Origin of the sequence: Citrifermentans bremense R1 (assembly GCF_000426865.1) — a bacterium.
In the GTDB taxonomy this organism is placed as follows: Bacteria; Desulfobacterota; Desulfuromonadia; order Geobacterales; family Geobacteraceae; genus Geomonas; species Geomonas bremensis.
The window spans coordinates 1-55,537 of the sequence record NZ_AUGE01000011.1; the positions used below are offsets into that span (position 1 = coordinate 1).

Sequence of the window (55,537 nt, forward strand, 5' to 3'; positions counted from 1 at the left end):
TGGAAACTCTGGACGGTATTTTGCTGTCCGGAACAACGCCTCGGCATAGGCATTATCATCGGATACACGCGGACGCGAGTACGAGGGCTTGATACCAAGCCACAGGAGCATAGCGAGGACTGTGGTGCCCTTCAAGGTAGAACCGTTGTCACCGTGCAAGACAGGTTTCATCTCTTCACTGTGAATCTCCTCTACCAACGCCGTGCGACGCACCAGATGCGCGGCATGATCGGAGTCGTCGGTGCCGTGAATTTCCCATCCGACGATCTTTCTGCTGTATAGGTCCAGGATGAGGTAGAGATAGAACCACACTCCAGCAACGACTGTCGGCAAGGGGGCCGAGGGGGACGTTGTTGAGTTGATTGAGTTCCTGACTTAAGGGCGAAAGGGCGAAAGGGGACGTTCTTTAGTTCGTTTACTTTCTCCGTCTTCAGAGCGCGAGGGGACGTAGGTCCCCTCTCCCCTCAGGGGGTGAAGCTCTGACAACTTCCCTCTTCTCCCCACTTTTGCTAACATGCCGCAGTCCTTCAAGAACCAACCTGGCATTGCCCTGCATTGTGCTTACCATCGAGACGCTTCATGGCCTTTTCATCAATCCAGTCCGCATCCCACTTGCTTCCCGTGTTTAAGCTTTTCCTGCTTCCTGTGGGCGGCGGAATACCCGCCGGCGTTCTGCTGGCCCGCACCCAAGGCCTGGCTTGGCCCGTCACCGCAGGGCTCTACCTGGTTTCGGATGTGGTCCTTGCCCTCATGTTTGAACCGGTTCTACGTCTTTTCGCCGCAGTGATAGGGAATATCCCTTTCCTAGCGCGTTTTAGCGCGGCATTAAAGGCTGCCACGGCGCGCAGCGTGGCGCATGTCAGCGGCACCAGCACCGGCCCCCTTGCGCTCGTCATGATAGCCTTCGGCGTAGATCCGATGACAGGACGCGCCACTGCGCTTGCCTCTGGCCACGGATTCCTCGCCGGCTGGGCCTTCGCAATCGCAGGAGATATGCTCTATTTCGCGGTGATCGCCCTCACCACCTTGCGCCTCAACTCCTACTTCAAAGACCCGAACACCACAATGCTGATCGTCTTGGCCGCGATGTTCCTCGTGCCTGTGCTGGTTCGCAAGTTACGGGACCACCGAGAGAGATGGCGTGCTGGGTCTTGAATTATAACCGCTGCCGTGTTTCGCTTTTTACCTCTACTTCAGAATTCCGGGGACATAATACCTATGAATTTCCGGGGACATAATACAGTTAATTCTGCAACACATGAGATGCAGAAGAAGGATCTTGATCCCACAGGTGGATGCAGAGGTCGCGAGGTGAGATCGGGGGGAGGCGTGCCAGGTTAAATTGCGCGGAGGCGGACCGGGTCTTGAATTGTAAGGTTTCTGCCTATGGAAAAGCGATTTTTCAAGACCCGGCACATTAATACAGCACAGCAATACGCGGTTAGACCCATCTCCGCTTCGCTCCGCGGGTCAGCCTTGCACCGTTGGCTGGTGGAAATGGGAAAGGTCGAAACCTTGGCACGCGAATCAAATCTGATGGAAGGACGGAATGATGCAGATTAGGTGACCTTTGGACGAGGAGAACCGATCGCCTGAAGGATGAACCGGGCGCTCCGCAGGTCATGCCAGGACAATGTTTTAGCGGAAATCAAGCTCGCTTGAGGGGGTGGCCTGACATCCAATCATGGAGAGCTGCATCGATACGCGACTGCCATCCGGCACCAGTTGACTTGAAATATTCAACAACGTCCGGAGAAAGACGGATGGCGACAGGAACCTTGGTCACCTCGGCTTTCGGACGACCAGGTTTTCGGACTACTTTAGCACCAGAAAAAAACGCCGACACCTGTGCTTGGTCGTTGGGATCGTACAGATCCGTGTCAGGATCGTATGCTATTGGAGAATCGGAAGCAGCATCTTTCTGGACTCTTTCCCAATCACTCTTCGAAATCTTTTTCGAGCCAGGCATGGTACGCATCCCTTTCATATTTGTGAGCTCTGCGAAAACTGATTATGCGTGATTTATGTCCTGGTAGCCAAATAACCGTCAGAACAGTAAGCGCTTCGGCGACATACGCAAATGCCTGGCGCCTGGCCTCGCCGTTGCGGACAACCTCGAACACCAAACGGTAACGATTTGAAAGGACGAGCCCAGCGTCTGCAAAATCGAGCTGGTGCTTTTCGAGGTTCTTCATTCTCTTGGCTTCGTCCCAGGTCATGTTTATTGTATATACAAGAATAGCCAACTGTCAACGAAAACGGTAAACCCCAAGACGGCTGAGGTGGACGGCGGAGGTGTCAGGTCTGGACCTGGACAGAAGTGAATGGGGCTGAGGTGTCAGGGCTGGAACTATGCACGGGCTGACCCAGGTCTACTAAGCATGCCAAGGTTTGAAGCATCTACAAAAAGAACAAGGCCGGAGACGTCGTCTGCCGGCCTTGTTCTTCAAACTATGAGGCTTGATCTAGTTATTTGCCTTCAGCAGAGCCGCAATGAAGGTCTTGTCGGCAAACATCTTCTGCATACCTTCGTTAAGCGCCTTCTCCAGCGCAAGCTCGGCATTCTCGCCGGTCATCAGCTGTATGTTGCGCTCGATTCCCTCCGCAACGAACTGATGGGAGTACAGTAAGTCGCCCTTCTTGTTCTTTATGGTGACCCCCATGTTCAGCTCCGCAACGGCGTCCCCCGCAAAGAATCCTACCTTGAAGTCGTTGTAGTACTTGACCAGATCGGCATCGATAGTGACGAGTGAGTTCTCACGGCCAAGTCCGAAACCGCGGGCTTTCAGCTCGCACTCGATGGCCTTCTGGAAGGTGACCGCTACATTCTCGGCGGGCACGATCTGCGCCATTTCCATGCCGAACCCGTTCTTCTTGCTGCTCACCTTGACCTTCTCGTTGCGACTGTCACTCACTTGCACGTTGCAGATTACAGACTTGGCGTTCTCTACAGCAGTGACGCCGCTCTGCGGGGCGTAAAGCTTCGGTTAACAACGCTTTCGCGTTGAGGGTGTTCTCATGGGCCAGCAGTTCTCACAATGCCTGATGTAGACACAAAGTCTTTCATCCCGCTGTTGTTAAACAATGCAACGTATACGGCAAAGCTATGCCTCTATATCAATATCGGAAAATTTTGTCTATGAATAAGAGATTTTTCTTCAGAGAAAATCCTTCTGCGGAAGGTCCGTAGGCAAATACTAAAAATCCATTGCAAAGTTAAAGGATTCGGTCTACGTTTGCCCCATCTAACTCTTACCGGAGCCCCTTTTATGAAAAAACTCGGTTTCGACGATCTCTCCTCCCTTAGCACCCAAGCACAACAATCCCCACGCAAGCGGATGAATCACAATCTTCATTCCGAATTGTCCGACCCCATCCAGCGCTTGGTGATTGCAATGGAACCTGATACCTATATTCGCCCCCATCACCATCGGCACACATGGGAGCTTCTGACCCCACTACGTGGCCGTTTCGTGGTCTTGACCTTCGATGACGACGGTGTGGTCATCGGACGTGCAGTGCTGGGTGAAGACGTTTCGATTGCTGAAACTCCAGTCGCAGGCTGGCATGCGGTACTTTCTCTTGATACCGGTGGTGTCATCTTTGAAGTCAAACACGGCCCTTATGCTCCTTTCAAAGAAGAAGATTTCGCCCCTTGGTCGCCTTCTGCCGTAGACGATAAGCATAAGGAACTTATGCGTTGGTTCCGTGATGCCGAAGTTGGACAACGTTGGCCTGGTTGCTGACAGAAGATGAGCGGTCATGTGATCACTCGGCGTAAGAGGGACGCTGGTCAGTTCGTCTAGTTATTTAGGATTCGAAATGAGGAACTCAACTGACCAACGTCCCGTCCCCCTCGCCTCCCGAATGCTTTACTTTGATTTCCTACCCGAGACAATCGGGACCGCACCGACAAGTTTGAGCGATTTGTCCAATACTTCACTCGCATTATCGGCTTCACTCCTGCCGACACTGGCGGCAAGAACGGTTATCAGACCGCGCATCTGCAACTCGGACAAACCGGTATTAAAACCGACGCTGAAATGGGCCTGCAGTTGGGGATTAACCCCCTTCATAGAGGCCAGAGCGGAAATGGTGGCAATCTCCCTGCTCTGGAAGTCCAGATTGTCGCGTCCGAAGATGTCGCCGAACAAGTGGCCTTTCAAAAACGCGTCGATGGCGGGAGCGAAAGCATAGATCGGCCCAGTGACCGGCTTGCCTACCAATCGCGTCTGAATTTCGGTGCCAAGCTCGATGCTGCTTTTACCAGCAGGCATTTTGCCGGGTTCCTTTCCGAGTCGATCCGTGATGCCCTTCTTCTCCCGTTGTTCCACAACGTTCATAAAAGCGCCAAGTCCGTTCAGGCTGCGCGGAAACCCCGTATAGGCATAGAGTTGCACCAGGATTTCCTTGATTTCGTTCACGGTCAGCCCGGCATCCAGCCCTTTGTTCAGAGCAGTTTCGAGCTTTTCAATGTCTCCGTTGGCGGTAAAGGCGGCTATGGGGATAATGCCTTGCTGCTTTGAGCTTAAAGTTTGGTTTTTGTCCATGGGTTGTGCCTCCGCTATGGCTGCCATGATGCACATCATGGCGAACATGATTGCCAGGAACTCAATAATAAGTCTATTCATGCTTGCCACCAGGTTTTCCGTTGTATTGATCGTAGCTGACCTTTTCCAACCATTTGACATTCTTAGAGGTCCAACTTACGGGTCCCAATCCACTTCACCATATCCGGATCGCGATGATCGAAGAAGCTGCTTTCTTTCTTATCCAGCGTTGCAATGCTCCCCATATCCTCGGCAGCGAGTTCGAAGTCAAAAATGTTGAAGTTCTGAACAATCCGCTCTTTGTTCACTGATTTCGGTATGACCACGACGCCTCTTTGGGTCAGCCAGCGCAACACCACCTGAGCAACAGATTTGTCATATTTGCGGCCAATGGCAGTGAGCAGTTCATTGCTGAATAGATCATTCTTGCCCTCGGCAAAAGGTCCCCAAGATTCGATCTGAACGCCGTTTTCTTGAAGGAACCGCTGAGTCTCGATCTGTTGGCAGAAAGGGTGTGTTTCTATCTGATTGACCGCCGGCGCCACTTCGTTGTGAATCATCAGATCCATAATCCGGTCCGGATGGAAATTGCTGACGCCGATTGCTCGGACTTTGCCTTCCCGATGTAGACTTTCCATGGCCCGCCAGGAACCGAAGACATCTCCGTACGGCTGATGGATCAGATACAAATCCAGATAATCCAATTGCAGCTTAGCCAGCGATTTATCAAACGCCTTCCGGGTGCCATCGTAACCCGCATCCTGGACCCACAGCTTGGTGGTCACAAAGATTTCATGCCGGTCAATGCCACTATTCCTTATTGCGTTGCCGACAGCTATTTCATTCATGTAGGATGCCGCAGTATCAATCAATCGGTACCCCGCCTGCAGGGCATCACTGACGCTACGCTCACATTCCTTCGGATCACTGACCTGGAAGACGCCAAAACCGAGAATAGGCATCTCCACACCATTATTTAAAGTCACTTTCTGCATATTCCCCCACTCCTTTGAGAATATTTATTTTGTTCAACGACCGGTCAACTCTTCCAGTTTATCAGGGTGTCTGCACCCTTGTACGGTGATCAGATTGGCGGCGGTTTCGTCTTTCCCAATACGTGTTTTTGCATCCGTTATCCCCCTGCATCTTTTTTTGACGATCGTATCCTACATCCCGTCAAGCACTAGGCGATAGACCGATCCTCTCGGTTTATTGCCCGATCCTGCATTGCGCCAAATTATTATTGTAACGGTGCGGTACGTTGGATAGTATCGAATTTGGAGGAAGTTATGGAAATTTCGACTACCGATCAAGATATTGAGGCTAATGCCTTGGACATGGCAGTTGCTGCTCTTTGCAGTCGCATTGCCCGATATACCGAACGGGGAGAAATGCATATAACCGCAGTTCCCGGGTTGTCTCTCTTTCGTCGGGAGGAACCAAGCGGACCAACCAGCGGCATGTACGAACCGAGCATCTGCATGGCCGTGCAGTGTGCAAAGCGCGTAATTCTCGGTGATGACTCATTTGTATATGATTCACACCACTATCTGATTACGTCAGTGCATCTGCCGACGATCGTGCAGATTCTTGAAGCAAGCCCGGAAAAGCCGTACCTTGGTCTCCGTTTAAAGTTCGACCTGAAGAAAATTTCGCAACTGATGGTCGACAGCAACCTCCCTCAACCACGCCAGCAGTCGAGCCGTGGGATGGCGACCGGCGAGGTGACACAACAGATTGTCAATGCTTTTGCACGGTTAATTGATCTGCTTGACGATGAAAAGGACATTCCGATCCTCGCTCCGGTCATCCAGCGCGAGATCATCTATCGGCTGTTGGTGGGAGATCAAGGCGAGCGACTTCGTCAGATCGCAACGGCTGGGAGTCAAAGCCAGCACATTGCCAAGGCAATCGGTTGGTTGAAGAGCAATTATTCACAGGCTATCAGCATGGAGGAACTCGCTGCTCTGACAAACATGAGCGTTTCGACATTCCACCATCACTTTCGGTCACTGACAGCGTTGAGCCCGCTGCAGTTCCAGAAGCAACTCCGCCTGCAGGAAGCGAGAAGATTGATGCTGACAGAACGGATGGATGCCGCTGCCGCAGCGTTTCAGGTCGGCTACGAGAGTCCGTCACAGTTCAGTCGGGAATATAACCGCCTGTTTGGGGCGCCGCCGTTGCGGGATATCTCGAAACTGCGCGAGATGGTTGTCGCGGCATAAGAGGGCGAACGTATCAGGGCGAAGGTGGGAAGCGGGGTCCAAGCACTGGCGCCGGCGCTCGCCGAAGCCTGGGGCCGCTCTTTATCAGAGCGGGGCGGGTCGATTGAAGGGTCGTCCAGTGAAAAGGGTATAAGGACGAAAGGAGGAAGAGACATGAAGGAGTTGCAAGTCGGTTTGAAACATACGTTCAGCTACCTGGTGCCCAAGGAGCGGACGGTGCCATTTCTGTACCCGGAGTCGTCGTACTTCCAAGTGATGCCGGAGGTATTCGCCACAGGCTACATGGTGGGATTCATGGAATGGGCCTGCATGGACGCTCTAGCTCCATACCTGGATGAGGGTGAACGGACTGTGGGGACCATGATCAACGTCACCCATGAGGCCGCCACTCCGGCGGGTATGGAGGTGACGGCCACTGTAACGCTTGTGGAGGTCGACGGCAAGCGCACCGTCTGGGAGATCGAGGCCCGCGACGAGGTGGAGGTGATTGGCCGGGGTCGCCATGAACGCTTCGTGATCGACTACGAAAAATTCAGCAAGAGGGTGGCCGCGAAAGGAAACAAATAACACCGCCGGGGAACGGCTTTTGTCGTTTCGAGGAGGAATTAGTATTCGGGGGGAATTCAGCCGTGCGTCACCGAAATGCCACCAGCGAGGATGGAGCCGTTGTTGACGTGGACAACTAAACGCCTTACAATCGCAATTAGTAATGTTAACTAGATTTGTAAGGAGTGACGCCTTGACGATTACCGCGAAAATTACCTCAAAAGGCCAGATAACCATCCCCCGAGCCGCGAGGATGGCGCTCAAGACAAACACTGTTGAGGTGGAAATCCAGGGGGACTCGGTCATACTGCGACCAGTAAGGAGTGTGGCCGGCGCCCTTGCCGATTACGGCAAAGGGAAAGAGGACTTCGCTGCAGTGCGGGCAAGCGTGTGGAAGGAGGTGTCGGATGAGAAAGCCGGCAGCACTCCCTGATACAAATTTCATCCTTCGTTACCTATTACGGGATATCGAGGATCAGTACCAGGAGACGGAAGCATTTTTCGAAGATGTCCGCTCCGGCAAGACTACCGCGCTGGTTTATCAAGCAGTTCTGGTTGAATGTCTTTACATCCTAACCAAGCATTACCAAGTTCCTCGCGCCGCGGCCTCTTCCAATCTGACCGCGCTCCTTCAATACAAGGGAATCGCTAACCCGGACAAAGCCGTGTTGGTCAGATCCCTCGCACTGTTTGCTGAAACACCACTCGATCCCGTCGACTGCATCCTCGCCGCTCAATCGGCATTGGCTCGGCATTCCGTGATGACCTTCGACAAGGCGCTGCAGAAGATCCTTAAGCAGACGGCTGCGGCCTAGATGCCATCGATGGGATGGGCAGGTGTATCCAACAACAACTGGTAGAATGCCAAGTCGAGCCACCGGCCGAATTTGAACCCCACCTGCGGTAGCGTACCTACGTGCTTGAAGCCAAGTCGCTCATGCAGCGCGATACTGCCGGTGTTCGCGGCATCGATCGCACCTACCACCGCATGCACATCGTTCTCCCTTGCCACCGCTAGCAATTCCCGCATCACAGCCTGCCCGAGCCCATGACCGCGATGATCCTTGTGCACATATACAGAGTGCTCCACGGTGTACTTGTAGGCAGGCCAGCCTCGAAACGTGCCATAACTCCCAAAGCCCAGTAGCACCCCATTGCTGTCCTCGATGCCGATCACGGGAAACCCGCCGGCCCGCTTGGCGGCGAACCAATCGACCATGGTCTGCAGCGTCCGGGGCTTGTAGTCATAGAGCGCGGTCGAGTGCAGGATCGCATCGTTGAAAATTTCCAGAATCGCATCCGCATGTCGCTCGAAGTTGCAGCGCACGATAGAGTGTTCATGTTCGCTCATCACGGTTTCCTCGCTATTTCCCACTTCGAGCCATTCTGCTCGGCGTGTGATACTCATTGTGGTACCTCAGCACCTTCTGTTTCTAACCATATACCCGAATCTCCTGTCTTGGTCACCTTGAAAAGGTGGTAGCGGCTTTTGTCATTTAAAAGCTGAGTGGTTTTAGTTGGAAAAAATGGCGGATTTAGTATTATGTCTACGGAATTCTAAATCAGTGTCAGGTCCGCGGAATGCTAATGTCCCCCGAACTGTATGAAGGTGGGTATTATGGGAATCTTGTTCCAAGTTGAACTGAGCTTCATGCCGATTCCAGACATTTTGCAGTGGATCGACATGAACCGTCTCACTTGCGTGGTTGCCATTACTCGCGAGAGCGACAGCGGCATAACGTTTTACCTTGAGAACGGAAAGCTGGTACTCGCCGGGTCCCAGAAAAAGGGGCTTCAGTTCGGCCAGTTCCTCGCCGCCTCAGGCGTGCTGCCCGAAGTGCAGGTATTCCAAGCGCTAACGGAAAGCAAGAGCAAAGGCATTTCCCTCACCAGATACCTTGTTGAGACTTCCCTCGTATCTTCCAATGTCCTCGCCGATATCATGTCCGACCTGGTCGAGAAACTCCTCCTCGACTGCTCTCCAACAACGCCGGTTCAGTCACCATCACTACGCCGCTTCCCGAAATTCTTGCCGGTGGGCCGATTTCCCTGGAAACAGGGAGGGTCATCTTCAACGCAGTCAGGATCTACGACGAACAGAACAGGGACTCGCAGCAGCGGGATGAGGCGATCGAGGCCATCAACAAGCGGCTTTACAATGAGGATTTCCAGCTCCCGGTTCTCCCTGGCATGCTGATGCAGCTGATTTCGCTGATGGAAGATGAGAGGACCACGGTACAGGAGATGGTCAAACTGATCATGACGGATCAGGTCCTGATCTCCCGCATCCTCAAGGTTGCCAACTCGGCTTTTTACTCAGCGTCGGGGCAGGTGGACTCGATTCACTACGCCATTGTCCGGCTTGGGATGCGTGAGGTGCTGAATATCGTGACCGGTATTCAGGTGCTCTCGATGCAGAACCGCGATATTCCCCAGGAGAAGTTCCAGGCGATCCTCGATGGCGCGTTGAAGACGGCTTTTCTCGCCAGCGGTCTGGCGAGGCAGCTGAGAGAGGATCCGGAAGAGGCGTTTCTTGGCGGGTTGCTACTTGATCTCGGCAAGACCGTGATACTGAGTGTGGCGAAGGATTTCGAGATAGACGAGTCGCTTTTCGATGAGCTCATGCATTCCCGGCATGCTGAAATCGGGGCGATGATAGCCAGAAAGTGGAATTACCCCGAGTCGATCCAGAATCTGATCCGCTACCATCACAACCGCAACTTCGGCGACATCGTCAACAAGATGATCGCGCTTCTCCAGATAGCGGATCAGGCAGTGCGGTCCCCGTCCGGAAAGGAGATAGATCCCGATCTGCTCGGTTCTCTCGGCCTCCCACTGGAAGCGGTTATGGAGGTCCATTCGAAGGCAATGGATTCCTTCAACCAGATAAAGTCCATGTAAAGGGATTTGGCCTCAAGGCAGTGAACGAAACGGAGAGGATTAGAGCGTAGAAGTGAAAAGCCCCCCTGGTTGTCGCCAGGGGGGCTTTTTTGTTAGGGGTTAAGAGGGATGGGGTTGGACCAGGGGCCGGCCGTCTCTCCGCGCTTCCCCCTGATCCTGAGCCAGTTGAGTTTCGTGCGGTCCACTCCGATGATCGGTATTTTCAGGCATTTGGTCGACCATACCACCAGCCTCCAGTTTTCTTCCAAGCTGGGATCACCGTCGCAGGCCCAAATTTCATATCCCCTTGCACCCATTATCTTGGCGACTGACGCTGCGGGATGACCCTTCGGGTCGAAACTAACCCTGAAATCCTTAGCACGCTCCAGGGTGGCGGAAACGGTTGCTCTTTCGGCTGAGGGATTGAGACCGAACGCCTCCTGCAACGAGGGATCTTTCGCCGTGACCACCTTTGCCAAACCAAGAAGAAGGGAGAGGTTTTGGTCAATCAACTGGCGATCCTCCTCGCAGGCCTTGATCTTTTCGGGGTCTCCTCTCAAGTAGCCAGCAAAGTTGGTCGCGTAGCGTTCATGCAACTCGCTATAAAACGCAGGCGTGGGGATGAGCGATAACAAGCGGTTGAACATCTCCGTGTTAAAGGTCGCATTCATCGCTGCGGATTTAGACAACAATTCAGGAAGGCTCAATTTGGTCGTGGGCATCTGCAACCTCCAGATGAATTTTTTTTAACGTACCGAAATAGTAGCCGGGCTTTCGGCGATGTCAAAAAAAAATATCGAGACCGGATAAAACACGATCAAAGTTGCTCCGCTTGCGCGCACACTCTGCTGGCAAAGTGGTCCTACTCTTCCGGTGGCCTGACCGCCTTGAAACTCCGGTACAAAGATAAATCGTAAATTATCTTGAGACCGCCAGCGAGAAAAAAAGGGATGTTCCAGAGGGCGGCATTGGCCAGAAACATCCCGGTGAACATAGGCGACAACGCGGCCCCAGTGGTCCGGGCTACGCCTGTGATCCCGGCGGCAGCCGAAAGTTCGTCCGGGCTCACCACGGCCATCGTGTACGACTGCCGGGTCGGCACATCCATCTGCGAAATGCTGAACCTAAGCAGCAACACGGCGATGGCCAAAGGGAGGTTCGGCATCAGCGGCACCAATATCAGCAGGACGTTAGAGGGAAGGTGCGTGAACACCATGGTCCTGATCAGCCCGATCCTGGCGGCAACTCGCGCCGCAGCCAGGGCGGAGACGGCCGCAAGAATGTTGGCCACGAAGAAGATGGCCCCGAGCAGCCCCGGGCTTACGCCGAAGCGGAGGTAGAACCAATAGGCCATGATGCTCTGAGGGATGAAGCCGCCGCCAAAGGCGTCGAGGGCAAAGAGCGCCGACATTTTGAGAACCAGGCGATAAGAGCGGTGCAGACCGAATCGCGCCGCAAAGAATGAAGGGGCTGTTGTCCCGGGGGTTCTGCTGTTCCTTGGCGCTTCCGCGGCCGGGGTCATCCTTCTGAACAAGACCCAGAGCACCGTCCCCACTGCGGCATAAACGACGAGAAGCACGCGGTAGCTGTCCACAGCGGCCCATCCGGCATTGATGAGTCCTTGCGCCAGACCTCCGCCAAAAACGGCCCCGACCGCGGAAGCGATGGAGCCGGCGAGATTGTACCAGGCGAAGACCTCGGTCCGAACCTCCTTCGAGACCAATTGGGTGAGCGATGCCTGCTCGATGGGCAGGAAGGGCCCCACCTCGTTCCCGCTCGGGCTTATGACACCGATTGTCGCGGCTAGCAGCAGCAACAGGAAATTCGTCGTCACCGCAAAGAGGAGACCGGCAAACAGCATCAAGCCTGCACCCACGACGAGCATGCGCTTTCTGCCGAAGCGATCGGCGATCCTGGTCAGCCAGAGCGAGATCACGGTATCGCCAACCAGAGTCAGGGTCAGCAGGAGGCCGATTCTCTTTGCCGAGATCCCGATGTGGTCAAGGTAGAGAACCAAAACAACCGCCAAAAACCCGTAGGCAAACATGCGCGCCATCCGGGTGACGAAGAGCAGTCTCCCATCCGGCGGCAATGACCGCAGGACCCGTAACCTCTCCATATCAGGCCTCGAAGGCTCGGGCACGTCTAATCCGCTGCATCGAACCCTCCTTGTGTCCCATCTACTGTGCCGTCGCCTTCACGTCGTCGAAGCAGGTCACCGAATCCGCCTTGGTCCAGAGCCCGATCTTGCCGGCTTTGAAGGTATCGTCACGAGTCTCCACTACCAGCTTGCCGTTCAGGTAACCCCGGATGTCGTTCCCTTTTGCTTCCACGCGTAATTCCTGCCATTTCCCCGATACCACCTTGGCCGACCCTTCATTGAGAGTATGGCGCGATCCGGCCACGTACTTGTAGATGTTCACGTTGTCCTCCAACGCATTGGCGCGGAGGATGTAGAAATTGTCTTCATCCTGGATGCGGAAAATGATCCCGGCAGCGCGGTCCCCGCTGCCGGAGACGGGCTTGAACCGGGTCGAGACGGTAAAGTCGGCGAAGATCTTGTCGCTCAATGCGATGGCTGGAAACGATGCCGACGCGGTTTGGCAAAGGGCTTGCGGCGAACTCGGCGCATCGCCTTCGGCTTTCACCGACCAGGTGCCGCTGAAGGGATATGCCCCAGCCGGGACACTCCCCGCCTTTTCCTTGTCGAAAGACCATTGCGCGTTCTGGCCGGGCGCCACCCCCCGGGCTTTGGGTTGAGATTCATCAGCGGCATCCGAACTTATGCATATTCCAAGTACGAATGCCGCCACGGTGATTCCTATCCCTACGAATGCTCGTTTCATGACCTTACTCCTTTGCTGCCATATTTTCCGGATGATGCTGAAATTATAACAGTCTCCAGTGTCCCCGTCCCCCCCTGCATCTTCCCAACCCCGGAAATGACGTATTTTTTGCGAATATGTCATTTTTGAATCCAAAAGTGACGCATTTGAAAAAAATATGTCATTTTTGAATCAGAATATGACGGATTTGAATTCAAATATGACACATTTGAAAAAAATATGACGTTTCCGCTCCGAATAAGGCTTTTCCCTTGGCCTGTCAAATCCTTCGTGTAAATGGTCAGTGTTACCGGTCCGCAAGAAAATGATCTCCACCCGGCGGTGCGGCATCCGGCCGGCAAAACTGCTGCAGCTAGGCCAGGTTGCGGGTACAGACTGATGGGAGATTTCGCCGGGCGGGAAGGAAAATTTAGAAAATTTTGTTGACAATTCCTCATCCACAGGTATTATCCCCGCAACTTAAACTTAGATAGACGACAATACTCAACCATCCGCGAGGATGGGGCGGAAAGCCTATAGGGTCTCACCGAGACAGCCGGGTTGCCGAAATATCACAGATATTCGGCCCCGGCTTTTTTTGTGTCCATTGATCAAGTGGGGGGCAAGTCGCAGGAGGCGCCTTGAAGGGCGCGGGCATGATGTAAAAACAGTGGTGGTACACGATAATACTCAACCATCCGCGAGGATGGGGCGGAAAGCCTATTGGGTCTCTCTGAGACAGCCGGGTTGCCGAAATATCACACGATATCGGCTCCCGGCTTTTTTTGTGCCCCGAATCCCGGACCGTTCAACGGGGAATCAGGAGAATTTCCGGGAGCGTCGCTCTCGGTCCCCCCCTTCAGTTCCATATGTTGCAGCTTCACCCACCCCCCGTCCCCCTCCCGTCAAGGGAGGGGAGGATACGAAGTGGGCCGCCGCCAAAGAGCAAACCCGGTAAGGGTTCCCGAACCCCTTAACCGCCTGTGAGGAAAGGGCAGTTCCAGCATGCATCGAATTTTAGATCCGCCAATCATAGAAAAAGCTCTTCGTCTTCTGTTCCTCTGCGCTCTCGTCCTGTTTCTCAACGGATGTGTCGCCATGCAGAGGGCTCCCGAGCAATCGTTGCTACCGCCGGTTCCCATGCAAAAGGAGATCGAGCGGAACGTCTTCCCGGTAGCCGGAGGTGAGGACCTGATCGGCACCTTGGCAGTGGTGAGGCTTGAAAAGGGGGACACCCTGCCCGACATCGCCAGACACTTCAGCCTTGGGATCAACGCAATCAGCGCTGCCAACCCAGGTGTCGATGTATGGGTCCCTGAACCGGGAAAGGAGGTCATCCTCCCTTTGAGTTTCATCCTCCCGGATGCTCCCCGTAAAGGCATCGTGATCAACTTGGCCACCATGCGGCTTTTCCGTTTCAAGGAAGATGGTAAAGCGCAAGTGGTGTCGACCTACCCTGTCGGTGTCGGCACCGCGGAGCGCCCGACGCCTACAGGCAAAATGCGCATTGAACGCAAGACTGCCCTGCCCACTTGGCACGTACCCGCTTCAATTGCCGAGGATCATAGAAAAAAAGGAGATCTTCTCCCCGCGAAGGTTCCGCCGGGACCTGAGAACCCTTTGGGTGAGCGCGCACTATACCTGAGCAAAGCGGGATATCTGATTCATGGCACCAACAAGCCGGCCAGCATAGGTCTTAAGGCAACAAACGGGTGCCTGCGGCTCTACCCCGAGAATGTGATGACGCTTTACGAGGAGACGCCGGTCAATACCCCGGTGCTCATCGTCAACCAGCCATATCTCGTGGGGCAGCGTGATGGTGTCCTTTACCTTGAGGCTCATGCGCCCCTGGAAAGCTCTGGTGTTCCGGAGTTGGAGAAGGTGACGGCACAACTGAGAAAGTTGGAAAAGAAATACGGACGCTCACTTGACTGGGAAAAAATCCGTAAAGTGCAAACCGAGGCCAGAGGTGTCCCTGTCCCCATCTTGGCCTTTGGTCCGGATAGGGCAAAAGATAGCCTGAAGACCGTTAACGTCGAGCGCCCGCTACAAATGTTCGGCGCGCCTGAGGTACCCGAGCTCAAACGGGATGCCTGGTATGTTTTGGCTGCCAATGTGGGCGGGGAGATCGAGGCTCGGAGGCTAGCAGCCATTATCAACCACCAGGGGCCGCCCATCCCGGCACGGGTGCTGCCGCAAAGCAGCAATAGCTACCATGTCATCGCCGGTCCTTTCGATAACGCCGGCTTGGCCAAAGAGGCGGTCAGGCGGCTGAAGCTCGACCTGGAACTCGACGGCATAGTGATAGACCCGGTCAAGAAGATATAGGTGTTCCTGTCTGCGCCATGTGCAGGGGGGATGTTGTGAACTTCACGCCAATGCGTGAATAAACCCGCAATAAAGGAGGTAATTAGTTATGAAAAAAGGTGCACTGTTGATCACGATGTTGTTGGTTTCGGCTGTTACCATGGCAGGATGTGCGACATCCGGGGACCTCGCGAGAGTGGAGACCCAGGAAAGGGCGCTCGGCGCTAAGGCCGATCAGGCGTTGCAGGAAGCACAAGCTGCCAAGGCCACGGCGGATGCGGCTAAGACACAGGCCGATGCCGCGGCACTTCGCGCGGAAAACGCGGCCAAAGCGGCAGAGGAAAGAGAAAGGCTCGCAGCTGAGAAGGAAAAGCTTGCCGCAGAGAAGGAGCAGGCCGCCGCAGAGCGGGAAAAAGTGGCAAATGAAAAGGGAGAGAGGGCTGATGCCGCTTTCTACAAGTCGATGAGGAAGTAGATTTGCTTCAACGCAAGCTCCAGCTTGCCATCCGTGGGAAGCTGGAGCTTCGTCCTGGCATTGCGTTCCCAAGGTGGACCTTGGGAACGAGATACATCTCCCCCCTTTGCAAAGGGGAACGAAGGGGATTTCTTGGGTGAAGGGATGAGGGAAGTGAGAAGAGTAAGCAGAAATTGGGAGCAGCTTTGCCTTTTTGTTGTGCTCGCTACGATACTTTTTACCGGGGGGGGGTGCAGCCATCTTGACGGAACCTTCGGGGGCGGATCGGCATTCGAAGAAGCGAACAGCCATTTCGTCCTGCGAGATTACCAGGCTGCGCTGAAGGGGTACGAACTGGCCTCGAAGAAGTATCCCACGACCGGGGACAGGGCTTTATTCGAGATGGGCATCATCCTCTCTCATCCGGACAACCCGCAGAAGGAATATGGCAAAGCGCTGGATTGCTATCGAACCTTGATAAAGGAGTATCCCCGCAGCAGCTACAGGCAGGACAGCGAGATGATGGTTTTTTACCTCGTCAACGTGACCATCAAGGACAAGCTAATCGACTCACAGAGAAACGAAATCGAGGTTCTTCAGCGAGAGGTCCAGAACCAGCGCCAGGAGGCAAGAGCCCTGCAGCTGGAGATCGAGAAGAAGGTGGGTGAAATTGCGGTTTTGCAACAAGAGATTGCGGCACAGGAAGAAGAGATCTCTCCGCCTCCAGTGCCGACGGGACCGGCGGACAAGGTACTGATAGAAAAGAAGGAACGTCGCTTGACCTTGTTGTCGAAGGGTGAGGTGATCAAAAGCTATAAGATCTCGCTCGGGGAAAACCCGAATGGCCCCAAGGAGAGGCAGGGCGACAACAAGACTCCTGAGGGGATCTACCGCATCGATTCTAGAAACAACGACAGCCAGTATCACCTCTCCCTTCATATCTCCTACCCCAACGAGCAGGACAAAAAGCGAGCGAAGCAACTGGGCGTTGCTCCCGGCGGCAACATCATGATTCACGGCATGCGGAATGGCTTCTCGTGGTTTGGGGAGCACCACACCTCGATTGACTGGACCAAGGGATGCATCGCGGTAACGGACGAGGAAATACAGGAGATCGCAGAATTAGTACCAATCGGGACTGTCGTCGAGATAATGCCGTAGCAGCTTACGCACACGTTCCCGCACCGTTCACACCTCTATGCGGAAGCTGGCACCCTCTTCGGTGTTGCTGGCGATGCTGAATTCCACCTTTTCCATCTCAGGGCAGAAGAAGTTGCGGAAATTGTCGATGGTCGCCGACATGTGTCCGATGGACTCCATCATCTTCTGCACCCGCGACTAAAGGTATTGCTCCGAAAACTCTTCTGTCGCGTAGGTTATCGGCAGTTCCTGTGCCAGTAACCCCAACAGGTTGAGCGGTTGCCGCCACTGGTGGGCGATGTTATTGATCATCTCCCCCATCGCCGCCAGGCGGCTTTGCTGGATCAGCATCTGGTCCCTTTGCCGCAGCTGCTCCGCAGTCCTCGCCCGCTCTTCCGCCTCCCGCTCCAGTTCCCGGTATGCCCGCTCCAGTGCCTCGGCTTATGGTCTATGACGCAGAAGGAACCGAGGACGTAGCCGTCGGAAGTGACCAGCGGAATCCCCAGGTAGGCAATGACCTTGAGGTCCCTGATGGCGAGGTTTTCCTTGAACAGCGGATGAACGCGTGCGTCCTCGATGATGAGGGGCTGCTTCGCGACGCGATTGTATTGGCAGAACGAATGCGACAGGGGGGTCTGGCGGCTGGAGAGCCACGGTTCGGGAAGGCCGACGCAGCTTTTAAAGAACTGCCGGTCGCTGTCTACCAGCGTGACGAGGGCGACGGGTGCAGATGCAAAGCGCGAGGCGAGTCTGCTCAGGCGATCGAATGCCTCTTCGGTCGGAGTATCCAACAGGGCTACGGCCCGCAACGCGGCAAGCCGGGCGGGATCAGTAACATGGCTTGAAATATCGCTACCGTTCATTCGGGTTCCCACTTTGAGCGGTTTCACTTAAATGCGCGAAAGTACCAGAGAGAAGCTATCAGATGCGGTGCGTGTTTCAAGCAATAACGGGGAAATAGGGTGTGGTGACTGGGTCTGGCAAAAGCAACTCCCCCCTGCCCCCCCTTCGCACAGGCGGCGTCACCACCCGACCTCCCCGCTCCAGGGGAAGGAGAGCAGAGAGAAGTGTATAAGGGGGACGGGCACCTGCGGAGCCAGTCCCCCAGCTGGAGCGTTGGGTTCATAAATAGTTTCCACCGCCCCCGGTTTGTGCTAGTTATGTAGGACATTTCCAACCGTCTGTTCCCGCCAAGGAGGTTGACCATGAAGATCCGCAAGAAGATTCTCGATTTCGAGTATGAAGAGGTTCTGGAGGTCAAGTACCGCGAGCTGATACGGGTTGGCTGCGCCGTCGCGGTCGGCTGTCCGGATTGACTCAAGAAACACTTCGCGGTCGCGAAGGAAGCTGGCGCTACTGAAGAGGAACTGAACGAGGCCATGGCCTACGGCATGATCGCCCCGTCGGGAAGAGCAAAAAACTTCGTGCTCGGCATGAAGGGCGTGCTGGACGAGTTGTAACCGGGGCGGCAGGGCCTGATCCGCAACCGGCGGTGTAATAGCAGCTTGGGCCGGGGCCTCCATGGACCCGGCCTTCACTTTTTTCTAAGCGAGAGTCCCCAGATCTTGAAGCGTCTCTTTATCAAAAAAAGAAGGAAACCGGTCTCGATCCGCCGCAACGTCGCGGCGCTTTCGATGCCCGTGCTCCTGTCGTCCCTGTTCCAGCGCCTGGTTTCCATCGTTGACATCTTCATGGTCGGCGGACTTGGAGCGGCAGCCATCGCCGCCACCGGCCTCGGCCAGCTGCTGATCTTCGTGACCATGACGGTGTTCTGGGGGCTTTCCACCGGCGCCAACGTGGTCATAGCGCATCTTTGGGGCGCGGGGCGCCACTTGGAGGCACGCCGGGCGGGCTTCGCTTCGCTTTTGCTTTGCGCCCTCCTTGCCGTGGCGGCGACCCTTTTGGGGATTGGTTTCGGAGCCGACGTGGCAACCTTCATGGGGGCGAGCAGCGACGTCCTTGCCTACGCCTCGCCTTATATCCGACTGGTCTTTCTCTACTTCGCCTTTACGGCCGGACTCAACATCCTATCCGCCATCAGCCAGGGGACCGGCAACACCAGGACGCCGATGGAGGCCATCCTCCTGGTCAATATCCTGCACGTGGTCATCGCCTACCCGCTCATCTACGGCAAGCTCGGCTTCCCCCGCTACGGCGTGATCGGTGCCGCTTACGCGATCAACATCTCGGAGGCTGCAGGATTCATCTACCTCCTGATCCAGTCGCTCAGGAAGGGGTATCTGAAGATCGGCCCTCCCGACATGGTGCTCCTGAATAAAGTATGGAAGATCGGCTACCCGGTCGCGCTGGAGCGGATCGCCCAGCAGTCGGGACAGCTTTTCTACTCCAAGTTCATCATCGGCTTCGGCACCGCCGCCTACGCGGCGCACCAGATCGGGCTCTCCATCGAATCTCTTTCCTTCATGCCTGGCGCCGGCATGGGGATCGCCGCCGCCACTTTGATGGGACAGTCGCTGGGCGCGAAGAAACTCAGGCGCGCCCACATGAGCCACACCGAGGCGCTGCGGCTCGCCATAATCGTCATGGCCTGCATGGCGCTCCTCTTTTTCTTCATTCCGCACCACCTGATCGCCCTCTTCACCAGCGATCCCGACGTCATCGAGAAAGGAAGCGTCTTCTTGAAGCTGGTCGCCTTCGCCCAGGTGCCGCTCGCCATCTCCTTCGTCTATGCCGGGAGCCTGCGCGGTACCGGCGACACGCACTACGTCTTCCTGGTAACACTCGTCGCCATGTGGGGGATCAGGGTGCTTCTCTCCTACGTCGCCGCGGTCCCGCTGCATCTCTCGCTCTACGCCGTCTGGGGCGTGTTCCTGGTGGACTGGTTCTTCCGGGCCGGCGCTTTCTACTGGCGCTACCAGCGCCGCGACCTGCACAGCGTCATCATCTAGACGATGCAGCTTTCCTTTGCACCTACCATGGACCGCGTCGAGCTGCAGCGACGGCTTCAGCAGCTCCTGGTTCCCGGGTCTCTTCTCGACGCGCCGCTCGCCAGAAGCATCGACCGCCTCGCCCGCTCCTTCGCACGCTATGCCGCGAGCTACCCTCTGCCGCTTTGGGCTCCCGGGCTCGTGACGGACAACGAGATGCGGAGCCTGACCGAGGCGCTCTTGCCCATGGCGGAGATCCGCCCCGCTTTCGACCGCCTGCTGGCGCGGTCTTGCCGCTTCACCCCTCTTCTCGCCGGATGTTACCTGCACAGCTCCGCCTGCTGGATCGATTTCCTGCAGCGGCTGCAGCCCCCCCTGCCGCTGGCGAACCCGGCCGTGATACTCTCCCGATTGGCCGAGAATTACCAGGCGCGGGAGCGTTTCCTCTTCTCGCTGATGCTACCGCATCACTATGGCGGCGGCTTCGACCGCTATCCCCTGCAGTCGCAGTGGCTTTCGGGGTGGCTGAAGGAGCGGGCAAAGATTTTGGGGGGTATCAGGATATTGGACAGCGCCTGCGGCAGCGGCGAGGGGACCTATCAGGTGGCGGAACTGCTGCGGGAAGCGGGATATTCGGGAAGAAGTTGCGAGGTGCACGGGTCAACGCTGGAAGAGATCGAGCTCTACGCGGCGGCTCATCTCTATTTCCCACACGATCCGCAGCGGGAGAGGGAGTACCGGGCGCGGACGGCGCCGCTTTTAGGTGCCGCCGATGCGCCGCGGTTTGAGTTTTACCTGGATCGTGTCGGCTCGGCCCCAGAGAGGGAGCCCTACCACCTGGTTTTGTGCAACGGTCTTCTGGGCGGTCCGCTGCTGCACGACGACGCGGAGCTTGACGCCGCCTTCGCGGGCCTTGCCGCACGGCTTCTCCCCGGCGGGGTGCTTTTGGCCGCCGACCGGTTTCATGCCGGGTGGCGGCTGCGGGTGCCGGCGGAGAGGCTTTGCGCGCTTATGGAGAAACATGGGCTTATCCCGTTTCAGGTACCGGAAGGGATTGCAGGGATAAAGCGGTAAAAACTGCAACAGCAAAGAGCAAATCCCCCCTGTCCCCCCTTCGCAAAGGGGGGAACGCGAGGTCTCGTGCAGCGCTTGGTGGGCGGACTTACCGAGGTTCTCCAGGTTCTTCTAAGACCCCTTTGATCTCTTTTACCTCGTTCCCAAGGTCCACCTTGGGAACCAGAAAACGGACGCAGACCCTTCAGGCAAAAAAAGAGGGACGCAGCCTCTTGGCCCGTCCCTCTTCCCTTAACTCCTCAACCTAAGTCCTTATCTGGACTCAATCTCAATCTTTATCTCTATCTCTATCTGCCTCTCAATCTAAGCCTTTAGCAGCACCCCGCCCCAGGAGAGCCCGCCGCCGAATCCCATCATCAGCACCGTCTCCCCAGGCTTGATAACGCCGTTTCTGCGGTTCTCGTCGAGCGCCAGACCAAGCGACGCCGCGGCGGTGTTGCCGTAACGGTCCAGGTTGAGCAGGAACTTGTCCTTGGGGATCCCGGTCTTCTTGGAGATGAAATCGATGATCCTGACGTTGGCCTGGTGCGGGATGATGTGGTCGATTTCCTCGGGCCTGATTCCCGCCCGCTCCGCCAGGTCCTTTATGATGCGCGGAATGACGTCGGTGGCAAAGGTGAAGACGCTTTTGCCGGCCATCTTGAAGGTGTTCTCCTTGAGCGCGATGCTCTCGGCGCTGATCGGTTTGCGCGACCCCGAGGAAGGGACCTGGATCAATTCCCACCCCCTGCCGTCGCTTTGCATCATGGTGTGCTGGATCCCCTTGCCCGACATACCCGCACCGAGGATGACGGCGCCGGCCCCGTCGCCGAAAAGGGGAGCCGAACCCTTGTCGTCGAAATCCAGTATTTTCGAGTAGGTATCGGCGCCGATCAGCAGCACCTTGCGGTATTTTCCCGACAGGATCAGGTTGTCGGCGACCTCCATCCCGTAGATGAAACTGCTGCAGACCGCGTTCATGTCGAAAGCGAAGGCCCGCTCGGCTCCGATGTTCTTTTGCACCATGCAGGCGGTGGCGGGGAGGATCATGTCGGGGGTGGAAGTGGCGACGATGATGCAGTCGATCTCGAGTGGGTCGAGATCGGCGTTCTCCAGGGCGCGCAGGGCGGCGCCGGTGGCGAGGTCCGAGGTCGATTCCTCCTCTACGGCGAAGCGGCGCTCGCGGATGCCGGTCCTCGAGTGGATCCAGGCATCTGCATCATCAACCAGGTATTCAAAGAAGCTATTGGGGACGACACGGGCGGGGACGTGCCCGCCGGTGCCAAGGATTTCAGCATGCAGCATCTCAGTGCGCCTCCCTTGCTTCCCGCGATGGGGCCGAGAAACGCAATGTTTATCTCATAATAAAATGGCGTTTGTCAATTAATATGATCCTCCTTATCGGAAATGGCGTCCACCACGCCGTACACCCAGAGCAGGAGAAAGCCGACCAGGAGCCATTTGGCATAGGGCGAGTCGGTCTGGATGGAGGCGAGCACCTGCTCGGCGTCGACTCCCCCTCCTCGCGCTGCCAGCATCAGTTTTCCGGCGCTGCGCATGGCTATGAAGAGCCCTCCCAGGATGAATACGTTGTCGAGCAGTATCATCACCCCCCCCTTCACCCGGCTCCCCCGGTACAGCTGCCCGAGCCCCGGCAGCACCAGCGCGGAAAGCGCCACGCATTTGATCTTGTTTCCCATCATGTTTCTCCTCTTGGCAGCGGCGCGGCGGTCGCGCCGGATTAGAAGCCATCGTTTTTGTGTTGTGGATCGCTGCTGTTTCTGCTAGTTATTCACCCCTATGGACAAAGCATCACGCTTAAAAAGACGCGAAGCCATCATGCCGCTCCTCAAGGATCCGGAGGTAGAGGTGCGCCTGGCTGCGGCGCGTGCGCTGGAAAAGCTGGAAGCTTCCGAGAGCCTGGAAGAGATCTTCGATCGGCTGAAACGCGGGGATCGCGCCACCAAGGTGGCCGCTATTTACGCGATGGGGCGCATCGGCGGCGCGAAGGTACTGCCGGTCCTCTTTTACTGCGCGGGAAGAAGCGAGGTAGACATCAAGTCCGCTGCGATACGGGTGCTGGGCGAGGTGGAACTCCCTGAGGCGGTGCCGGTCCTTTTGGAGAAACTCGACGATCCGGCGCCCGCGGTGCGGGCCTTCGCCGTCGAAGCGCTCGGCCACTACCGCGACCCCGCCCTGGTTCCCCGGCTGCTCCCTTTCCTGGAAGCAAACGACGGCATGCTCGACGCCGAAGCCGCACTCGCCTTGGGGCGCATCGGCGACGCATCGCTGGCCGAGCCGCTCATGAGGCTGATCGACTCCCCCCACGAAAAAACTCGCGCCGCAGCGGCAACCGCCCTCTCCCTGCTCCCCTGACTCTCCCTAAAAGTACTGCGCCACGTCGATCCCCTTCACCAGAGGATCCACCAGGTCCACGATGTTGTCGCCGCTCGTGATGAGGCTTCTCAGCTCTGGGTCTGCGAGCAGGCTCCCGTGCGGGTCCATGACCACCTTCACCACCGCCGCCCCGCAGGGCTGGCTGCTGGGGGAGAACACCACGGCGATCTCGTTGCTGTCGAGCCGGACCAGGCTGCCGGTGGGGTACTTCCCGGTCAACTCCATGAACCGCTCCACGATGGCGCCGTCCAGGCTTCCCCCCACCGCTTTCCTGATCTCCTTCATCGCCTGGTCGGGGAGCATGGGGCGCTGATAGCTTCTCAGCGTGGTGGTGGCGTCGTAGAAGTCGGCGACGGCGACGATCTTGCTGGTGGTCCCGAACTCCTTTTCCCTGGCCCAATCCGGGTATCCGGCCCGGTCGTAACGGATATGATGTCCCAGGACGGCCTCGGCCACCCGGTCCGAAACCCCTTCCATCTCCCGGACGATGGCGGCCCCGAATTCCGGGTGCTTCCTCATCTCCACAAACTCGTCGCTGCTCAGCTTCCCCGGCTTGTTGAGGATGTCCTTGTCCACCCGGGTCTTGCCGATGTCGTGGAGAAAGCCGGCCAGGCCGCACTCCTCCACCTCGACCTCCCCATGTCCCATGGACGCTGAGAGCGCCATGGAGAGCACGCCGACGTTGACGCTATGCTGGAAGGTGTAGTTGTCGTAATCCTTGATCAAGGCCAGGCCCAAGAGCGCCGCGGGCTCCTTGATGGCCGCCGAGGCGAGGCTGCTCACCACGGTAAGCATGCGCCGGGAATTGGGTATGCGCCCCTTGCCGATCTCCTCGAAGATGTCGCGCACGGCGCTTACCGCCTCGTTGTAGGTATGGGACAGGGAATTCTCCTCCATCACCTCGATCAGCTTTACCCCGGCCTCCTTCAGCCCGCGCGCCAGATCCCCGGCCTCGTCGCTTCCCTCCGCCATCAGGCGCGCCAGCACGGTCAGGTCCGGCGCCAGCACCCCCGGTTTGAGGATCAGGCCGGCTATCCCCTTCTCCTCGAGACGGTTGATCAGCTCCTGCAGCGGCGCGGGGGGCGCGAAGAAGAGATGCTCGCCGACAGAGAGAACCCCATCCACCACAGCCAGGCGCAGATCTCCGCCGTTGCGCTGCAGCATCAGCATCAGCGCTTCCATTTCCCGGAAGGGCTGCAACGAGGCGGGGTGCCCAGGCGGATAGAGCCCGGCCCCCTTGATCGCGCCAGACAGGAGCGTCGCCAGGCGTTGTGCATGCTGCAGGCCGTCAATCATGGGTTCCTCCCGAGATCCTTTCAATGGCGTCCAACGCCTCGCGGCACGCCTCAGCGAGCGCGCCGGAACCGCGGGCGAGCGAGGTGAGCGCGGCAATGGCCGTCTCGTCCCCCAGCATGCCCAGCGTCGAAGCCACTGCAACTTTCAGTTCGAGCCACCGTCCAAGCACGGGCCAGCCGCGGGTGCCGAGCGTCTTGAGCAGTTGCGGGGTGACCCTGCGGTCGCCGATGCGCCCGAGTGCCGTCACCACTTCCTTCTTCACCCCGAGTTCCTTCAGGAGGATGTCGCGGCGATCCAAAAGTTTCAACAGCGCCGGCACCGCCTCGCGGCTGCGCATCAGGCCCAGGGAAAGTATGGCGTGGCGTACCACCCCTTCGTCCTCTTCGTCCAGAAGCGGCAGCAGTAAGAGTACCGACGCCTCCCCCCCTATCTTCATCAGCGCCCGGATCGCTTCCTTGCGTACCCGGACGTCGTGGTGGTACAGAGGCCGCTTCAGCGCGAGGACGCAGTCGGCGCAGCGCAGCTCCCCAATGATCGCCACCATGTTCCTCACCACGTACCAGCGCTCGTCCTTGAGCATCGCGATCAAAGGCGCTATGGCGGCCTGCCCCAGGGCCACGAGCGCCGCTGCCAGCGATTTCCTTTCGAAGAGCCCCTCGGCGAGGCAGATCCTCTGGATCACCCAGTACGCCCCTTTGCCCCCGAGGGCCGCAAGCACCCGGTGAATCGACTCCCGCTCCTCGCATTCGCGGCCTTCCAGCGCGTTCAGCAACTGGTCCGCAGCACCGTCGGCCAGGTGATCCAGCGTGAAGAGCGCGTACTCCCTCTGGGGAAGGCTTCGCTCAGGCTCCTGGTGCTGGCGCAGCAGCTCCTCCAGGATGGTAAGAACCGGTACCTGCTGCGGGTCGACCTGATACCCTGCCATCAGCTCCCGCCCCAGTTCCTGGTAGCGCGCATCGCTTGGTTCCCCCGCCATCAGCACCAGCAGCTCTCCGATGCCGCGCTGCTGGTTCACCTGCGTTGCGGGCACCCCAAGGGAAGGGATACTGTCCCACCCCTCCTGCACCCCCTCGTGGTACCCGGGACGCTTGGCCCAGATGGAGGCCAAGTCCTTCTCGTTGACCCATACGGTGCGCACCCCTCGGTCTTCGAGCTCCTTGGCGAGGCCGCCCGCGGCGGCTCCTTTCTGCGGGTCGCAGTTGAGCAGTTGTACGAAGACCCCCAGGTCGCCGGGGATAAGGTCCTGCATGAAGCTGATGTTGGCGATCCTGCGGATGAAGCATTCATGTGCCAGCTGCTGCACCATGTTGTTCCCCTCGACAGGCTCCCCCGTCAGGAGGAACCCGTGCCGGTTCACGCCGAGAACCAGTTCGCGGTCCGACAAGAGCTTCTTCAGGCAGTCGTAGGCGCGCTGCAGGGTCTCGGTGCGGTACGGGTGCCCCTTGGGATAGAACCCCGCCCCCTTCACCGCCTTGTGCAATTCGACCAGGGCCTGTACCAGGAACCCCGGATTCTCCGCCGGCGGGACCAGCTTCAGCAATTTTTTCTTCACAACCGGCAAAAAACCTCCCCTTGGTGCGACCTTACACATTAGAGACGCACGCGATTTTATCTCACAGAACGAAAGCTTGTCAAACTAATAGGGGACGCAGCCGTAGAATCGCGCCGCTGTTGACACCTCTCGGCAAAAAGCTTAGGATACCGTAGTTTTTGGCCCCGCCAGGGACGCGGGGACGGGGTGATATGGCCAAGGTAAAAGTAAAGACCGGATTCGTTTGCTCCGATTGCGGCGCGGATTATCCGAAGTGGCAAGGGCACTGCACGGCCTGCGACGCCTGGAGCACCATCAAAGAGGTCAGGCTCGGATCCGAGAGAGCCGCGCGGCGCGAAGGCTTCGCCGGAGCCACCTCGTCGGTCACCCTCCTTTCCCAGGTCGAATGCACCGAACAGTCCCGCTTTTCCAGCGGCAGCGAAGAGTTCGACCGGGTGCTCGGCGGGGGCTTCGTCCCCGGCTCCGTCATCCTGATCGGGGGGGACCCGGGCGCCGGGAAAAGCACCATCTTGCTGCAGACCATGTGCCATGCGGCCGCCTCGAAGGAGGTGCTCTACGTCTCGGGCGAGGAATCGCTGCAGCAGATCGCCGGGCGCGCCAGAAGGCTGCAACTCCCCCTGGACCGGGTGAAGATGCTGGCCGAGAGTTCGGTGGAAGAGGTACTGGAGGCGGCGAAAAGCGAGCGGCCCGAGGTGGTGGTTATCGACTCGATCCAGGTGATGCAGTCGGCAGCGCTGGAAGCGGCGCCGGGAGGGGTTTCCCAGGTGCGCGAGTGCGCGGCGGCGCTCACCTGCTACGCCAAGACCTCCGGAGTGGTGCTGATCATGGTCGGGCACGTCACCAAGGACCAGTCCCTGGCCGGCCCCATGACCCTCTCCCACATGGTCGACACCCAGGTGATGCTCTCCTCCACCGAGGACTCCCGCTACCGCTTGATGCGCACCACCAAGAACCGCTTCGGCCCGGTCAACGAATTGGGCGTCTTCGCCATGACCGAGGGGGGGCTGCGCGAGGTGAAAAATCCTTCGGCGATCTTTCTCTCCCGCAGCGAGAAAGCCGCGCCCGGCAGCCTGATCAGCGTCCTTTGGGAAGGGACCAGGCCGCTATTGGTCGAGATCCAGTCCCTGGTGGTGGGGGCGCAGTACGGCTCGCCGCGCAGGCTGGGAATTGGGCTCGACCAAAACCGCATCGCCATGATCCTCGCCGTCATCACCAAGCACGGGGGGCTGGTGCTCTCGGACCAGGACGTCTTCGTGAACGTCGTGGGGGGAATAAGGGTATTGGAGACCAGCGCCGACCTCGCGGTGGCCCTGGCCATCGTTTCCAGCTTCAGGAACACGGTGCTCCCCCAGGACCTGCTGGTATTCGGCGAGGTGGGGCTCTCAGGCGAGATCCGCCCGGTCTCCAACGGGGAAATGCGGCTCAAGGAAGGTGTGAAACACGGCTTCACCCGCGCCATAGTGCCCAAGGGAAACGCGCCGAGAAAGGGGATCCCGGGGTTGGAGGTGGTGGCGGTCACTTCGCTCCCCGAGGCGCTTGAGGCAATTTAAAACTTGCCAATGAGAACGTAAAAGTAGTTCGACGCAGCGCCCAATGCGGTTTTACCCATGATTTTTTTGTCATTCTCCAGGCAAATTTCACTTTACTAATGGAGAAAAATCCTCTTTAATGCCGAATTGATTAGAAAAGGATAGGTGTCATGAATACGGAAAAGCTCGAGTACTTCAGAGGTATCCTGCAGGAAGAGAAGAGATCGCTCCTCGAGGAGGCAGGCCGTACCGTCTCCGAGATGACCTCCGACACGACCAATTTCCCCGACCCTACCGACAGGGCCACCCAGGAATCGGACCGCACTTTCGAGTTGAGGATCCGGGACCGGGAGCGGAAGCTGATCGTGAAGATCCAGGAGGCGCTGGCGCGGATAGAGGCCGGAACCTTCGGCATCTGCGAGGTCTGCGAAGAGGACATCAGCGAGGCGCGCCTGAAGGCTCGCCCGGTCACCACGCTCTGCATCGACTGCAAGATGGAACAAGAAAAGAAAGAACGCTTTCGGTAACCAACCCAACCCCCTAGAGCTGTCATTTCCTTCGGAGTTCCCATGGCTGGCCGGAAGGGACAAAACCTCCTGGAGCAAGCATTAACTATTGCCCAGGCCTCAGGTCGGTCCCATCAGGTCCGGCTCAACAGCCTGCTTCGCCTGGCGGCCCGTTGGCATTCCCTCGCCTCGGCCACCATCTATTTCCCCGATCCCAAAGGGGCGGTGTTGCAGCGTCGCTTCAGCACGCTGGCCACCCCCTCCGGCCATAGCTGCCACATCCCTTGCGGCGCAGGTCTCGCCGGGCGCACCGCCGCCACCCTTTCACCCCAATCCGCCAGTGCCGACCTGCTTCATCCCGACGAGCCCTGTTCCGGCAACGGCTCCATCGTGGCGCTCCCCCTTTTGGACGGGGACCGGCTCTTCGCCGTGCTGGCGCTGGAGAGCGGCGCCGCGGACGTCGCCCAGGAAGCCGTCGACGCGGCCGGTACCCTGGCGCCCGTCTTCTCCCTGACCGTAGCCGGCCTGGCCGCAGACGAAGAGGCTGAGGAGGCGCAGCGCAACCTGTCGCTACTTTCGGCGCTGGCGAAGCTTTTGAGCTCGCCGCAGCCGCGCGGGGTATTGCTGCACCGGTTGATGCAGCTTTGCACCAGTTCCGGCCTCTCCAGTTGCGCCATCGTCCGGTTGAAGCAGAGGAATTCCGGCAAGGAGAGGGTGATCCGGAGCTGCCGCAGGGGAATGGGCGACAAGCTCCCCGACCTGCTGGAAAAAGAAGCTGCGCTGGCGGTCCATGTCTGCGCCACCGAGACCACCTGCGCCGAGGAACTCGGCGACGACTCCAGCTACCGGTACGCCCTCTGCACCCCGCTGGGAAGCAACGGCGCGGCGCTGGGAACCATGACCCTCTTCGGGGGGCTCGAACTGACAGCGCCCAAACAGATCGAGCTTGCCGAAACGGTGGCGCGCCTTTTGTCCGGCGCCATGGCCGAGGCGATCTGCAAGGAGCAGATCAAGACCTACGACAGCGAGAGCGAGAAAAAGCTGAAAGAGCTGTCCCTTCTCTACCGGATGAGCAACACCATGCTCTCCACCATCCAGCTGAACAAGCTGATCCACCTCACCCTGACCGCGCTCACCTCAGGTCCCACCCCCTTCTTCGACCGGGCCATGCTCTTTCTCACCAACGAGCGCTCCGGGATGCTGCTCGGCATGCTGGGGGTGACCACGGAGACCTCCCCTTCCCTCTCCACCCAAAACGGAGGGAGCGACGACATCCTTTCCAGCCGGTGGGACATCTCCGATGAAGAGATGGCCGCCCAGCGCAACTCCGAGTTCTGCCGGCAGGTACAGGGGAGGCGGCTTGAGCTGGACGGAACGCTCAACATCGCTTCCCAGGCGGTGCTGGAAAAGAGGCTGATCTACATCCCCGAAGAGGGCGGCATCGGCGGCGCCCTCCATTCCGGGCGCAGCGCCCTGGCCGCCTCTCCGCTCATCGCGCATGGGCAGGCGGTAGGGGCGGTCCTGGTGGACAACGCCCTCACCCACAAGCCGATCAACCAGGAGCATCTGCGTTTCCTGCAGCTCTTCACCAACCAGGCGGGGATGGCCATCGAGAACTCGATGCTCTACAACAAGATCGAGGACGCGAACCATCAGTTGAGCGAGGCGCAGGAGCACCTGCTCCAGAAGGAGCGGCTTGCCGCCATCGGCGAGATGGCCGCCGGCATCGCGCACGAGTTGAAGGGGCCGCTGGTCTCCATCGGCGGTTTCGCCGGCAGGCTCGCCAGGAAACTCCCCCAGGACACCAGCGAGTGGGCCCATGCCGATCTCATCGTGCGCGAAGTGCTCCGGCTGGAGGGGATCCTCTCCGAGATCCTGCTCTTCTCGAAGAAAACCACCATCTGTTACACCCGGTGCGACCTCTCCGACATCGTGAAGGAGTCGCTCGCCGTGGTCACCCCTCCCCTCGAGGAGAAGCGGATCAGCGTGAACGCCAAATTCCCGCGGCAAAAGCTCGTGCTTTTGGGCGACGGGCAGCAGTTGAAGCAGGTTTTCATCAACATCATCCTGAACGCCCTGGATGCCATGGGGACAGGCGGGGCGCTGAACATCCAGGCCTCGGCGGGCGAGCTGGACGACAAGGAAGCCGTCCAGGTGAAGATATCCGACACCGGCGGCGGCATTCCACTGGAGTCCTTGAACAGCATCTTCACCCCCTTCTTCACCACCAAAGGAAGCGGTACCGGCCTGGGGCTCCCCATCGCCAACCGCATCATAACCAACCACGGCGGGAAGATCCAAGTCACCAACAACCCCGGCCTCGGGGTGGAGTTCAGGGTCATCCTGCCCAAACACTGGTGACGCGCAATTTCACTTTTCCTCCTCATTTGCTCCTCATTTTTCTCCTAAGCTGAAACTAAACGGGACGAAGGTACCGGAATTTTCAGGCCAAAGGAGAATGGTCATGAGAAAGAGAATGAAACTGCTGCTGGCTTTTGCTGTTGTACCGATACTGCTGTCGGGCTGCATCGTCGCGCCGTGGTATCCGTATTACGATGACGACGGTGGGTACTACCACCATGACCGTGGCAGATGGCACGACCGCGGATACGACGGCCGCTGGTACGATGGCCGCGGGTATGGACGCCGATAGCCCAGGCCCTTTTCGCATGTCACCTCCAGGTCCACGACCCCTGGGATCTTGTAGATCTCCTGCTTGAGCTGGGCGGCGTAGCGCTTGAGGGTCGGGATATCAACACCACCTGGAACTCTCCCTTGTCGTCGTTGGTCGGGAGACGAAGAGGGAAACCAGCACCGCGAAGGCGACGGTCATCCCGAACTGGAAGAAGAAGCGCCCGACGATGCCGCGCGTGAAGGCCACCGGGACAAGATCCGCCACGATGGACATGGAGGTGGCGAATACCACGAGGCCGATCTCCGAGGTGCCGATCCGGGCGGCGGTCAGGTGGTCCTCGCCGTGCTCCAGGTGGCGCACGATGTTCTCGCGCATGACGGTCACTTCGCCCCCCGGGGGGAAGCTCCTTCCTGAGCTTATCCACGCTCTTTTTCACCCCGTCGACCACCTCGACCATGTTGGCGCCGGACTGCTTCAAGACGTTCTCCAGGCTGCGCTTGATCTGCTTGTCGACCAGGGTGGTCAGCTCCTTGGTGTCGAGCCCCCTCCCGGGAGTAGGGCATCACGTGCTTGACCCCGGCGATCTGGTTCACCGCCTCCTCGATCTTCTTGGAGACCTCGCGCTCGATGGACGGTGTTTAGATTACCCTCGCCCTCAGGGAGAGGGTGGCCGCAGGCCGGACCTGCCCGCCATAGCGCTTCGGTCGCGTAGGCGGGTGAGGGTTGATCTCGTTCCCAAGGTCCACCTTGGGAACGCAAGGTGATCCGAAGCTCCGGCTTCGCAAAGGACGAAGGGGGACAGGCACCTGGCGGAGCCAGTCCCCTGGAGGTTAGAAGTCGGTTCCCTTCACATAGCTCCTCACCGCGTTGGCGTTGGGGGTCACCTCATCCGGCCGCATCATCTCGTTGTCCTCGTGGTCGATGATGTGGCAATGCCAGACGTAGCCGTCGCCGCCGTTGGGATCGAAGGGGAAGAAGGCGGATGCAGCCGGGGTGGCAGCGGCCAAATCGGTCGGTGCCCAGCGGACTGCAATCCGGGTGACCTGTTCCGGCAGCGCCATGATGGTGTCCTTCCAACCGGCTTCATGCGGCAGGGCTGGCGCCGCCGGCCCCTGCAGATAGAGCGGCTTTCCTTTCACGGTTGCCGCGATGTCGGGGTTGCCGCCCACAGCGCGCAAGTTGGCAGGGTTGCCGTCGTAGCTTAGCGGCGGCCCGAACCCGGGGATATAGGCCCCTGCAGGGTACGGCTTCATGGTCATCGGATCGAAGCCGCCGCCAGGGTACGCCTGGCTATATGCTGCGCTGTACCCCTTGACGTCGAAGCTCTGCCTGTTGACCAGCTGGAACTGGACCAGGTGCAGGTGAATCGGGTGGGCGTCTGCGGTCAGGTTCACGATCTCCCAGACCTCGGTCTCGCCTTCGTTGGGGCGCTCGGAGATGTAGTTGTTTCCTTTGGCGTCCAGTGCCAGCCCGGGTATGGGCTCGAAGGTGTAGTGCCCGGTTGCCGCGTTAACGCCGTTGATCCGTTTGCCGTTCCACTTTGTGTTGTTGACGAGGATCTCAAGCGGTCCGCCGGGGTAGGCGACCGGCAACCCGGTGGTGGGATCCGTGGCCATTTGCGGCATCCCCATGACCTCGTTCAGGGTCAACTGGCGCGTCTTTTGGACCGGGACGGCGACCGTGCCCGTAGCCGGGTTGACCAGTCGCACCATCGGCTGGCGCAGCGTCGCGCCAGCGAGCGCCGGGTTGAAGGAAGCATCTGTTGCCGGCGCAGCGCCGACGACGAACTGCATGATCCTTCCGTCGGTGTTGCCGTTGGGGGATGCGCCGCCAGGGTACGGGGCCTTGGCGGTGTTCTTGAGCAGCCACTTGCCGGAATAGGCAAGGCCGTTGGGACCGATCTGTCCGGCCTGGAAACCGGCGAAGTCGACGATAACCTGGTAGCGTTCGCCCGGCATGATGACCAATTTCCCTTTGGTCGCCGGGACTGGCTTGTCGAGATAGCCGCCGTCGGTGCCGATTACCCACAGCGCCGGACCAGGGTTCTTCGAGACCGGATCGGTGAAAGACATCTCGTAGGTTCTCGCGTTGGACCCGTTGAGGAATAAGAAGGTGTAGCGTTTGGCCTGGACGTTCTTGTAGGGCCAGGACTTGCCGTTCACCACCATGACGTCGCCCAGGAATTCCGGGTTCCAGTAAGGGTGCTCGGGGTTGAGCGCCCAGAGAAGCCCTCCTGCATTGCCTGCGCTGAAGAAGAGCTGGCCGGAGGTGTCGAACATGCGGTCCTGGAGCACCAGCGGCACGAGTTCAGGGAGGTTCGCCGGGTCCTTGGCAGGGTCAGCCACCAGGTAGGCGCCGGCCAGTCCCGCATAGACGTTCAGGCGGGTAGCACCTAGAGTGTGGTCGTGGAACCAGATGGGAGCAGTCTCCTGGGTGTTGGGGTAGCGGTAGATGGTGTAGTTGGTGGCAGCGGCACCGTCACGGCTGTAGTAGGAAGCGCCTTTGAGGACGCCCATCGGGCCGTTGTTGGTGAACCAGGAATCGGGTCCGCCATCGAGCTGCGGCGGTACTTCACCGCCGTGCAGGTGCACGGCTGCCGGGATCTGCACATCGCCGAACTGCCCGGCGGCGAACTCGCCGTAGTTGAAGGAGCATTCACTCCCGAAGGCAGGCGGCATCGACATGTGCGAGCACATGTTCATCCCCATGTTCAGGGGATCGGCCCAGTGCATGGTCTGGTCCGTGCCGTACTTGTAGGCAAGCACGTTGGTGGCGTTCACCGTGGGAAGCTCATTGACGAACTTCATTTCCGTTGGGACGCCGCGGGTGGCGGCGATGACCGGGCCGATGTAGGACTGGCGCCCGGGAATTGATCCGTCCGGCAGCTGATTCGCCACCTGTCCGGGCTGCAGGTAGCCCCAGACCCAGGTCCCGGTGTACCCGGGTACGGCGTTGGCCGGCAGGATCATGCTCTTGAACTCCTTCATGCGCAGTTCGATCTGGCCCGGGCCGGCAGGAACAAGATCCAAGTCAGGCAGGGGATCTACAAACTGTGGTATAGCAGAGCCAGGCAGCTGCACCTGGTTGGGAACTCCTGCCCACGCTGTTGTCAAACACGTGGCCATTAGCGCGACTGTGCCAACGGCACTGACAAGCCATACCTTTTTCATAGTCGTTTCCTCCTCCAAATTTCACTGACAACTTGCCACTACTTGAGCAACTAGCATTCCAATGTTGTATCTCCCTGTTTTAACTACAACTTGATCTTAGTTTGAACAAAAGCTGTCTGCAGCTATGACAGTTTGGCCAGGGATAAATGAGCAACTGTCTTTTTTTTTGCACCCTTTGCACCCTTTGCTCCTGCAGTGGCATGCGGGGCATGGGAAGGCGCGGTAAGCAGGTGAAGCGGCGCTATCGAGTCGTGGCGGCGGGCGGCTTCTTTGGTCCACCTCAAATGAGGCAGCAGACAGGACCATTTGCGGCGAAGCAAGGCGGCTCCGTCAGCCGCTATCGGATTGCAAGTCTCATGATTCCGGTCACTTGCAATTATTTTGCAGGTTGGCACGCCGTATGCTGAAGAGAGGTCATAATTCAACCCACTCCCAAGGAGATTCAAAATGAAAAAAGTTATGTCCTCCGTCGTCGCTGCTCTCGTTGCTGTTGCTTTCGCTGGTGTTGTCTACGCTGCTGACGCTGCTCCGGCTGCCGCTCCGGCTGCAGAAGTGAAGAAAGAAGAGAAAGCTCCGGTCAAGAAAGCAGCCAAGAAGAAACACACCAAGAAGCACGCTAAGAAAGCCGCTGTGAAGAAAGAAGAAAAAGCTCCGGCCGCTGCTCCGGCTCCGGCAGAAGGCGCGAAGTAGTCTTACGCGTTCACAGAGCAAAAAAGGAAGCCGCGCCCGAAAGGGACGCGGCTTTTTTTGTTTCCACACTCTTTATTCAAGGTTGCGATCTTACCCCCCGATAAGCTGTGAGTACATATTACACGCGGAGGGGTCAGCTATGCCTATTGTTGCTTGGGATGTGAGCTTGTCTGTCGGAAACAACGTGATCGATGAACATCACCGCCACCTGGTGGGCTTACTGAACAAGGCCTACGACGAGTTCTGTGACAGTAACTCCACCATCGCCATGGAATCCCTACTGGAAGAGCTGATCGACTACGCCACCTATCACTTCGCCCACGAGGAGAAGCTGATGACCGCGACGGGCTATCCTGAGACGCTGCAGCACTTGGAAGAACACGAGCGCTTCGTGAAGAGGGTAACCGAGATGCAGAAAGACGTGGTGACCGGCGACGTCCCCTTCTCCCTGGAAATCCTTTCCTTTTTGAGAAACTGGCTGGTGAACCACATTTCCAAGGTCGATACCAAGCTGGGAGCCTTTGCCGGCACGCGCCACTGAAGAGGCGGCACGTCGTCTGTTCCTTGCAATTCAGCGGAAATCGCTTACGCTTTCCCGGAATTTTATTTTTAATGGGAGGAACAGATGGCTCAAGTTACTTTTAAAGGAAACCCGGTGACGCTGGTTGGGTCTCAAGTGAAGGTGGGGGATGCCGCCCCCGATTTCACGGTAGTCGACAACTCCATGGGGGCCGTTTCGCTCGCCAACTACCAGGGGATGGTGAAGATCGTCAGCGCGGTTCCGTCGCTCGACACGCCGGTCTGCGACACCGAGACGCGCCGCTTCAATCAGGAGGCCGCCAAGCTCCCCGGCGACGTGGTGGTGCTGACCATAAGCGCGGATCTCCCCTTTGCGCAGAAGAGATGGTGCGGAGCGGCCGGCATCGACAAGGTGGTGACCCTTTCAGACTATCGCGACCGCTCCTTCGCCCTGGCCTACGGCGTGCTCATCGACGAATTGAAGCTCCTTTCCCGCTCCATCTTCGTGATCGACAAGCAAAACGTCATCCGCTACATCCAGCATGTACCGGAAGTCACCCAGGAGCCGGATTACGAAGCGGCGCTCAGGGCCGCGCGCGAACTGGCGTAGCAGCCCGGTTCTACAAGATAAAAAGGCACCTGCGGGATCTTTCGCAGGTGCCTTTCTTTTTTGGATTTGCCCCGGATGCAAAGCTGGAGCTTGGCAACCAGAGAAAAAGGGGACAGGCACCTGGCGGAGCCAGTCCCCTTACCTTGGGAGCCAGAGAAGTTTCAAGCAACATTCATCTATAAAGATTTCTCTGGACCAGCGAGCCTGTCTGATAGTAAAAATGGTTGTCGCGTCAAATGCTTCCCTGGAGAGTGGATCCATGAACACCCTGCAGATCAGTTACCTGCTGGCCGCGTTGTCAGTCCCCGTGGTGCTGCATTTTCATCTCCTTCCCGCCGCGTTCGCGGGGCTTGCGGTCTACGTTTTGACCGCGAAGCTCGCCCCCATGCTGCCGCTGCGCTGGGGGAGCCTGACCCAGAAGGTCGCCCTGGCAGGGATCATCCTGTTCGTCATCGCCCTGGTCTCCAGCATCTGCCTCGGGCTCTGGTCGTTTTTGCGCGGCCACCACGGGATGGCGAACCTGCTCAACATGGCGGCCGAGACCCTGGAAAACCTGAAGCGGACCCTCCCGGAGGACCTCACCGCTGCTCTTCCCGACACGGTCGACGAACTGCGCGAACAGATAACGAACATGCTGCGGGAGCATGGAAAGAACATCTCCTCCGTCGGCATTTCCGGAGTCAAGACCTTCGCCCACCTCATCCTCGGCATGGTGGTGGGAAGCCTCGCGGTGCTGCACCGCTTCAACAAGGAAAACGGTTTTCCCCCCCTGGCCTCCGACCTGCACGCGAGGCTGATCAACCTCGCCGATTCCTTCGACAAGGTGGTCTTCGCCCAGGTGAAGATTTCCGCGCTCAACACCGTTCTCACCGCGATCTACCTCGCCGTGGTCCTCCCCATCTTCGGGGTCTACCTCCCCATGGTCACCCTCCTGGTCCTGCTCACCTTCGTGGCCGGCCTGCTGCCGGTGGTGGGGAACCTCATCTCCAACTTCACCATCGTGCTGATCAGCCTCGGCGTCTCCCCAATGGTCGGTATCGCCTCGCTGGCGTTTCTGATCGTGATTCACAAGCTGGAATACTTCACCAACGCGCGGATCGTGGGGGGACAAGTCAAGGCCAGCGTCTGGGAGCTTTTGTGCGCCATGCTCTTCATGGAAGCGATCTTCGGCATGGCCGGCCTGGTGGCGGCCCCCGTGGTTTATGCCTGGCTCAAGACCGAGCTCAAGGCGAAGCGGCTGGTATAAGCGACGACAGGTAGGCATCCGCTGCATTTTTAGTATCTTTAACGGATGCAAGCTACCATTTTCACATCCACCATTATCCCCAGCAGGCGCGGCCGGGATTCCCGCAGCGCGGCCGTGCCGTTACCTCCCCTCTCCCACCGCCTAAGGTGCCTTGCCCGCTTTTGGCTTGCCGCCTGCCTGGCGCTCCTCCTGCTCCTTCCCCCTGGCGCACGCGCGGCTGCTTCAGAACTCTCCGCCACCCTCTACTTCTTCTGGGGCGTCGGCTGCCCACACTGCACCAAGGCGAAGCCCTTCCTGGAAGAGCTGAAAAGGAAATACCCCACCCTGCGCATCGAGTCCTATGAGGTGCTGGAAAAGCGCGAGAACATCCCGCTCCTTGTGGCGATGGCCCGCGCCCGCCACAAGGAGGCGACCGGGGTGCCGGTCTTCATCATCGGCCAGGAGATGTTCAGCGGCTTTTCTGCTGAAACCGCGGCGGAGGTGGAACAGGCCGTACGCCTGGCGTTGCAGCCCGTCGCGCCGCAGAAACAGGCCGCCCAGAAACCCGCCCCCACCCCTCCCGTCAGGCTCCCGCTCCTGGGCCCGGTCGACGCGCAGAGCCTGTCGCTTCCCGTTTTCACCGTCGCGGTGGCACTTTTGGACAGCTTCAACCCCTGCGCTTTCTTCGTGCTCTTCTTCCTGTTAAGCCTGTTGATCCACGCCCATTCGCGGCGCCGCATGCTTCTCATCGGCGGGCTCTTCGTCTTTTTCTCCGGGCTCGTCTACTTCGTCTTCATGGCGGCCTGGCTCAACCTCTTCCTCCTCACCGGCGGGCTTCCCGCCATCACCTTCGCCGCAGGGATCGTGGCGCTCTTCGTCGGCGCGGTGAACGTCAAGGAGTTCTTCTATTTCGGGCAGGGGGTGTCGCTCAGCATCCCGGAACAGCAGAAGCCGAAGCTCTTCGCCCGCATGAGGAGGCTCCTCAGGGCGGATTCGCTCCCTTGCCTGCTGGCCGGGACCACCGTGCTGGCTCTCGCCGCCAACAGCTACGAACTCCTCTGCACCGCCGGCTTTCCCATGGTCTTCACCCGCATGCTCACCCTGAGGGAACTCCCTACATACAGCTACTACGCCTATCTTGCCTTCTACTGCACGATCTACGCGCTTCCCCTGGCGGTTATCGTCGCGCTTTTCACGGTGAAGCTCGGCGAGAGGAAGCTGACGCAATGGCAGGGGCGCGTGCTGAAGCTGGTCTCGGGGTTGATGATGCTGGGGCTGGGACTGGTGCTGCTCATCGACCCGGCGCTTTTGAACAACCCGCTGGCCTCGGCGGCGCTTCTCGCGGGCACGCTGGCCGCGGCGGCGCTTTTGGCGGCTTTCGCCCGGAAAAGGGGCGCGGGTTAGCTCATAGTAGATAAACGATGCCGCGGGACGCTCTCCCGGACGGCGACTTCGGCGGCAATGCCGGTTGACTCCGCAGACTAATAAATTATTATCTGTTAATGTTTTCATCTCACCCCAGGCGGCCGGGAACGGCCCTTCAGCAGCGGAGTCAGCTAATGAGCAGGTTCGACATCGTTGTCGTCGGAGCCGGCATTTCCGGCGCCACCCTCGCCGAACGCTACGCTTCCCTGGGAAAGAGGGTCCTGATCCTGGAGAAACGCAACCATATCGGCGGCAACTGCTACGACTTCTACAACGAGCACGGCATCCTGGTTTCGAAATACGGCGCACACCTTTTCCACACCGAGTTCGAGGACGTCTGGCAGTATGTGAACCGCTTCTCGCGCTGGTACCCTTACGAGCACCACGTGCTGGCCAAAGTGGACGGCAAGCTGGTCCCCATCCCCGTCAACATCTCCACCGTCAATACCATCTTCAACCTGCGCATCCGCACCGAGGCCGAGATGCAGCGCTTCCTGAGCGAGGTGCAGGTGAAGCCACCCCACGAGGAACCACGCAACGGCGAGGAGGCCGCGCTGGCACGGGTGGGGCTCGTACTTTACGAAAAGATGTTCAAGCACTACACCAAAAAGCAGTGGGACAAGTACCCCCACGAACTGGACGCCTCGGTGCTGCTGAGGATCCCGGTGCGGACCAATTTCGACGACCGCTACTTCAGCGACCCTTACCAGGCCCTGCCGCTTAACGGCTACACCCGGCTTTTCGAGGAGATGCTCCGGCACCCGAACATCACCGTGCGGCTCAACACCGATTACTTCGACGTCAAGGAGAGCCCCGAGGTCCGGGACTGCTCCAAGGTGTTCTACGCAGGCCCCATCGACCGCTACTTCGACTACCGCCACTCCCGGGAAAGAAAGCTGCAGTGGCGCTCCATCAGGTTCGAATGGATCACGCTCGACCAGGAGTTCTTCCAGCAAAACTCGGTGGTCAACTACCCCGACCCCAAGGACGGCGACTTCACGAGAATCGTCGAGTACAAGCATTTCACCCGCCAGAAGCACCCAAAGACCACCATTTCGCGCGAGTACACTACCGACGAAGGGGATCCCTACTACCCCGTTCCCAACTCCGAAAACGAGGCCATTTCCCAGCGCTACCGGGAGGAGGCGGAGAAACTTTCCGACGTGTACTTCGTGGGGAGGCTGGCGAACTACAAGTACTTCAACATGGATCAGGCTTTCAAAAACGCACTGGATCTGTTCCACCGTATCGAAGGGAAGCACTAGCCGCCGGATGAGTCAGTTGTTGTAAATGGCTTCCTCCCTGCTACTCTCTTTTGGTGAAAAATTTCTAACATTATTGAGAGGCTCGGTAAGCATATGGACTATCCCCGCCCGCAATTGCAGCGTCCCAACTGGCATACGCTCGACGGCCAGTGGCACTTCACCTTCGACGACGATCTCTCTTACAACTTGCCGGCGGACGTGAAAGAGTGGCCCCTCACCATTGAGGTACCCTTCGCGCCCGAAAGCCAGGCAAGCGGCATCGGTGACACCTCCTTTCACCATGCCTGCTGGTATCAGCGCGAGTTTTACTACAACGCGACCGACGGGAAAAAGGTGCTGCTCCATTTCGGCGCCGTCGATTACCTGGCGCACGTCTGGGTCAACGACATGCTGGTGGCGCGGCACCGCGGCGGCTTCACCCCGTTCAGCGCCGACATCACCCATGCCCTCGATCCTTCCGGGCGCCAGGTCGTGACCGTGCGGGCCGAGGACGACCCGGAGGATCTGGAGAAGCCGCGCGGAAAGCAGGACTGGAAGCTGGAGCCGCACGCGATCTGGTACTACCGCACCACCGGCATCTGGCAGACCGTCTGGCTGGAATCGGTCCCCGAGACCTACTTGAAGAAGCTGCGCTGGTCGCCGCACCTGGAGCGCTGGGAGGTGGGGATCGAGGCCTTCATCGTGGGACCTATCGCGGACCAGATGGAAGTGAACGTGCGGCTTTCCTTCAGCGACCAGCTCCTGGTCGAGGACCGCTACCGTGTGATCCACGGCGAGGTGCACCGGCGCATCGCCCTCTCCGACCCCGGGATCGACGACTTCAGAAACGACCTTCTCTGGTCGCCGGAGCACCCGAGGCTGATCCACGCCGACATCAAGCTCATGCAGGGGGGCGAGGTGATCGACGAGATAACCTCCTACACCGCGCTCCGTTCCGCCAAGGTGCACCGGGACCGGTTCCTCCTGAACGGGCGGCTCTACCCGCTCAGGCTGGTGCTGGACCAAGGGTACTGGCCGGAGACGCTGATGACCCCCCCCTCGGACGAGGCGCTCAAGCGCGACGTCGAGCTCGCCAAGGCGATGGGGTTCAACGGGGTAAGAAAGCACCAAAAGCTGGAGGACCCGCGCTACCTGTACTGGGCGGACCGGCTGGGGCTCGTGGTCTGGTCGGAGATGCCGAGCGCCTTCCGCTTCACCACCCGCGCCATAAAAAGGCTGATGCGGGAATGGATCGAGGCGATAGAACGTGATTACAGCCACCCCTGCATCATCGTCTGGGTCCCCTTCAACGAGTCATGGGGGGTCCCGGACTTGACCGCCACCAAGGCGCACCGGGACGCTGTGCACGCCTTCTACCACCTCACCAAGACGCTCGACCCCGAGCGGCCGGTGATCGGCAACGACGGGTGGGAAAGCTCGGCCACCGACATCATCGGCATCCACGACTACGACAACAACCCCGAGAGGCTCGCGGAGCGCTACGGTCCGCAGGTGAAGCCGGAGGAGCTTTTCGACCGGCGCCGCCCCGGCGGGCGCATCCTCACCCTCGACGGCTATCCGCACCGGGGGCAGCCCATCATCCTCACCGAGTTCGGCGGCGTCGCCTACGTGAAGCCCTTGGACGCCCTGCACCAGAAGGCGTGGGGGTATTTCCGCCACGACAAGATCGAGGAGTTCGAGCGCCTCGCCGTCTCCCTCATCGAGGCCGCCCGCGGCGTCGCCATGTTCAGCGGCTTTTGCTATACGCAATTCGCCGACACCTTCCAGGAGGCCAACGGCCTCCTCTTCGCGGACCGAACCCCTAAGATCCCGCTGGAGCGGATCGCGGATGCGGTTCGTGGGAAGGTCGAACAGGGCGCGCTCTTCTGGGAAAGCACCTGAGAATCGATCCCCCATCCCCTGCAAATTTCACCCGTCCACCCCATGCGCCGACTTCGCGCGCATATCGGAGGAAGCATGCTCTACAGGCGAGAGATGTTGAAGACTGACGGACGGAGCCTCACCCTTTACGGCCGTGCTCCCATTCAGGTGCTGGGGGAAGCCCCGAGCCCGAACCGGGAGCCGCTTGCCGCGAACCCCCACCTGCGCTGGCACCCTCTGCGCGGGGAATGGGTCGCCTATGCGAGCTACCGCCAGGGGCGGACCTTCATGCCCCCCCCCGAGTACAACCCGCTCGCCCCGACAACCGACCCGGAAAACCCTACCGAGCTCCCCCAGGGGAACTACCAGGTGGCGGTCTTCGACAACCGCTTCCCCTCGCTCTCCCCCGTCGCCCACAACCCGCCCCAAAGCTACGTCCCCACCGCCCCCGGGCGAGGCAAGTGCGAGGTGGTGGTCTTCGGCAAGGACCCGGCTCGGTCGCTTTCGGGGCTCCCGCTGGACCACATCGAGCTCCTCATGGAGGTATGGGGGGACCGGGTGGAGCGGCTTGGGGAAGACCCGGACATCAACTACGTGCTTCCCTTCGAGAACAAGGGGATCGAGGTCGGAGTGACTCTGCACCACCCGCACGGCCAGATCTACGCCTACCCCTTCGTCCCCCCGGTGCCGCAGCGGATGCAGGTTCAGGAGCTGTCCTACTTCCAGGTGCAGGGAGCGCCGCTTCTGGAGGGGCTGATCGCCGCCGAGACCGTCTCTGGCGAGCGGATCCTCTACCTCGGGGAGCACGCCATCTCCTTCCTCCCACCCTGGGCCCGCTACCCCTACGAGGTCTGGGTCGCCCCCCGGCGAGCCGTCCCCGGCTTCCCCCAGCTCACCCCCGAGGTCCGCGCCGACCTGGCGCGGGCGCTCAAGACCACCCTCCTTAAATACGACGGTCTGTGGCAGCGCCCCTTCCCCTACCTGATGGCCTGGTACGGCGCCCCAACAGACGGGGAGTCGCACCCCGAGTGCCACCTGCACGCCGAGTTTTACCCCCCCTACCGATCCAGCGACCGGCTCAAGTACCTGGCCGGGACGGAGCTCGCCGCCGGGATGTTCGCCAACGACGCCCTTCCCGAGCAGAAGGCGAAGGAACTTCAGGAAGTGGAGGTGACGCTATGAACGGCACCGCCCGCGCGGAGGAGATGGCCGGCAAAATCCGCCTGGTCCGGGAGCTGCTCGGCGCAGGAAGGGTGCTGAGGCTCAAGGGGATCGACTGGTTCTCCTGGATCACGGCGGGGGGCTCCAACGAGGTGCTCTTGGCGGCCGCGACCGGGATCGCCGAATTCGTGGTGACCGGGCGCGGCGCCTTCGTGGTGACCAACGGGATCGAGGCGCAGCGCCTGATCGACGAAGAGCTCCCCCCCGGCTGCGAGGTGCGCATACTCCCCTGGGCCTACCCTTCCCAGTTGGAGGTGGTGATGAGGGAGCTGGCCGAAGGGACACCGGTCTATTCGGACCGTCCGGCGGAGGCCGAGCGGGAACTCCCGCTGCCGCTTCTGGCGGCGAAACGCACCCTCTCTCTCCCCGAGCTGCACCGCTACCGCGAGGTGGGGCTTCTCGCCTCGCAGGCGATGACCGAGACCCTGCAGCAGGCGAACCCCGACTGGAGCGAGTACCGGCTGGCCGCGGCCGGCGCCTCCGCCCTCCTCTCGCGCGGGCTCGCCCCCTGCCTGGTCATGGCGGCCGGAGACAGGCGCCGCCGCCTGTACCGCCATCCGATATCGGGGAAGGACCCGCTGGGCGCCTCCGCGATGCTGGTCTTCTGCGCCCGGGGGTACGGCCTCTACGCCAACCTCACCAGGTTCGTCGCCTTCGAGCCTCTAACCGACGAGGAGGAGCAAAAGCACGCGCAGGTGCGCGAGATCGAGGCCCACGCGCTGCTCCTCTCCCGCCCGGGGGTCCTTTTGCACGAGGTCTACCGCGAGCTTGCCTCGGCCTACGCCGCGGCGGGTTACGAGCACGCCATCAAGGAGCACCACCAGGGGGGGATCACCGGCTACCTTTCCCGCGAAGTGATAGCGAACCCCGAGGCGCGGGAGCACCTGAGCGCCGGGATGGCCGTCGCCTGGAACCCGAGCCTCCCCGGCGCGAAGATAGAGGATACCTTTTTGGTGACAGAGACCGGAGTCGAGAACCTGACGCTCGACCCGGCCTGGCCGACGGTGCTAGCGGCCGGCCTGGAGCGGCCGCTCGTCCTTCGGCGATAGGAGCCATCATGTCCGCTGCTACCGACTTTGAAAAGACCTTCGAGTCCCCCTGCGAAGTGACCGCCCGCGCCCCCGGACGGGTGAACCTCCTAGGGGAGCATACCGACTACAACGACGGCTTCGTCCTCCCCATCGCGGTGCCGCTGGAGACCACGGTGGAGTTGGCCAGAAGCCGCGACGGCCGGAACCACTACTATGCCGAGGAGCTGCAGGAAAGGGCGTGGTCGGAGACCGGAGGTGCGGTCCCCAGCGGCTTCGCCGCCTATCTGCACGGCTGCCTCGCCCTTTTGCGCCTCTCCGGGCACCACGTGGACCCGGTGTCGGTGCGGGTCACCTCCCAGGTACCGATGGGGAGCGGACTCTCCTCCAGCGCCGCGCTCGAAGTCGCCTTCCTGCGCGGGATGCGGGAGCTGTTCCGCCTCGACCTGGACGACGTCGAGATTGCGCTCATGGCCCAGCAGGCCGAGATCCGCTACGCCGGGGTCAACTGCGGCATCATGGACCAGATGGCGGCAAGCCTCGCCGACTCCACCCACATGCTCTTCATCGACACCCGGTCGCTGGAACGCAAGCTCCTCCCGCTTCCCCCGCGCTCGGAGCTCCTGGTCATCGACTGCGGGATCCCGCGAAAGCTCGGCGAGAGCATGTACAACCTGCGCCGGCAGGAGTGCGAGGAGGCTGCGGAGCTTCTGGGGATTGCTTCGCTGCGGGAGCTGTCGGACCTGGGCCAGCTCATCAAGCTGCCGCGCAACCTGGCTCAGCGCGCCCGGCACGTGCTGACCGAGAACGAGCGGGTGCTGGAAGCGGTCAAAGGCGTGCACGGCTGCCGCTTCGGGGAATTGATGAACGCCTCGCACATGAGCCTCAGGGACGACTTCCAGGTCTCCATACCCGAACTGGACCTTCTGGCCAGGCTGCTGCAGGAGCAGGTCGACGTGTACGGAGCGCGGCTCACCGGGGCCGGCTTCGGAGGTGCCTGCGTGGCGCTGGTGCGCGAGGGGAAAGCGGCGGAGGTAGCGTCGAACGTGTTGGCGCTCTACCGCGAGCAGGGGCAACAGGGGAAGCTATTGGTGCCGCAGTAGCCGCGGCCGGCGGGAAAAGGCCATGAGCAATGACAGGCATAAAGAGAGAGTCCCCGAGCTGTGGGGGGGGATGGAATGCACCCTGAACCGCGTGGGGAAGCACTTCCACAGCCAGCTCGCCCTGAACGGCCACCTGAGCCGCCCGAAGGATCTCGAACTCTTCGCCGGGCTCGGCATCCGGACGCTGCGCTACCCCGTGCTCTGGGAGATGGTAGCGCCGCAACGCCTCGATGCCCCGGACTGGCGCTGGACCGATGAGAGGTTGAACCGGTTGCGGGAACTCGGCCTTGAGCCCGTCGCCGGATTGCTGCACCACGGCAGCGGCCCCGCCTACACCAGCCTCGTCGATCCAGATTTCCCCGCCCTATTGGCCCGCTACGCCCGCCTGGTAGCCCGGCGCTACCCTTGGATCAGGTACTTCACCCCCGTCAACGAACCCCTCACCACCGCCCGCTTCAGCGGCCTCTACGGCCACTGGTACCCCCACGGCACCGACGACCGCACCTTCGTCCGCACCTTGCTGTCGCAGTGCCGCGGCATAGTGGAGGCGATGCGGGCCATCCGCGAAGTGACGCCAGAGGCAAAGCTGGTGATGGCCGAGGACATGGGGAAGACCTTCTCCACGGATCTGCTCCGCTACCAGGCCGACTACGAGAACCACCGGCGCTGGCTGAGCCTCGACCTTTTGGCGGGGAAGGTGGATCGCCGCCATCCGCTGCGCCTGTGGCTGGAGCAAAACGGGACCGACGAGGCGGAGTTCGACTACTTCCTGCAGAGCGGCATGGCGCCGGACGTGGTCGGGCTCAACTACTACTTGACCAGCGACCGCTTCCTCGACCACCGGCTGGAGCGCTACCCCGAGTGGACCCACGGCGGGAACCACCAGCACCGCTACGCGGACGTCGAGGCGGTGCGAGCCTGCCCGGAAGGGATACTGGGGCACGAAGAGGTGCTCCGCAGCGCCTGGCAGCGCTACGCAAAGGAAGTGGCCCTCACCGAGGTGCACCTGGGTTCCACCCGCGAGGAGCAGTTACGCTGGTTCCACGAGGCGTGGCAAGCGGGCGTGAAGCTTTGCCGCGAAGGGGTTCCGGTAAGAGCGGTGACCGCCTGGTCGCTTTTGGGCTCCTTCGACTGGTGCGGCCTCTTCACCAGCATCACCGGCTCTTACGAGCCGGGGGTCTTCGACATCAGGGGGCCTTCCCCGCGCCCCACGCTCCTTGCCGGGGGGCTGCGCCAGATCGTGCGCGAGGGGGAGTTGAGCCATCCAACGGTGAGAGGCCCAGGCTGGTGGCGCAGGCCGGACCGGTTTCTTCCCGGCCTGAACCCCGACCTCCCCTCCACGGGGGATGAGTGTGAAGAGGAGCGCGGGGGAATCCTCATCGTCGGTAAGACCGGGACCTTGGGGCAGTCCTTCTCCCGGCTCTGCCGGCAGCGCGGCATCCCCTGCCACCTCCTCTCCCGCGGCGAAATCGATATCGCCTCTGCGGCCTCGGTCGCGACGGCCTTGGACCGCTACGAACCCTGGGCGGTGGTCAACGGCGCGGGCTTCGTCCGGATCGACGACGCCGAGGGGGACGCCGGCACCTGCTTCAGGGAAAACACCGTGGGGCCCGCGGTGCTCGCCGCCGAATGCGCCCGGCGCGGCGTGCCGCTGATGACCTTCTCCTCCGACATGGTCTTCAACGGCAGCAAGCGGACCGCTTATCAGGAGCGGGATCCGGTATCGCCGATCAACATCTACGGGCAGAGCAAGGCCGAGGCGGAACGCCAGGTGCTGCAGCTATATCCAGGGGCACTGGTGTTGCGCACCAGCGCATTCTTCGGCCCCTGGGACCGGTACAACTTCGTCACCGTCACTTTGCGCCGGCTCGCGGCCGGGGAAACTGTCGAAGCCGCCTCCGACCTGGTGGTCTCCCCCACTTACATCCCGGACCTGGTCCATGCCGGGCTCGACCTGCTCCTGGACGGCGAGAGCGGCATCTGGCACCTAAGCAACGCCGGCGCCGTGAGCTGGGCCGAGCTCGCCCGCTGCTGCGCCAAAATGGCGGGACTGGATTCCTCCCGAGTCATCCCGCGCCCCGCGGCCTCCCTCGGCTACCTCGCGCCACGCCCCCCCTTCTCGGTCCTGGGAAGCGAGCGCGGCGTGGTACTGCCGGAGCTGGAAAACGCATTGAGCCGATACTTCTTCGACACGGTCCCGCCCGAAAACGAGTGATGCTGCACCCCTCCGCCTCCACAAAAAAAGGCCCCTTAACGGGGCCTTTTCAGTGACATCTCTAAAACCTGTTGCCGCGGAGTTCACGGAGAAAATCCGAGCCAGGCATAAACAATTTTCGTTTCCATGATTTTCTCAGGCGTTCTACGTGGCGAGCGATTCGCTGTGCACCGTCCGCGCCCTCTTGCGCCGGACCGCAGTGTCGATCAGCTGGCTCATCGCCTGCACCGTGGCGTCCCACGAAGTCCCCGCGAGCACCTGGCGCATGGCGCCTACCATTTCCCGGTACCGGTTCGGCGGGAGGTTCAGGGCCTCATTGCAGGCGGCTATGAAATTGCCGATGCCGTCCCCAATGAAGACGATGTCGCCGTAAGGGACCGCCACGTCGGTGATGGGGGTGCTGACCACCGGCTTCTCCGCGGCCATGTATTCCAGGGTCTTGGTGGGGCTGATGAAGCGCGTGGCGTCGTTCAGCGCGAAGGGGATGAGGCAGACGTCCCACCCGGCCAGGTAACCGGGGAGAGCTGCGTATTCCTGCTGCCCGAAGTAGTGGATGTTCGCCCCCTTGGGGAGAAGCTCAGGAGAGATCTTCAGCACCGGGCCCACCATGACGATCTGCCAGTCTGGATGGGATAGCGCCATGGCGTCGAGAAGCTGCAGGTCGAGCCTTTCGTCCAGCACGCCAAAGTAGCCGAGCCTCGGCTTGGGGAGGACCTTCTGGGTCGCGTGCTCGCACTCCGGATCGCAGGCGAGCGCGAAATGGGAGGCGTCGACGCTGCTCGGGAAGCAGTGCACCTCGGGGTGATGGCTCTTCTTGGCCTGGTACAGGCTGGGACCGCCGGTAAAGACGAGGTCCGCCACTGCCAGCAGCGCCTTTTCCCGCTGCACCAGTTCTTTCGGCGCTTCCAGGAAACCGGTCAACTCGTCCATGCAGTCGTACACCACCAGGGAGGGGCGGAGCACCCTTGCCAGGGGAAGCGCCATCGGGGTGTAGAACCAGACGATATACCGGCTCAGTTCCTCCTGCGCCACCAGTTCTTCCAGTAGCGGCGCGAGCCAGTGGAGCTGCTCATCGTTAAACCCGGATTTTTGCGACGGGGTATGGGGCCTGCAGACCAGCACCCCCGGCTCCGGCGTGCTGCATTCCAGAAACGGCTCCCGCCCGGCGTCGTAAACCGGCTCTTCGAAGAAGATCACCCGGCGCCTGCCCGCCATCCGGGTCAACAAGTGCTGTGGGCGCTGGTACACGAAGCTCCAGCGCAGGTGCGAGAAAACGATGATCGCTCTGGGCATGGCCGGGTCTCCTGTCGGCGTTGTATTTTTTGGGGCTTTGGTCGGGTGTCGATCTGCAGGGAGCAGGTTTTACAGCGAAAACAACAGTAGAGGATTCTAACAGAGCAACCTTGAAAGGGAAGAAGGACAGGGGCTTAACGAAAAAGAAAGGCTTTTACAACGCAGCTTTCGAGGCGCCCGGCCTGGGGGGCGCGTCCAATATCTGCAGCAGGCGCTCAAGCTCCTCCTTTTTCAACGGGACCGGGCGCATCTGGGTGCTGGGGCGCGACTGGCGGGGGTTCTTGAGCCATTTTTCCAGCGCCGGCGCGCTCCAGCGCTCCTTCCCCGCCACCGTGGGGGGATAGAATTCGGAGAAAAGCCCGGAAAGGTTCGGGCCGACGCTACCGCGCCCCACCCCGCCCAGCGCCGCGGTCAGTACCTTGTGGCAGGGACCGCACTTCTTCTCGAAGACGTTCTCCCCCTTTCCCGCCGTTTCGAAATGCACCACCCGGGGCGTCTCCTTCCCTTTTTTCGCCGAACCCTTGGTGCCGGCCAAAAGGGCGTTCACCAGGTCCGTGATCGCCCCCTGTTCCAGCTTGAAATCCGGCATCTGCAGTGCTGGCGCATCTATCGAGGCGAAGAGATTCTCCGGCGTGGTCCCGGCCGGGAGGAGGTCCAGGTTGCTCGCCAGGCGGTTCCCTCTGCCGGCGGCGTTGTGGCAGCGGCGGCAGGCGAAGGTTTCCAGGAGCCTGTTGCCGCGCTCTACCGGTGCCGAGCCCGGCACCCCCGACCAGGAAAAGCGGGCTGCGACCAGGCCGTAATGCGCGACGCGGAGACGGTCCGAGCGGGGGTCTCCCCGGTGGCACCCGACACAACTACCCAATCCGCGGTAGTGCGGCGGGTGGCACCTCAGGCAGGAGTCGGCCGCGCGCCCGCTCCCGCAGCAAAGAAGCACGGCCAAGACCGCCAGGGCTGTCAGAAAGGCGCGACCAGTTGCCAATTGGGACCTCGCAAGAACATGGCTACCACGGTGAGCGCCAGTACGGCCGCGCCCAGCGCCAGCGCGACGATGGCCACAAGCCTCTGCTCCCTGAGAAACCAGGAGGCCTTGGCCGCGGGAGTGCCGGTGTGAAGCCAGGGCAGGAAGAGAAATAGTGGAGTGAGCGCCAGCACCAGGTAGATGAGGTACTTGGAATAGCTGACCAGCTCCTGGATCCAGAGCAGGAACCAGGCGGATTTCACCGGGTTGGGGACGCGGGCGATGTCGGCCTGCTCCTGCAGGGGGGCGGGTATCAGCCAGGCAAGCCCGGCAAGCGCCGCGACGAGGAGAAGCATGGAGATCTTCACCGGCCGGAAGAAGTGCGGGGAACTCTTTACGTAGCCTCGTTTCATAGGTAAGGGAGCACCCCCTTGTTCTTCCTGATCCGGTAGAAATGCAGGGAGCTCAGGAGCAGAACCATCCCCGGGACGACCAGGATGTGCAGCACGTAAAAACGAAGCAGCGACATCGGCTCTCCCACCCCGTCCGGCACCAGGACCGTGCGCATCGCCCCCCCGAAAGGAAGGGTGTTGACCAGCTCCATCCCGGTCTGGGTGGCCCAAAGCGCCAGCTGATCCATGGGGAGCAGGTACCCGGTGTACCCCTCGAAGACGGCGAGCATGAGGAGGGCGCAGCCGGTAAGCCAGTTCAGCTCCCTGGGCTTTGCGTAGGCGCCGGTCAGGATGACCCGGAGCGTGTGCAGCACGATAAGGACCAGGAAGAAGTGGCTCGCGAGCCGGTGCAGGCTCCGGAGATACTTCCCCCCGGTGACCGAGGATTCGAGCAGCAGGATCGAGGGATAGGCGGCTGCCGGCGTCGGCTGGTAATAGAAAAGAAGCAGCATGCCGGTCGCTACCAGCACCAGGAAGGAGGTGAAGGCGAGACCCCCAAGGCAGAAGGTGTAGGAAAGGGTGAGGTCCCTTTGCAGCACCGCTCTCGGAAAAAGATGTCTGGCGAAATCTCTGATCAACTGTCGAGTCCTCTCCTATGGGTCATCGAAGCCGCAAGCTGGAACGGCGCCCTCACCCCAACCCTCTCCCAGAGGGAGAGGGGGCATGGACGCAGTCTTTTGCCATCAAAAGTTGAAGCAATTTGCACTGAAACTGTAACCCATCTCCCCGAACATCTGTAACGACTCCGATCTATACAGGGGGAAGGGGGAGCAAGAACGGTTCTGGGTATCCCTTCGCGAGAAGAGCCCTTTCCCCGGCAATTCCCGCCGTCATCCCCTACATGAGCACCCGGTATTGCCCCCCATCCGCCTCGACCGCGTAGCGCTTCAGCGGCCGGTCCGCCGGCCCTTCCAGCACCTTCCCCTCGCGGTCGAAGCTGGAGCCGTGGCAGGGACAGACGAGCCCGGCCGGGGTGACGTTCACCGTGCACCCGAGGTGGGTGCAGACAAGGTCGAGCGCATAAACCTTCTCCCCACGGCGCAACAGCGCCACCCGCGCCTCCCGGTACACCAGCGCGCCGTCTTGCGGCAGCTCCGCCTTCGCCACCGTGAGGAGGGTCTTTTTCCGCCGCAGCTTCGGGGTCAGGAAGTTCCCGATAAGCCATCCCCCCGCCAAAAGGGAGATCAGCGCGGCGAGGAAGCTTCTACGTGATCGATAAGTTTCTGCCATCTTTCCAGGTAAGCCCTCCGATAGGCCGTTGTCTTCTTGCTCAACTCACGGTAGCGCGCCGCAGGCAGGAACGACCCATTCACCACCTTCTGCCCGCTTTGATCCCAGAAGGAGGGAAGCGTCATGCCGTCGGCCTGGAGCTGGTAGATCCTGTCCGCCGCAGGCTCGAAGAGGAAGCGGCGCGGGTTGTCGTGGCACCCCTCGCACATCACGGTGCCGCGGCGCACGGTGTGCGGGAAGAACGCCTTCCACTCGGCCGCCAGAAGCCTGTTCTCCTCCCATATGGCCCGGTCCTGCCTGATGTCGGTGAAGTAGCCGATGAACTGCGGCCTGATCGGGCTCACCTTGCCGCGGCCGTTCAATCCCAGGGGGGGCGCGTCCTGTTTTCTCAGATACGCGCTCTTCACGTACTCTTCGGCGCTTAGGTCCCTCCGCACCCGGTACAGATCCTTGGAGGGGCTCCCGCTGAAGCGGAGGTAAAAGGTGCCGTACTCCTGCGCGGCCCAGGCGGAATGGCAGGCCCAGCATTCCATCTTCTCCAGGTGCGCCGCGATCCGGTGCTCGACCACACTTAGCTTGGGCTTGTGGCAGTCCCGGCACCCCTTGGAGGAGCTCCTCCCAGCGACGAGGCTCGCCATGGAGTGGCAGTCGGCACAGGTAAGCCCCGCCTCGGCGTGGAGGTCCGGCGTCATCTTCAGGAAGGGCTCGCCGTAGGCCGTGTCGCCGCGCTGGTAGCGCAGACTGTCCTCGCGCGGGGCCATGCCGTAGTAGTCGGTCCCGACGAAGTACCCCTTGTGGCAGGTGAAGCAGTCCCGATCCCTCGGCTTCGCGATCTCGTGCCCCTTGCCGCCGTGACAGTCGGTGCACCCCTGAAGATGGCAGGAATTGCAGTTCTTCCCGAAGAACTCCCCGTCCATTCTGCCGAAGCTCCTCGCCACGAACCCCGTCTCCCGCACCCGGGTCGCCATGGGGCGGCCGAAGAGGGCCTGGTACCCCTTGTGGCAGCCGACGCACCCGGCGGCGCGCCCCGAGGCGGAGGCCGGATCCCTGAGGGTGTCGCTCTCGGAGAGGTGGCAGGATAGGCAGGGGACGCCGGCGTGGACGCCGCTCACAGCTATCTTGTGGCAGTCGGTGCAGTTCTCCCTGGCCTCCCCGGCGGCAGCGCTAAGGAGCAGAAAGCAGGCGACGATGCAGAGCATCATTGAGCGCACGATAATTCAGCTCCTTTCGATAGATCGGGTCTTTGGCCTTTTCGTGGCAGACCAGGCAGAGGTTCACCGACAGGGCCCGCCGCACCTCCGCCCCGTTCAGCGGCCGCGAGTTTTCCCTGGTGATGGCGGAATAGGCACGCACCTTCCCCCCTTGCAGGGTAAGGAAGCCGTCCAAGGGCTTGTCGGCGGACTGCTCGCAGATCAGGGTTCCTTCTATCTCTCCCCCCGAGACCACGTGCTGCCCGAATCCCAAGAAGGCGGGGTTCCCGTGGCATTCGCCACAGCCGATCGCCTTCTTCCCGGTGTTGTGCGAGTAAAAGGGGGCGAAGCGCAGCTGCTTTTTCCCCTTGAACCTGGCGACGTACTCGTCCTTGGAGACGGAGAGGTCGGGCTCTATCACGGTGACGAAGGTCTGGCAGCCGGGGGTGACCGTGGAGATCTTCCCGCGCTGGTTCAGGGCCAGCGGGAAGGGGTAGAGCATCCGGTAATCCTCCTTCTCGCTGAAGCGCCCGGGGGTCGCCATTTTGGCTATGTAATCCATCCCCGGCTTGCTCCTGTCGTAGGTGGTGTGGCAGCCGTAGCACTGGACCACGGTGCGGGAGTGACAGGAGTAGCATTCCATCCTGCCGTGGCCGGCCACGCTGTGCTCGGGGGTCCCGGTGATGACGCGGCTTTTGAAGAGCCTGCCGCTTCTTTTTCCCAGCACCCAGACGGCGCCGTCGCGGTAGAAGACGTTGGAGTACTTGCGCCCCTTGGCGGTGAGGATCATCTTCATCCCTTGACGCATCTGCATGGCGTAGCCGCGCGATTCGCGGACCGCCTCGTCGCTCTCGCCCGCTATCCGCTGGTAGCGCGGGGGCCTCGCTCCGCCGTGGCAGTCCTCGCAGGAGACCTCGGTCTGCAGGTACATGTTCTCGTAGCCGTAGCCGTCCCCCATGGTGTCCCTGGAGGTGTGGCAGTCGATGCACTCCATTCCGGCGGCGAAGTGGACGTCGGAGGCGATATGGGTGAGGTTGCGCCCCCCCGAGGTCATTACCGGTCCGGGCTGGCCGTTCCTGGTCGGGACCATCGAGTTGTTCCCGTCGTAGAGCCCCTGGTAGCTCAGGGCGATCCGTCCGCTCCTGTTGTGGCAGCGCGCGCAGACCTCGGTGCCAGGGAGCTTCTCCATGGCGTGGCTCGCAGCGTATGGCCCCTTGCCGCGCACCGCAGCGTCCCCCCCCTGGTAGGTGGCGCGGTCGTTGTACGGGAAATGGCAGGCGGCGCAGCCGGAGGCGTGGCTTGCGCCGTAGACCTCGCCGCTCTCCGTCGCCACGTGGCACTGCGAGCAGAACTTCCGGTACAGTTCGCCGGAGATATGGTTGAGTCCCGCCACCGGCTTCAGTAGCCGCGCTTTCCCCGCCGCGTCGTAGTCGTCCCCTCCCCTGCTGCTGTAGAGCTTCTCCGGCCCCTCCCAGGTGAGCTGGATGTTTTTGATCATCCCCGTGGTCGTGTACATGAGGTTGGAGCGCACCCGGTCCAGCTGGTACAGGTGGCAGGAGCCGCAGGTTTTTTCCCAGTGCTCCGGCGCCGCCGGGTTCCGGGGGCCGTACATGGCCAGGTGGGAGGCGTACTTGTTTTTTATGGAGGCGTCGCCGCCGTGGCAGGAGACGCAGTCGGCATGGCTCTTCGACACCTTTTCGATCTTCGGATGGCAGAGTACGCACTGGCTGGCCTTGCCGGCGCGGGTGCATCCAGGCAGCGCGAGGAGGGCGAGCAGCAAAAGGAACAGCGACGCTTTCTTGTGGGTATCTGCTGGAGTCATCCCGCCCATGGCCGTTTTTTGGGTCTTCATCATCGTTGTGTGCCCCATCCTGGAGCTTGTGCCGGAACCTTTCTCGAAGCAGGGGTTGCCGGGAGGATGCAGGGGCCGCCCCTCGCCGGCGCATTATAGTAAAATTAGCGGCATTCTCCAAAGTGTTTCATGAGGAACTGAAAAAAAAGGGCCGGCGTTGCGGGACGCCGGCCCATTGCATCAAGTTTCACTACCGGTGATACGATGAGGCTACTTGCCGCTTTTGCTGATGCTGACCGTCTTGGTGAACTCCTTCCATACGAACGGGTCGCTGTTGGGGGTCCCGAAGGGGAGATAGGTGAGCTTCACCTCCACGTCCAGATCGAAGGCGGAGGGTTTCTCCACGGTCTTGCCGTTCTCCTCGACCTCGGTCAGGGGGAACATGATGTCGAAGCGCTCCTTCACGAGCTTGCCGGGGGGAAGCCCGGTGTCCTCGATGAGGCCGCTCTTCTCGTAGGGGCCGCGCCCCATCCGGTCGCCGCGCCCAAGCTGCTGCGGGACCGGCATGTAGATCTTCTCCTGATTGAACACTTCCTTGCCGTCTTTCGTCTTAGCTATTACCGACAGAACCAGTCGGTTGGGGGTCGGTCAGCCATCCGGTATGGAGTGGCCGGCCTTATTCACCATCTCGACCTTGACGACCGCCTTGGGCTTCACCTGTGCGCCGTCGCGCCAGTAGTAGCCGAAGGCCTCGGCGTGGAACTCGACAGCCTTGTCGGTCATCGCGGCGTTACGGTACGCCTGGATGTTGTGACCGAGCTTGCTGTTCTTCATGTGGCAGTCCTGGCAGTTCTCCTGCCCCACCTCCGCCTTGTAGACCCAGAGGTAGCTCCCGTAGGAGGTGCAGCACTGGGTCGGCTCGTCAAGCTCCAGGTTGGGTCCCAGACCGTGGCACTGGCCGCACTGGATGGCCTGGTCCATGATCGGGCTCTGGGCCAGCTTCGGGAACTTGTCGGAGGGGTGATCGCCCGCCTTGGAGCCGTAAACCACCCCGGCCTTCGGGTAGCCGTCCTGCCACTTGTGGGTGATGGCGTTACGGTTGTGGCAGATCAGGCAGTTGATGCTGACGCTTTTGAGCTTCTCCTCGAACTTCTTCGCCGCTTCCTTGTCCTTTTTCTTACGGGCGTCGCTCCAGCCGTACAGGGTGTTCACCAATTCCTGTGCCACCGAATCCTCGGCATCGGCCAGTTGCGGCAGGTGGCACTTGGCGCATCCCATCAGGTGCTCGACCTTGACGTCCTTTCTGCTCTTCACCCCCGAGTACGGCTCTTCCATGAGTCCGTTCTCGATGGTGGTCATGATGGTCATCGCGGTGCGGCCGGTGCCGAAGATGGACCGGGAATGGATGGAATCCTGGGACTGCTTGTGCTGCTCCTCGTGGCACTCCACACAGGAGCTGGAATCGTACATCTTGGCGAGCTCGGCCAGGGTCTTGGCCTTGCCGGACT

The 55,537-nt window shown here is 60.3% G+C and carries 55 protein-coding genes, 2 pseudogenes and 2 riboswitches (1 of these 59 cut by a window edge); of the genes and pseudogenes, 30 read left to right on the top strand and 27 right to left on the bottom strand.

Features of this window, described 5'->3' with window-relative positions; translation table 11 throughout:
• Positions 1-333 (bottom strand): annotated as a pseudogene (locus tag K419_RS0108620) (DDE-type integrase/transposase/recombinase); the annotation flags it as partial.
• A 246-nt stretch (positions 334-579) separates the two neighbouring features.
• On the opposite strand from K419_RS0108620, the gene K419_RS0108625 reads away from it, so the two are divergent.
• On the top strand, positions 580-1,155 hold the full coding sequence (locus K419_RS0108625; RefSeq protein WP_012532404.1) for a hypothetical protein: 576 nt from the start codon (positions 580-582) through the stop codon (positions 1,153-1,155).
• A 493-nt stretch (positions 1,156-1,648) separates the two neighbouring features.
• On the opposite strand, the gene K419_RS23085 is transcribed toward K419_RS0108625, so the two are convergent.
• The 3 genes and pseudogenes from K419_RS23085 to K419_RS21825 all read right to left on the bottom strand — a co-directional run.
• The gene (locus tag K419_RS23085) at positions 1,649-1,969 is read right to left on the bottom strand and encodes a BrnA antitoxin family protein (protein ID WP_084154163.1); all 321 of its coding nucleotides are present in this window, start codon (positions 1,967-1,969) and stop codon (positions 1,649-1,651) included.
• Positions 1,938-2,219, bottom strand: a complete 282-nt coding sequence (locus tag K419_RS0108630) for a BrnT family toxin (RefSeq protein WP_035497073.1) — start codon at positions 2,217-2,219, stop codon at positions 1,938-1,940. Before K419_RS0108630 ends, K419_RS23085 begins: the two co-directional genes overlap by 32 nt.
• A 246-nt stretch (positions 2,220-2,465) precedes the next feature.
• Positions 2,466-2,960 (bottom strand): annotated as a pseudogene (locus K419_RS21825) (YajG family lipoprotein); the annotation flags it as partial.
• Between the two features lie 309 nt (positions 2,961-3,269).
• Between K419_RS21825 and K419_RS23090 the strand changes: the two are divergent.
• Complete coding sequence (locus K419_RS23090) at positions 3,270-3,746, top strand: WbuC family cupin fold metalloprotein (RefSeq protein ID WP_084154165.1); 477 nt, start codon at positions 3,270-3,272, stop codon at positions 3,744-3,746.
• Between the two features lie 126 nt (positions 3,747-3,872).
• Here the strand turns inward: K419_RS23090 and K419_RS0108645 are convergent, their stop codons facing one another.
• Together K419_RS0108645 and K419_RS0108650 are read right to left on the bottom strand one after the other, a co-directional pair.
• Positions 3,873-4,631 (bottom strand): carboxymuconolactone decarboxylase family protein, encoded by a 759-nt coding sequence (locus tag K419_RS0108645; protein WP_026841233.1) that lies wholly within the window; start codon positions 4,629-4,631, stop codon positions 3,873-3,875.
• A gap of 62 nt (positions 4,632-4,693) precedes the next feature.
• On the bottom strand, positions 4,694-5,545 hold the full coding sequence (locus K419_RS0108650; RefSeq protein WP_026841234.1) for an aldo/keto reductase: 852 nt from the start codon (positions 5,543-5,545) through the stop codon (positions 4,694-4,696).
• A 294-nt stretch (positions 5,546-5,839) separates the two neighbouring features.
• Here K419_RS0108650 and K419_RS0108655 point away from each other — a divergent pair, with 294 nt between their 5' ends.
• The 4 genes from K419_RS0108655 (at position 5,840) to K419_RS0108670 (ending at position 8,136) form a co-directional block, all read left to right on the top strand.
• A complete protein-coding gene (locus K419_RS0108655; RefSeq protein ID WP_026841235.1) occupies positions 5,840-6,775 on the top strand; it encodes an AraC family transcriptional regulator in 936 nt (311 codons plus the stop codon).
• Between the two features lie 153 nt (positions 6,776-6,928).
• Complete coding sequence (locus K419_RS0108660; RefSeq protein ID WP_012532410.1) at positions 6,929-7,342, top strand: thioesterase family protein; 414 nt, start codon at positions 6,929-6,931, stop codon at positions 7,340-7,342.
• 172 nt (positions 7,343-7,514) lie between these two features.
• Positions 7,515-7,754 carry an AbrB/MazE/SpoVT family DNA-binding domain-containing protein gene (locus K419_RS21830; RefSeq protein ID WP_035497076.1) on the top strand — a complete coding sequence of 80 codons (240 nt, stop codon included), beginning with the start codon at positions 7,515-7,517 and terminating at the stop codon, positions 7,752-7,754.
• Complete coding sequence (locus K419_RS0108670) at positions 7,729-8,136, top strand: PIN domain-containing protein (RefSeq protein ID WP_026841236.1); 408 nt, start codon at positions 7,729-7,731, stop codon at positions 8,134-8,136. The genes K419_RS21830 and K419_RS0108670 overlap by 26 nt, the downstream gene beginning before the upstream one ends.
• Here K419_RS0108670 and K419_RS0108675 read toward each other — a convergent pair.
• Positions 8,133-8,672: a GNAT family N-acetyltransferase gene (locus tag K419_RS0108675; protein WP_026841237.1), complete on the bottom strand. Its 540-nt coding sequence runs from the start codon at positions 8,670-8,672 to the stop codon at positions 8,133-8,135. The two genes, K419_RS0108670 and K419_RS0108675, sit on opposite strands and share 4 nt — an antisense overlap.
• A gap of 267 nt (positions 8,673-8,939) precedes the next feature.
• On the opposite strand from K419_RS0108675, the gene K419_RS24085 reads away from it, so the two are divergent.
• Positions 8,940-9,518 (top strand): DUF4388 domain-containing protein, encoded by a 579-nt coding sequence (locus K419_RS24085; protein ID WP_226377656.1) that lies wholly within the window; start codon positions 8,940-8,942, stop codon positions 9,516-9,518.
• A complete protein-coding gene (locus K419_RS24090; RefSeq protein ID WP_264175605.1) occupies positions 9,512-10,222 on the top strand; it encodes an HDOD domain-containing protein in 711 nt (236 codons plus the stop codon). Before K419_RS24085 ends, K419_RS24090 begins: the two co-directional genes overlap by 7 nt.
• Positions 10,223-10,314: 92 nt before the next feature.
• Here the strand turns inward: K419_RS24090 and K419_RS0108685 are convergent, their stop codons facing one another.
• The 3 genes from K419_RS0108685 to K419_RS21840 form a co-directional block, all read right to left on the bottom strand.
• Positions 10,315-10,923, bottom strand: coding sequence for a hypothetical protein (locus K419_RS0108685; RefSeq protein ID WP_026841238.1), 609 nt, complete (start codon positions 10,921-10,923; stop codon positions 10,315-10,317).
• Between the two features lie 140 nt (positions 10,924-11,063).
• Complete coding sequence (locus tag K419_RS0108690; RefSeq protein ID WP_051292951.1) at positions 11,064-12,320, bottom strand: MFS transporter; 1,257 nt, start codon at positions 12,318-12,320, stop codon at positions 11,064-11,066.
• Positions 12,321-12,381: 61 nt separating this feature from the next.
• Positions 12,382-13,047 (bottom strand): family 16 glycoside hydrolase, encoded by a 666-nt coding sequence (locus tag K419_RS21840; RefSeq protein ID WP_051292943.1) that lies wholly within the window; start codon positions 13,045-13,047, stop codon positions 12,382-12,384.
• 471 nt (positions 13,048-13,518) lie between these two features.
• Positions 13,519-13,595: riboswitch (cyclic di-GMP riboswitch) on the top strand.
• A 109-nt stretch (positions 13,596-13,704) separates the two neighbouring features.
• Positions 13,705-13,781, top strand: a riboswitch (cyclic di-GMP riboswitch).
• 250 nt (positions 13,782-14,031) lie between these two features.
• On the opposite strand from K419_RS21840, the gene K419_RS0108700 reads away from it, so the two are divergent.
• From K419_RS0108700 to K419_RS0108710, 3 genes are all read left to right on the top strand, one after another.
• Positions 14,032-15,354 carry a L,D-transpeptidase family protein gene (locus K419_RS0108700; protein WP_026841240.1) on the top strand — a complete coding sequence of 441 codons (1,323 nt, stop codon included), beginning with the start codon at positions 14,032-14,034 and terminating at the stop codon, positions 15,352-15,354.
• An 88-nt stretch (positions 15,355-15,442) separates the two neighbouring features.
• Complete coding sequence (locus K419_RS0108705; protein ID WP_012532417.1) at positions 15,443-15,808, top strand: Lpp/OprI family alanine-zipper lipoprotein; 366 nt, start codon at positions 15,443-15,445, stop codon at positions 15,806-15,808.
• 132 nt (positions 15,809-15,940) lie between these two features.
• Positions 15,941-16,948, top strand: a complete 1,008-nt coding sequence (locus K419_RS0108710) for a L,D-transpeptidase family protein (protein WP_226377657.1) — start codon at positions 15,941-15,943, stop codon at positions 16,946-16,948.
• Between the two features lie 27 nt (positions 16,949-16,975).
• On the opposite strand, the gene K419_RS24265 is transcribed toward K419_RS0108710, so the two are convergent.
• Genes K419_RS24265 through K419_RS24100 form a run of 3 tightly spaced genes read right to left on the bottom strand, consistent with a single transcriptional unit; the run spans position 16,976 to position 17,790 of the window.
• Positions 16,976-17,110, bottom strand: coding sequence for a hypothetical protein (locus K419_RS24265; RefSeq protein ID WP_264175606.1), 135 nt, complete (start codon positions 17,108-17,110; stop codon positions 16,976-16,978).
• Positions 17,111-17,125: 15 nt separating this feature from the next.
• The gene (locus K419_RS24095) at positions 17,126-17,278 is read right to left on the bottom strand and encodes a hypothetical protein (protein ID WP_226377658.1); all 153 of its coding nucleotides are present in this window, start codon (positions 17,276-17,278) and stop codon (positions 17,126-17,128) included.
• Entirely contained in the window at positions 17,272-17,790 is a 519-nt protein-coding gene (locus tag K419_RS24100) for a GAF domain-containing protein (RefSeq protein ID WP_226377659.1), read from the bottom strand. The genes K419_RS24095 and K419_RS24100 overlap by 7 nt, the downstream gene beginning before the upstream one ends.
• A 342-nt stretch (positions 17,791-18,132) precedes the next feature.
• On the opposite strand from K419_RS24100, the gene K419_RS24270 reads away from it, so the two are divergent.
• From K419_RS24270 to K419_RS0108745, 3 genes are all read left to right on the top strand, one after another.
• The gene (locus K419_RS24270) at positions 18,133-18,387 is read left to right on the top strand and encodes a GSU3128 family (seleno)protein (protein WP_264175521.1); all 255 of its coding nucleotides are present in this window, start codon (positions 18,133-18,135) and stop codon (positions 18,385-18,387) included.
• Positions 18,388-18,492: 105 nt separating this feature from the next.
• Positions 18,493-19,836, top strand: coding sequence for an MATE family efflux transporter (locus K419_RS0108740; RefSeq protein WP_026841243.1), 1,344 nt, complete (start codon positions 18,493-18,495; stop codon positions 19,834-19,836).
• A 3-nt stretch (positions 19,837-19,839) separates the two neighbouring features.
• A complete protein-coding gene (locus tag K419_RS0108745) occupies positions 19,840-20,889 on the top strand; it encodes a methyltransferase domain-containing protein (RefSeq protein WP_026841244.1) in 1,050 nt (349 codons plus the stop codon).
• Positions 20,890-21,192: 303 nt separating this feature from the next.
• Here the strand turns inward: K419_RS0108745 and K419_RS0108750 are convergent, their stop codons facing one another.
• Complete coding sequence (locus K419_RS0108750) at positions 21,193-22,173, bottom strand: beta-ketoacyl-ACP synthase III (RefSeq protein ID WP_026841245.1); 981 nt, start codon at positions 22,171-22,173, stop codon at positions 21,193-21,195.
• A gap of 74 nt (positions 22,174-22,247) precedes the next feature.
• A complete protein-coding gene (locus tag K419_RS0108755; protein ID WP_026841246.1) occupies positions 22,248-22,568 on the bottom strand; it encodes a hypothetical protein in 321 nt (106 codons plus the stop codon).
• A 139-nt stretch (positions 22,569-22,707) separates the two neighbouring features.
• On the opposite strand from K419_RS0108755, the gene K419_RS0108760 reads away from it, so the two are divergent.
• Positions 22,708-23,244, top strand: coding sequence for a HEAT repeat domain-containing protein (locus K419_RS0108760; protein ID WP_264175607.1), 537 nt, complete (start codon positions 22,708-22,710; stop codon positions 23,242-23,244).
• Positions 23,245-23,250: 6 nt separating this feature from the next.
• On the opposite strand, the gene K419_RS0108765 is transcribed toward K419_RS0108760, so the two are convergent.
• Both K419_RS0108765 and K419_RS0108770 read right to left on the bottom strand, forming a co-directional pair.
• The gene (locus K419_RS0108765) at positions 23,251-24,561 is read right to left on the bottom strand and encodes an HD-GYP domain-containing protein (protein WP_026841248.1); all 1,311 of its coding nucleotides are present in this window, start codon (positions 24,559-24,561) and stop codon (positions 23,251-23,253) included.
• Positions 24,554-26,113, bottom strand: a complete 1,560-nt coding sequence (locus K419_RS0108770; protein ID WP_226377660.1) for a HEAT repeat domain-containing protein — start codon at positions 26,111-26,113, stop codon at positions 24,554-24,556. The genes K419_RS0108765 and K419_RS0108770 overlap by 8 nt, the downstream gene beginning before the upstream one ends.
• Before the next feature lie 191 nt (positions 26,114-26,304).
• On the opposite strand from K419_RS0108770, the gene radA reads away from it, so the two are divergent.
• The 4 genes from radA to K419_RS0108790 all read left to right on the top strand — a co-directional run bounded on the left by radA (position 26,305) and on the right by K419_RS0108790 (position 30,801).
• A complete protein-coding gene (gene radA / locus K419_RS0108775; RefSeq protein WP_026841250.1) occupies positions 26,305-27,663 on the top strand; it encodes a DNA repair protein RadA in 1,359 nt (452 codons plus the stop codon).
• 149 nt (positions 27,664-27,812) lie between these two features.
• Positions 27,813-28,169 (top strand): RNA polymerase-binding protein DksA, encoded by a 357-nt coding sequence (gene dksA, locus K419_RS0108780; protein WP_012532430.1) that lies wholly within the window; start codon positions 27,813-27,815, stop codon positions 28,167-28,169.
• A gap of 42 nt (positions 28,170-28,211) precedes the next feature.
• Positions 28,212-30,509, top strand: a complete 2,298-nt coding sequence (locus tag K419_RS0108785) for an ATP-binding protein (RefSeq protein ID WP_026841251.1) — start codon at positions 28,212-28,214, stop codon at positions 30,507-30,509.
• A gap of 103 nt (positions 30,510-30,612) precedes the next feature.
• Positions 30,613-30,801, top strand: coding sequence for a hypothetical protein (locus K419_RS0108790; protein WP_026841252.1), 189 nt, complete (start codon positions 30,613-30,615; stop codon positions 30,799-30,801).
• A 99-nt stretch (positions 30,802-30,900) separates the two neighbouring features.
• Here K419_RS0108790 and K419_RS0108795 read toward each other — a convergent pair whose 3' ends face one another.
• Together K419_RS0108795 and K419_RS0108805 are read right to left on the bottom strand one after the other, a co-directional pair.
• A complete protein-coding gene (locus K419_RS0108795) occupies positions 30,901-31,158 on the bottom strand; it encodes an efflux RND transporter permease subunit (RefSeq protein ID WP_026841253.1) in 258 nt (85 codons plus the stop codon).
• A 455-nt stretch (positions 31,159-31,613) separates the two neighbouring features.
• Positions 31,614-33,812 carry a multicopper oxidase family protein gene (locus tag K419_RS0108805; RefSeq protein ID WP_226377661.1) on the bottom strand — a complete coding sequence of 733 codons (2,199 nt, stop codon included), beginning with the start codon at positions 33,810-33,812 and terminating at the stop codon, positions 31,614-31,616.
• Between the two features lie 588 nt (positions 33,813-34,400).
• On the opposite strand from K419_RS0108805, the gene K419_RS0108810 reads away from it, so the two are divergent.
• The 11 genes from K419_RS0108810 to K419_RS0108860 all read left to right on the top strand — a co-directional run bounded on the left by K419_RS0108810 (position 34,401) and on the right by K419_RS0108860 (position 47,114).
• Positions 34,401-34,643, top strand: a complete 243-nt coding sequence (locus K419_RS0108810) for a hypothetical protein (RefSeq protein WP_026841256.1) — start codon at positions 34,401-34,403, stop codon at positions 34,641-34,643.
• A 139-nt stretch (positions 34,644-34,782) separates the two neighbouring features.
• Positions 34,783-35,184, top strand: a complete 402-nt coding sequence (locus K419_RS0108815) for a bacteriohemerythrin (RefSeq protein WP_026841257.1) — start codon at positions 34,783-34,785, stop codon at positions 35,182-35,184.
• Positions 35,185-35,268: 84 nt separating this feature from the next.
• Positions 35,269-35,772 carry a thiol peroxidase gene (gene tpx / locus K419_RS0108820; RefSeq protein WP_026841258.1) on the top strand — a complete coding sequence of 168 codons (504 nt, stop codon included), beginning with the start codon at positions 35,269-35,271 and terminating at the stop codon, positions 35,770-35,772.
• A gap of 259 nt (positions 35,773-36,031) precedes the next feature.
• Positions 36,032-37,018, top strand: coding sequence for an AI-2E family transporter (locus K419_RS0108825; RefSeq protein ID WP_026841259.1), 987 nt, complete (start codon positions 36,032-36,034; stop codon positions 37,016-37,018).
• Between the two features lie 45 nt (positions 37,019-37,063).
• Positions 37,064-38,401, top strand: coding sequence for a glutaredoxin family protein (locus tag K419_RS0108830; RefSeq protein ID WP_026841260.1), 1,338 nt, complete (start codon positions 37,064-37,066; stop codon positions 38,399-38,401).
• A gap of 155 nt (positions 38,402-38,556) precedes the next feature.
• Positions 38,557-39,687 (top strand): UDP-galactopyranose mutase, encoded by a 1,131-nt coding sequence (gene glf / locus K419_RS0108835; protein WP_026841261.1) that lies wholly within the window; start codon positions 38,557-38,559, stop codon positions 39,685-39,687.
• 93 nt (positions 39,688-39,780) lie between these two features.
• A complete protein-coding gene (locus tag K419_RS0108840; protein ID WP_026841262.1) occupies positions 39,781-41,568 on the top strand; it encodes a glycoside hydrolase family 2 in 1,788 nt (595 codons plus the stop codon).
• A 75-nt stretch (positions 41,569-41,643) separates the two neighbouring features.
• Entirely contained in the window at positions 41,644-42,729 is a 1,086-nt protein-coding gene (gene galT, locus K419_RS0108845; protein ID WP_026841263.1) for a galactose-1-phosphate uridylyltransferase, read from the top strand.
• Entirely contained in the window at positions 42,726-43,817 is a 1,092-nt protein-coding gene (locus K419_RS0108850; RefSeq protein ID WP_026841264.1) for a M24 family metallopeptidase, read from the top strand. Before galT ends, K419_RS0108850 begins: the two co-directional genes overlap by 4 nt.
• 8 nt (positions 43,818-43,825) lie before the next feature.
• Positions 43,826-44,899, top strand: a complete 1,074-nt coding sequence (gene galK / locus K419_RS0108855) for a galactokinase (RefSeq protein WP_026841265.1) — start codon at positions 43,826-43,828, stop codon at positions 44,897-44,899.
• 22 nt (positions 44,900-44,921) lie between these two features.
• Entirely contained in the window at positions 44,922-47,114 is a 2,193-nt protein-coding gene (locus tag K419_RS0108860; RefSeq protein WP_026841266.1) for a family 1 glycosylhydrolase, read from the top strand.
• Positions 47,115-47,258: 144 nt separating this feature from the next.
• Here the strand turns inward: K419_RS0108860 and K419_RS0108865 are convergent, their stop codons facing one another.
• From K419_RS0108865 to extKL, 8 genes are all read right to left on the bottom strand, one after another.
• Positions 47,259-48,407: a glycosyltransferase gene (locus tag K419_RS0108865; protein WP_026841267.1), complete on the bottom strand. Its 1,149-nt coding sequence runs from the start codon at positions 48,405-48,407 to the stop codon at positions 47,259-47,261.
• A 154-nt stretch (positions 48,408-48,561) separates the two neighbouring features.
• A complete protein-coding gene (gene extS, locus K419_RS0108870) occupies positions 48,562-49,386 on the bottom strand; it encodes a selenite/tellurite reduction operon c-type cytochrome lipoprotein ExtS (RefSeq protein ID WP_026841268.1) in 825 nt (274 codons plus the stop codon).
• Positions 49,362-49,778, bottom strand: coding sequence for a selenite/tellurite reduction operon b-type cytochrome membrane protein ExtQ (gene extQ / locus K419_RS0108875; RefSeq protein WP_026841269.1), 417 nt, complete (start codon positions 49,776-49,778; stop codon positions 49,362-49,364). Before extQ ends, extS begins: the two co-directional genes overlap by 25 nt.
• Positions 49,775-50,395, bottom strand: a complete 621-nt coding sequence (locus K419_RS0108880; RefSeq protein ID WP_026841270.1) for a cytochrome b N-terminal domain-containing protein — start codon at positions 50,393-50,395, stop codon at positions 49,775-49,777. Before K419_RS0108880 ends, extQ begins: the two co-directional genes overlap by 4 nt.
• A 259-nt stretch (positions 50,396-50,654) precedes the next feature.
• Complete coding sequence (locus tag K419_RS0108885; protein WP_026841271.1) at positions 50,655-51,047, bottom strand: QcrA and Rieske domain-containing protein; 393 nt, start codon at positions 51,045-51,047, stop codon at positions 50,655-50,657.
• Positions 51,002-52,258, bottom strand: a complete 1,257-nt coding sequence (gene extO / locus K419_RS0108890) for a selenite/tellurite reduction operon b-type cytochrome iron-sulfur cluster-binding subunit ExtO (RefSeq protein WP_026841272.1) — start codon at positions 52,256-52,258, stop codon at positions 51,002-51,004. Before extO ends, K419_RS0108885 begins: the two co-directional genes overlap by 46 nt.
• On the bottom strand, positions 52,212-54,068 hold the full coding sequence (extM, locus tag K419_RS0108895; protein ID WP_051292955.1) for a selenite/tellurite reduction operon c-type cytochrome ExtM: 1,857 nt from the start codon (positions 54,066-54,068) through the stop codon (positions 52,212-52,214). Before extM ends, extO begins: the two co-directional genes overlap by 47 nt.
• 231 nt (positions 54,069-54,299) lie before the next feature.
• On the bottom strand, positions 54,300-55,537 hold the 3' portion of the coding sequence (gene extKL, locus K419_RS0108905; RefSeq protein ID WP_264175608.1) for a multiheme c-type cytochrome (seleno)protein ExtKL. Its footprint extends 115 nt past the window's final position; the window shows 1,238 of its 1,353 coding nt (coding positions 116-1,353); the start codon falls outside the window, past its right edge; it ends in the stop codon at positions 54,300-54,302.

Bases quoted from the DNA above. Each gene is read 5' to 3' on its own strand.
- K419_RS0108625 (WP_012532404.1), top strand. From the start codon at position 580: ATGGCCTTTTCATCAATCCAGTCCGCATCCCACTTGCTTCCCGTGTTT.
- K419_RS23085 (WP_084154163.1), bottom strand. From the start codon at position 1,969: ATGCCTGGCTCGAAAAAGATTTCGAAGAGTGATTGGGAAAGAGTCCAG.
- K419_RS0108630 (WP_035497073.1), bottom strand. From the start codon at position 2,219: ATGACCTGGGACGAAGCCAAGAGAATGAAGAACCTCGAAAAGCACCAG.
- K419_RS23090 (WP_084154165.1), top strand. From the start codon at position 3,270: ATGAAAAAACTCGGTTTCGACGATCTCTCCTCCCTTAGCACCCAAGCA.
- K419_RS0108645 (WP_026841233.1), bottom strand. From the start codon at position 4,631: ATGAATAGACTTATTATTGAGTTCCTGGCAATCATGTTCGCCATGATG.
- K419_RS0108650 (WP_026841234.1), bottom strand. From the start codon at position 5,545: ATGCAGAAAGTGACTTTAAATAATGGTGTGGAGATGCCTATTCTCGGT.
- K419_RS0108655 (WP_026841235.1), top strand. From the start codon at position 5,840: ATGGAAATTTCGACTACCGATCAAGATATTGAGGCTAATGCCTTGGAC.
- K419_RS0108660 (WP_012532410.1), top strand. From the start codon at position 6,929: ATGAAGGAGTTGCAAGTCGGTTTGAAACATACGTTCAGCTACCTGGTG.
- K419_RS0108670 (WP_026841236.1), top strand. From the start codon at position 7,729: ATGAGAAAGCCGGCAGCACTCCCTGATACAAATTTCATCCTTCGTTAC.
- K419_RS0108675 (WP_026841237.1), bottom strand. From the start codon at position 8,672: ATGAGCGAACATGAACACTCTATCGTGCGCTGCAACTTCGAGCGACAT.
- K419_RS24085 (WP_226377656.1), top strand. From the start codon at position 8,940: ATGGGAATCTTGTTCCAAGTTGAACTGAGCTTCATGCCGATTCCAGAC.
- K419_RS24090 (WP_264175605.1), top strand. From the start codon at position 9,512: ATGCTGATGCAGCTGATTTCGCTGATGGAAGATGAGAGGACCACGGTA.
- K419_RS0108685 (WP_026841238.1), bottom strand. From the start codon at position 10,923: ATGCCCACGACCAAATTGAGCCTTCCTGAATTGTTGTCTAAATCCGCA.
- K419_RS0108690 (WP_051292951.1), bottom strand. From the start codon at position 12,320: ATGGAGAGGTTACGGGTCCTGCGGTCATTGCCGCCGGATGGGAGACTG.
- K419_RS21840 (WP_051292943.1), bottom strand. From the start codon at position 13,047: ATGAAACGAGCATTCGTAGGGATAGGAATCACCGTGGCGGCATTCGTA.
- K419_RS0108700 (WP_026841240.1), top strand. From the start codon at position 14,032: ATGCATCGAATTTTAGATCCGCCAATCATAGAAAAAGCTCTTCGTCTT.
- K419_RS0108705 (WP_012532417.1), top strand. From the start codon at position 15,443: ATGAAAAAAGGTGCACTGTTGATCACGATGTTGTTGGTTTCGGCTGTT.
- K419_RS24265 (WP_264175606.1), bottom strand. From the start codon at position 17,110: ATGATGGAGTCCATCGGACACATGTCGGCGACCATCGACAATTTCCGC.
- K419_RS24095 (WP_226377658.1), bottom strand. From the start codon at position 17,278: ATGCTGATCCAGCAAAGCCGCCTGGCGGCGATGGGGGAGATGATCAAT.
- K419_RS24100 (WP_226377659.1), bottom strand. From the start codon at position 17,790: ATGAACGGTAGCGATATTTCAAGCCATGTTACTGATCCCGCCCGGCTT.
- K419_RS0108745 (WP_026841244.1), top strand. From the start codon at position 19,840: ATGCAGCTTTCCTTTGCACCTACCATGGACCGCGTCGAGCTGCAGCGA.
- K419_RS0108750 (WP_026841245.1), bottom strand. From the start codon at position 22,173: ATGCTGCATGCTGAAATCCTTGGCACCGGCGGGCACGTCCCCGCCCGT.
- K419_RS0108755 (WP_026841246.1), bottom strand. From the start codon at position 22,568: ATGGGAAACAAGATCAAATGCGTGGCGCTTTCCGCGCTGGTGCTGCCG.
- K419_RS0108760 (WP_264175607.1), top strand. From the start codon at position 22,708: ATGCCGCTCCTCAAGGATCCGGAGGTAGAGGTGCGCCTGGCTGCGGCG.
- K419_RS0108765 (WP_026841248.1), bottom strand. From the start codon at position 24,561: ATGATTGACGGCCTGCAGCATGCACAACGCCTGGCGACGCTCCTGTCT.
- radA (WP_026841250.1), top strand. From the start codon at position 26,305: ATGGCCAAGGTAAAAGTAAAGACCGGATTCGTTTGCTCCGATTGCGGC.
- dksA (WP_012532430.1), top strand. From the start codon at position 27,813: ATGAATACGGAAAAGCTCGAGTACTTCAGAGGTATCCTGCAGGAAGAG.
- K419_RS0108785 (WP_026841251.1), top strand. From the start codon at position 28,212: ATGGCTGGCCGGAAGGGACAAAACCTCCTGGAGCAAGCATTAACTATT.
- K419_RS0108790 (WP_026841252.1), top strand. From the start codon at position 30,613: ATGAGAAAGAGAATGAAACTGCTGCTGGCTTTTGCTGTTGTACCGATA.
- K419_RS0108795 (WP_026841253.1), bottom strand. From the start codon at position 31,158: ATGCGCGAGAACATCGTGCGCCACCTGGAGCACGGCGAGGACCACCTG.
- K419_RS0108810 (WP_026841256.1), top strand. From the start codon at position 34,401: ATGAAAAAAGTTATGTCCTCCGTCGTCGCTGCTCTCGTTGCTGTTGCT.
- K419_RS0108815 (WP_026841257.1), top strand. From the start codon at position 34,783: ATGCCTATTGTTGCTTGGGATGTGAGCTTGTCTGTCGGAAACAACGTG.
- tpx (WP_026841258.1), top strand. From the start codon at position 35,269: ATGGCTCAAGTTACTTTTAAAGGAAACCCGGTGACGCTGGTTGGGTCT.
- K419_RS0108825 (WP_026841259.1), top strand. From the start codon at position 36,032: ATGAACACCCTGCAGATCAGTTACCTGCTGGCCGCGTTGTCAGTCCCC.
- K419_RS0108830 (WP_026841260.1), top strand. From the start codon at position 37,064: ATGCAAGCTACCATTTTCACATCCACCATTATCCCCAGCAGGCGCGGC.
- glf (WP_026841261.1), top strand. From the start codon at position 38,557: ATGAGCAGGTTCGACATCGTTGTCGTCGGAGCCGGCATTTCCGGCGCC.
- K419_RS0108840 (WP_026841262.1), top strand. From the start codon at position 39,781: ATGGACTATCCCCGCCCGCAATTGCAGCGTCCCAACTGGCATACGCTC.
- galT (WP_026841263.1), top strand. From the start codon at position 41,644: ATGCTCTACAGGCGAGAGATGTTGAAGACTGACGGACGGAGCCTCACC.
- K419_RS0108850 (WP_026841264.1), top strand. From the start codon at position 42,726: ATGAACGGCACCGCCCGCGCGGAGGAGATGGCCGGCAAAATCCGCCTG.
- galK (WP_026841265.1), top strand. From the start codon at position 43,826: ATGTCCGCTGCTACCGACTTTGAAAAGACCTTCGAGTCCCCCTGCGAA.
- K419_RS0108860 (WP_026841266.1), top strand. From the start codon at position 44,922: ATGAGCAATGACAGGCATAAAGAGAGAGTCCCCGAGCTGTGGGGGGGG.
- K419_RS0108865 (WP_026841267.1), bottom strand. From the start codon at position 48,407: ATGCCCAGAGCGATCATCGTTTTCTCGCACCTGCGCTGGAGCTTCGTG.
- extQ (WP_026841269.1), bottom strand. From the start codon at position 49,778: ATGAAACGAGGCTACGTAAAGAGTTCCCCGCACTTCTTCCGGCCGGTG.
- K419_RS0108885 (WP_026841271.1), bottom strand. From the start codon at position 51,047: ATGGCAGAAACTTATCGATCACGTAGAAGCTTCCTCGCCGCGCTGATC.
- extM (WP_051292955.1), bottom strand. From the start codon at position 54,068: ATGGGCGGGATGACTCCAGCAGATACCCACAAGAAAGCGTCGCTGTTC.